This is a genomic window from Tsukamurella hominis, assembly GCF_965137015.1.
Lineage (GTDB): Bacteria > Actinomycetota > Actinomycetes > Mycobacteriales > Mycobacteriaceae > Tsukamurella > Tsukamurella hominis.
The window spans coordinates 446,020-501,800 of sequence record NZ_CBCRZG010000001.1 but is presented as its reverse complement, the minus strand read 5'-3'; the positions used below and the strand labels follow the sequence as shown (position 1 = coordinate 501,800).

The 55,781-nt window shown below is 71.2% G+C and carries 52 protein-coding genes (2 of these 52 only partly in view); 23 read left to right on the top strand and 29 right to left on the bottom strand.

Going from position 1 to position 55,781, the window contains the following annotated elements:
* The 4 genes from ACM9LD_RS02430 to ACM9LD_RS02415 all read right to left on the bottom strand — a co-directional run.
* Positions 1-583 carry the 5' portion of an ATP-binding cassette domain-containing protein gene (locus ACM9LD_RS02430; protein ID WP_415675199.1) on the bottom strand. 230 nt of this gene lie to the left of the window's left edge, so the window shows 583 of its 813 coding nt (coding positions 1-583); it begins with the start codon at positions 581-583; the stop codon falls past the left edge of the window.
* A 4-nt stretch (positions 584-587) separates the two neighbouring features.
* Positions 588-1,646, bottom strand: a complete 1,059-nt coding sequence (locus ACM9LD_RS02425; protein WP_415675198.1) for an ABC transporter permease — start codon at positions 1,644-1,646, stop codon at positions 588-590.
* Positions 1,646-2,668 (bottom strand): substrate-binding domain-containing protein, encoded by a 1,023-nt coding sequence (locus ACM9LD_RS02420; RefSeq protein ID WP_415675197.1) that lies wholly within the window; start codon positions 2,666-2,668, stop codon positions 1,646-1,648. Before ACM9LD_RS02420 ends, ACM9LD_RS02425 begins: the two co-directional genes overlap by 1 nt.
* A 120-nt stretch (positions 2,669-2,788) precedes the next feature.
* The gene (locus ACM9LD_RS02415) at positions 2,789-3,808 is read right to left on the bottom strand and encodes a LacI family DNA-binding transcriptional regulator (RefSeq protein WP_415675196.1); all 1,020 of its coding nucleotides are present in this window, start codon (positions 3,806-3,808) and stop codon (positions 2,789-2,791) included.
* 111 nt (positions 3,809-3,919) lie between these two features.
* Between ACM9LD_RS02415 and ACM9LD_RS02410 the strand changes: the two genes are divergently transcribed.
* Positions 3,920-5,134 (top strand): Gfo/Idh/MocA family protein, encoded by a 1,215-nt coding sequence (locus tag ACM9LD_RS02410; RefSeq protein ID WP_415675195.1) that lies wholly within the window; start codon positions 3,920-3,922, stop codon positions 5,132-5,134.
* 35 nt (positions 5,135-5,169) lie between these two features.
* A complete protein-coding gene (locus ACM9LD_RS02405; RefSeq protein ID WP_415675194.1) occupies positions 5,170-6,198 on the top strand; it encodes a sugar phosphate isomerase/epimerase family protein in 1,029 nt (342 codons plus the stop codon).
* Positions 6,199-6,245: 47 nt separating this feature from the next.
* On the opposite strand, the gene ACM9LD_RS02400 is transcribed toward ACM9LD_RS02405, so the two are convergent.
* Entirely contained in the window at positions 6,246-7,421 is a 1,176-nt protein-coding gene (locus ACM9LD_RS02400) for a Gfo/Idh/MocA family protein (protein ID WP_415675193.1), read from the bottom strand.
* 160 nt (positions 7,422-7,581) lie between these two features.
* Here ACM9LD_RS02400 and ACM9LD_RS02395 point away from each other — a divergent pair, with 160 nt between their 5' ends.
* Positions 7,582-9,036: a sugar porter family MFS transporter gene (locus tag ACM9LD_RS02395; protein ID WP_415675192.1), complete on the top strand. Its 1,455-nt coding sequence runs from the start codon at positions 7,582-7,584 to the stop codon at positions 9,034-9,036.
* 28 nt (positions 9,037-9,064) lie between these two features.
* On the top strand, positions 9,065-9,418 hold the full coding sequence (locus ACM9LD_RS02390; RefSeq protein WP_415675191.1) for a universal stress protein: 354 nt from the start codon (positions 9,065-9,067) through the stop codon (positions 9,416-9,418).
* A gap of 21 nt (positions 9,419-9,439) precedes the next feature.
* Here the strand turns inward: ACM9LD_RS02390 and ACM9LD_RS02385 are convergent, their stop codons facing one another.
* Positions 9,440-10,213 (bottom strand): fumarylacetoacetate hydrolase family protein, encoded by a 774-nt coding sequence (locus ACM9LD_RS02385; protein WP_415675190.1) that lies wholly within the window; start codon positions 10,211-10,213, stop codon positions 9,440-9,442.
* A 90-nt stretch (positions 10,214-10,303) separates the two neighbouring features.
* Between ACM9LD_RS02385 and ACM9LD_RS02380 the strand changes: the two genes are divergently transcribed.
* Complete coding sequence (locus ACM9LD_RS02380) at positions 10,304-11,524, top strand: MFS transporter (RefSeq protein ID WP_415675189.1); 1,221 nt, start codon at positions 10,304-10,306, stop codon at positions 11,522-11,524.
* Between the two features lie 53 nt (positions 11,525-11,577).
* Here the strand turns inward: ACM9LD_RS02380 and ACM9LD_RS02375 are convergent, their stop codons facing one another.
* From ACM9LD_RS02375 to ACM9LD_RS02365, 3 genes are read right to left on the bottom strand one after another with little or no spacing between them, the layout of a single operon-like run.
* Positions 11,578-12,597: a 3-isopropylmalate dehydrogenase gene (locus ACM9LD_RS02375; protein ID WP_415675188.1), complete on the bottom strand. Its 1,020-nt coding sequence runs from the start codon at positions 12,595-12,597 to the stop codon at positions 11,578-11,580.
* A complete protein-coding gene (gene serA, locus ACM9LD_RS02370) occupies positions 12,594-14,180 on the bottom strand; it encodes a phosphoglycerate dehydrogenase (protein ID WP_415675187.1) in 1,587 nt (528 codons plus the stop codon). Before serA ends, ACM9LD_RS02375 begins: the two co-directional genes overlap by 4 nt.
* A gap of 13 nt (positions 14,181-14,193) precedes the next feature.
* Positions 14,194-15,648, bottom strand: coding sequence for an MFS transporter (locus ACM9LD_RS02365; RefSeq protein WP_415675238.1), 1,455 nt, complete (start codon positions 15,646-15,648; stop codon positions 14,194-14,196).
* Positions 15,649-15,783: 135 nt separating this feature from the next.
* On the opposite strand from ACM9LD_RS02365, the gene ACM9LD_RS02360 reads away from it, so the two are divergent.
* Positions 15,784-17,004, top strand: a complete 1,221-nt coding sequence (locus tag ACM9LD_RS02360; RefSeq protein ID WP_415675186.1) for an LLM class flavin-dependent oxidoreductase — start codon at positions 15,784-15,786, stop codon at positions 17,002-17,004.
* A gap of 9 nt (positions 17,005-17,013) precedes the next feature.
* Entirely contained in the window at positions 17,014-18,378 is a 1,365-nt protein-coding gene (locus ACM9LD_RS02355; RefSeq protein ID WP_415675185.1) for an NtaA/DmoA family FMN-dependent monooxygenase, read from the top strand.
* Here ACM9LD_RS02355 and ACM9LD_RS02350 read toward each other — a convergent pair.
* On the bottom strand, positions 18,375-19,595 hold the full coding sequence (locus ACM9LD_RS02350; RefSeq protein WP_415675184.1) for a helix-turn-helix domain-containing protein: 1,221 nt from the start codon (positions 19,593-19,595) through the stop codon (positions 18,375-18,377). The two genes, ACM9LD_RS02355 and ACM9LD_RS02350, sit on opposite strands and share 4 nt — an antisense overlap.
* Before the next feature lie 148 nt (positions 19,596-19,743).
* Here ACM9LD_RS02350 and ACM9LD_RS02345 point away from each other — a divergent pair, with 148 nt between their 5' ends.
* From ACM9LD_RS02345 to ACM9LD_RS02330, 4 genes are read left to right on the top strand one after another with little or no spacing between them, the layout of a single operon-like run.
* On the top strand, positions 19,744-21,216 hold the full coding sequence (locus ACM9LD_RS02345) for a class I adenylate-forming enzyme family protein (RefSeq protein WP_415675183.1): 1,473 nt from the start codon (positions 19,744-19,746) through the stop codon (positions 21,214-21,216).
* Between the two features lie 24 nt (positions 21,217-21,240).
* Complete coding sequence (locus ACM9LD_RS02340; RefSeq protein WP_415675182.1) at positions 21,241-23,025, top strand: DUF3556 domain-containing protein; 1,785 nt, start codon at positions 21,241-21,243, stop codon at positions 23,023-23,025.
* Complete coding sequence (locus tag ACM9LD_RS02335) at positions 23,022-24,434, top strand: phytoene desaturase family protein (RefSeq protein WP_415675181.1); 1,413 nt, start codon at positions 23,022-23,024, stop codon at positions 24,432-24,434. The genes ACM9LD_RS02340 and ACM9LD_RS02335 overlap by 4 nt, the downstream gene beginning before the upstream one ends.
* 51 nt (positions 24,435-24,485) lie before the next feature.
* Positions 24,486-24,809, top strand: coding sequence for a hypothetical protein (locus ACM9LD_RS02330; protein WP_415675180.1), 324 nt, complete (start codon positions 24,486-24,488; stop codon positions 24,807-24,809).
* Positions 24,810-24,829: 20 nt separating this feature from the next.
* Here the strand turns inward: ACM9LD_RS02330 and ACM9LD_RS02325 are convergent, their stop codons facing one another.
* The 6 genes from ACM9LD_RS02325 to ACM9LD_RS02300 all read right to left on the bottom strand — a co-directional run bounded on the left by ACM9LD_RS02325 (position 24,830) and on the right by ACM9LD_RS02300 (position 30,495).
* Positions 24,830-25,837: an AurF N-oxygenase family protein gene (locus ACM9LD_RS02325; protein ID WP_415675237.1), complete on the bottom strand. Its 1,008-nt coding sequence runs from the start codon at positions 25,835-25,837 to the stop codon at positions 24,830-24,832.
* 98 nt (positions 25,838-25,935) lie between these two features.
* The gene (locus tag ACM9LD_RS02320; protein ID WP_415675179.1) at positions 25,936-26,304 is read right to left on the bottom strand and encodes a DoxX family protein; all 369 of its coding nucleotides are present in this window, start codon (positions 26,302-26,304) and stop codon (positions 25,936-25,938) included.
* Positions 26,301-26,900, bottom strand: a complete 600-nt coding sequence (locus ACM9LD_RS02315) for a TetR/AcrR family transcriptional regulator (protein ID WP_415675178.1) — start codon at positions 26,898-26,900, stop codon at positions 26,301-26,303. Before ACM9LD_RS02315 ends, ACM9LD_RS02320 begins: the two co-directional genes overlap by 4 nt.
* An 87-nt stretch (positions 26,901-26,987) precedes the next feature.
* Positions 26,988-28,034: a ketol-acid reductoisomerase gene (gene ilvC, locus ACM9LD_RS02310; RefSeq protein ID WP_415675236.1), complete on the bottom strand. Its 1,047-nt coding sequence runs from the start codon at positions 28,032-28,034 to the stop codon at positions 26,988-26,990.
* Positions 28,035-28,042: 8 nt separating this feature from the next.
* Positions 28,043-28,546, bottom strand: coding sequence for an acetolactate synthase small subunit (gene ilvN, locus ACM9LD_RS02305; RefSeq protein WP_013127475.1), 504 nt, complete (start codon positions 28,544-28,546; stop codon positions 28,043-28,045).
* Positions 28,543-30,495 carry an acetolactate synthase large subunit gene (locus ACM9LD_RS02300; protein WP_415675177.1) on the bottom strand — a complete coding sequence of 651 codons (1,953 nt, stop codon included), beginning with the start codon at positions 30,493-30,495 and terminating at the stop codon, positions 28,543-28,545. The genes ilvN and ACM9LD_RS02300 overlap by 4 nt, the downstream gene beginning before the upstream one ends.
* Before the next feature lie 304 nt (positions 30,496-30,799).
* On the opposite strand from ACM9LD_RS02300, the gene ACM9LD_RS02295 reads away from it, so the two are divergent.
* Together ACM9LD_RS02295 and ilvD are read left to right on the top strand one after the other, a co-directional pair.
* On the top strand, positions 30,800-31,315 hold the full coding sequence (locus ACM9LD_RS02295; RefSeq protein WP_415675176.1) for a PH domain-containing protein: 516 nt from the start codon (positions 30,800-30,802) through the stop codon (positions 31,313-31,315).
* Positions 31,316-31,400: 85 nt separating this feature from the next.
* Positions 31,401-33,242: a dihydroxy-acid dehydratase gene (ilvD, locus tag ACM9LD_RS02290; RefSeq protein WP_415675175.1), complete on the top strand. Its 1,842-nt coding sequence runs from the start codon at positions 31,401-31,403 to the stop codon at positions 33,240-33,242.
* A gap of 68 nt (positions 33,243-33,310) precedes the next feature.
* Here the strand turns inward: ilvD and ACM9LD_RS02285 are convergent, their stop codons facing one another.
* The gene (locus tag ACM9LD_RS02285) at positions 33,311-34,465 is read right to left on the bottom strand and encodes a DoxX family protein (RefSeq protein ID WP_415675174.1); all 1,155 of its coding nucleotides are present in this window, start codon (positions 34,463-34,465) and stop codon (positions 33,311-33,313) included.
* Between the two features lie 77 nt (positions 34,466-34,542).
* Here ACM9LD_RS02285 and ACM9LD_RS02280 point away from each other — a divergent pair, with 77 nt between their 5' ends.
* Entirely contained in the window at positions 34,543-35,664 is a 1,122-nt protein-coding gene (locus tag ACM9LD_RS02280; RefSeq protein ID WP_415675173.1) for a PQQ-dependent sugar dehydrogenase, read from the top strand.
* Between the two features lie 87 nt (positions 35,665-35,751).
* On the top strand, positions 35,752-36,954 hold the full coding sequence (locus tag ACM9LD_RS02275) for a GGDEF domain-containing protein (protein WP_415675172.1): 1,203 nt from the start codon (positions 35,752-35,754) through the stop codon (positions 36,952-36,954).
* Here the strand turns inward: ACM9LD_RS02275 and gatB are convergent.
* The 5 genes from gatB to ACM9LD_RS02250 all read right to left on the bottom strand — a co-directional run bounded on the left by gatB (position 36,931) and on the right by ACM9LD_RS02250 (position 42,806).
* Entirely contained in the window at positions 36,931-38,442 is a 1,512-nt protein-coding gene (gene gatB, locus ACM9LD_RS02270) for an Asp-tRNA(Asn)/Glu-tRNA(Gln) amidotransferase subunit GatB (RefSeq protein ID WP_415675171.1), read from the bottom strand. The genes ACM9LD_RS02275 and gatB overlap by 24 nt on opposite strands.
* Positions 38,443-38,465: 23 nt before the next feature.
* Positions 38,466-39,704 carry a hypothetical protein gene (locus ACM9LD_RS02265; protein ID WP_415675170.1) on the bottom strand — a complete coding sequence of 413 codons (1,239 nt, stop codon included), beginning with the start codon at positions 39,702-39,704 and terminating at the stop codon, positions 38,466-38,468.
* 70 nt (positions 39,705-39,774) lie between these two features.
* A complete protein-coding gene (locus ACM9LD_RS02260) occupies positions 39,775-40,806 on the bottom strand; it encodes an ATP-dependent 6-phosphofructokinase (RefSeq protein WP_415675235.1) in 1,032 nt (343 codons plus the stop codon).
* A gap of 59 nt (positions 40,807-40,865) precedes the next feature.
* Positions 40,866-41,522 carry a response regulator gene (locus ACM9LD_RS02255; RefSeq protein ID WP_224652092.1) on the bottom strand — a complete coding sequence of 219 codons (657 nt, stop codon included), beginning with the start codon at positions 41,520-41,522 and terminating at the stop codon, positions 40,866-40,868.
* Positions 41,523-41,531: 9 nt separating this feature from the next.
* Positions 41,532-42,806, bottom strand: a complete 1,275-nt coding sequence (locus ACM9LD_RS02250; protein ID WP_415675169.1) for a sensor histidine kinase — start codon at positions 42,804-42,806, stop codon at positions 41,532-41,534.
* A gap of 112 nt (positions 42,807-42,918) precedes the next feature.
* Between ACM9LD_RS02250 and ACM9LD_RS02245 the strand changes: the two genes are divergently transcribed.
* The 4 genes from ACM9LD_RS02245 (at position 42,919) to ACM9LD_RS02230 (ending at position 45,700) form a co-directional block, all read left to right on the top strand.
* Positions 42,919-43,482, top strand: a complete 564-nt coding sequence (locus ACM9LD_RS02245; protein WP_415675168.1) for a hypothetical protein — start codon at positions 42,919-42,921, stop codon at positions 43,480-43,482.
* On the top strand, positions 43,479-44,675 hold the full coding sequence (locus tag ACM9LD_RS02240; protein WP_415675167.1) for an alpha/beta-hydrolase family protein: 1,197 nt from the start codon (positions 43,479-43,481) through the stop codon (positions 44,673-44,675). The genes ACM9LD_RS02245 and ACM9LD_RS02240 overlap by 4 nt, the downstream gene beginning before the upstream one ends.
* Positions 44,676-44,710: 35 nt before the next feature.
* Entirely contained in the window at positions 44,711-45,190 is a 480-nt protein-coding gene (locus ACM9LD_RS02235) for an RrF2 family transcriptional regulator (RefSeq protein ID WP_415675166.1), read from the top strand.
* Between the two features lie 78 nt (positions 45,191-45,268).
* Positions 45,269-45,700, top strand: coding sequence for a carboxymuconolactone decarboxylase family protein (locus ACM9LD_RS02230; RefSeq protein ID WP_259142622.1), 432 nt, complete (start codon positions 45,269-45,271; stop codon positions 45,698-45,700).
* A 24-nt stretch (positions 45,701-45,724) separates the two neighbouring features.
* Here ACM9LD_RS02230 and gatA read toward each other — a convergent pair whose 3' ends face one another.
* From gatA to ACM9LD_RS02215, 3 genes are read right to left on the bottom strand one after another with little or no spacing between them, the layout of a single operon-like run.
* Positions 45,725-47,221, bottom strand: coding sequence for an Asp-tRNA(Asn)/Glu-tRNA(Gln) amidotransferase subunit GatA (gene gatA, locus ACM9LD_RS02225; protein WP_415675165.1), 1,497 nt, complete (start codon positions 47,219-47,221; stop codon positions 45,725-45,727).
* Positions 47,218-47,514, bottom strand: coding sequence for an Asp-tRNA(Asn)/Glu-tRNA(Gln) amidotransferase subunit GatC (gene gatC / locus ACM9LD_RS02220; RefSeq protein ID WP_259142618.1), 297 nt, complete (start codon positions 47,512-47,514; stop codon positions 47,218-47,220). The genes gatA and gatC overlap by 4 nt, the downstream gene beginning before the upstream one ends.
* Before the next feature lie 44 nt (positions 47,515-47,558).
* Positions 47,559-48,437 carry a zinc-binding dehydrogenase gene (locus tag ACM9LD_RS02215; RefSeq protein WP_415675164.1) on the bottom strand — a complete coding sequence of 293 codons (879 nt, stop codon included), beginning with the start codon at positions 48,435-48,437 and terminating at the stop codon, positions 47,559-47,561.
* 118 nt (positions 48,438-48,555) lie between these two features.
* Between ACM9LD_RS02215 and ACM9LD_RS02210 the strand changes: the two genes are divergently transcribed.
* A complete protein-coding gene (locus ACM9LD_RS02210; RefSeq protein ID WP_415675163.1) occupies positions 48,556-48,972 on the top strand; it encodes a winged helix-turn-helix transcriptional regulator in 417 nt (138 codons plus the stop codon).
* On the opposite strand, the gene ACM9LD_RS02205 is transcribed toward ACM9LD_RS02210, so the two are convergent.
* Genes ACM9LD_RS02205 through ACM9LD_RS02195 form a run of 3 tightly spaced genes read right to left on the bottom strand, consistent with a single transcriptional unit; the run spans position 48,936 to position 51,094 of the window.
* Positions 48,936-49,490 carry a dihydrofolate reductase family protein gene (locus ACM9LD_RS02205; protein ID WP_415675162.1) on the bottom strand — a complete coding sequence of 185 codons (555 nt, stop codon included), beginning with the start codon at positions 49,488-49,490 and terminating at the stop codon, positions 48,936-48,938. The two genes, ACM9LD_RS02210 and ACM9LD_RS02205, sit on opposite strands and share 37 nt — an antisense overlap.
* Entirely contained in the window at positions 49,487-50,416 is a 930-nt protein-coding gene (locus tag ACM9LD_RS02200) for a helix-turn-helix domain-containing protein (RefSeq protein ID WP_415675161.1), read from the bottom strand. Before ACM9LD_RS02200 ends, ACM9LD_RS02205 begins: the two co-directional genes overlap by 4 nt.
* Positions 50,417-50,476: 60 nt before the next feature.
* Positions 50,477-51,094, bottom strand: a complete 618-nt coding sequence (locus tag ACM9LD_RS02195; RefSeq protein WP_415675160.1) for an antibiotic biosynthesis monooxygenase — start codon at positions 51,092-51,094, stop codon at positions 50,477-50,479.
* Between the two features lie 143 nt (positions 51,095-51,237).
* Between ACM9LD_RS02195 and ACM9LD_RS02190 the strand changes: the two genes are divergently transcribed.
* From ACM9LD_RS02190 to hutH, 3 genes are all read left to right on the top strand, one after another.
* Positions 51,238-51,891, top strand: coding sequence for an ACT domain-containing protein (locus ACM9LD_RS02190; protein WP_415675159.1), 654 nt, complete (start codon positions 51,238-51,240; stop codon positions 51,889-51,891).
* A 113-nt stretch (positions 51,892-52,004) separates the two neighbouring features.
* Positions 52,005-53,381 (top strand): amino acid permease, encoded by a 1,377-nt coding sequence (locus ACM9LD_RS02185; RefSeq protein ID WP_415675158.1) that lies wholly within the window; start codon positions 52,005-52,007, stop codon positions 53,379-53,381.
* Positions 53,381-54,916, top strand: a complete 1,536-nt coding sequence (gene hutH / locus ACM9LD_RS02180; RefSeq protein WP_415675157.1) for a histidine ammonia-lyase — start codon at positions 53,381-53,383, stop codon at positions 54,914-54,916. The genes ACM9LD_RS02185 and hutH overlap by 1 nt, the downstream gene beginning before the upstream one ends.
* A gap of 590 nt (positions 54,917-55,506) precedes the next feature.
* On the opposite strand, the gene hutG is transcribed toward hutH, so the two are convergent.
* Positions 55,507-55,781 carry the 3' portion of a formimidoylglutamase gene (gene hutG / locus ACM9LD_RS02175; protein WP_415675156.1) on the bottom strand. It continues 658 nt past the right edge of the window, so only the last 275 of its 933 coding nucleotides appear in the window; its start codon lies beyond the right edge, outside the window — the gene reads right to left on this strand; the stop codon is at positions 55,507-55,509.

The following is a 55,781-nucleotide window of genomic DNA, read 5'->3' as shown; positions in this document are numbered from 1 at the left end:
ACTGCTTGACGCCCAGCGCGGCCGTCGGCTCGTCGAGGATCAGCACGCGCGCGCCGAAGTAGATCGCGCGAGCGATGGCGACGCACTGCCGCTGGCCGCCCGAGAGGGAGCTGATCGGGGCGTCCACGTCCGGGAGGTCGATGCCCATCTTGAACAGCTCCTCCTTCGTCGTAGCGCGCATGGTCTGCACGTCGAGGCTCTTGAGGAAGCCCGAGCGCAACTCCTGCCCGAGGAAGAAGTTGCGCCACACCGGCATCAGCCCCACGACCGCGAGGTCCTGGTAGACGGTGGCGACGCCCTTCTCGAGCGCGTCCTTGGGCGAGTCGAGCGTGGTCACCTCGCCGTCGACGAGGACCTCGCCCTCGCTGGGCTTGTGCAGCCCCGCCATCGTCTTGATCAGCGTCGACTTGCCCGCGCCGTTGTCGCCGAGCACGCAGGTGACCTCGCCGGGGAACACGCGGAGGTTGATCCCATGGAGCGCGATGATGTTGCCGTACTGCTTGCCGACGTCCTTGAACTCGATCAGCGCGACCTTGTCGTCGCCGGTCTCGGGCGTCTCGGCCTGGATATCGTCCGTGGTCATCGGGTCACCTCTTCGCGGCGAAGTTGCGGAATGCGTTGTTGGCGATCACGGCGAACAGCAGCATGATGCCGAGGAAGAACTTGAACCAGTCGGGGTTCCAGCCGGCGTAGACGATGCACTGGTTGACCATGCCGAAGATGAAGGCGCCGATCATGGCCCCGACCGCGGTGCCGTAGCCGCCCGTGAGGAGGCAGCCGCCGATGACGGCGCCGATGATGTACAGGAACTCGTTGCCGACACCCTGCCCGGACTGGACGGTGTCGTAGGCGTACAGCAGGTGCTGGCCGACGAACCAGGCGCAGAAGGCCACGAACATGAACAGGCCGATCTTGACCTTGGTGACGGGAACGCCCACGGCGCGTGCGGAATCCTGGTTGCCGCCGACCGCGAAGATCCAGTTGCCGACGCGGGTGCGCATGAGGACGTACGTGGCGACCGCGGTGAACAGGATCCACCACAGGACCGTCACCTTGAGGCCGACGCCGAAGATGTGGATCGTCGAGGAGAAGACGGCCTGCGCCGACGGGAAGCCCTCCATGTCCGCGATCGTGGGGGTGGCGACCTGACCGGTGACCATCTTGGTGACCGCGAGGTTGATGCCGGTGAGCATGAGGAACGTGGCCAGCGTGATGAGGAAGCTGGGGATCTTGGTGCGCATCACCATGTAGCCGTTGAAGGCGCCCACCGCGAGCGACAGCCCCAGGGCGAGCAGGGATCCCACCCACGTGTTCAGGTGCAGGTTGTAGGCGAGCATCGACGCCGCGAGCGACGAGAAGGTCACGGCCACACCGGTCGACAGGTCGAACTCGCCGCCGATCATGAGGACGGCGACGCCGCACGCCATGATGCCGATCGTCGAGCTGGCGTACAGGACGGTGGCGAAGGACTCCGGGCTGCGGAAGGGCGGCGCGACGATGAGGAAGAAGATCAGGATCGCGATCGCGCCGATCAGCGCGCCCACCTCGGGACGCAGGATCAACCGTTGGAGGGGCTTCTGCTTCTTGACGCGCTCGTCGGTGACGGGCGTGTGCGTGCTGAGGTCGAGGGCCTCGTCGGTGGTCATCAGCGGGTACCGCCCTTGGCGAGCTCGGCGACCTTGTCGACGTTGGTCTTGTCGATGAAGGCCGGACCGGTGAACACGGCCTGGCCGCCACCGATGGTGTTGCCGTTGATGATCTGCAGCCAGAGCGAGTCGATCGCGAGGTAGCCCTGGAGGTAGGGCTGCTGGTCGACGGCCCACGCGACCTTGCCGTTCTGGATCGCGCCGACCAGGGCCGCGTTGGTGTCGAAGGTGACGATCCGGGGCTTGGCTCCGGCGCTCTCGACCGCCTTCGTGGCCGTCAGCGCGAAGGGTGCGCCCAGCGCCACGACGGTGTCGATGCTCGGGTCCTGCTGCAGCTTGGCGTTGACCTTCGACTGCACGTCGGTCATGTCCTCGCCGTTGACGTTGAGGTTCTCGACGGTGCCGCCCGCGAGGCCGGTCCGGACGCCCGCGCACCGCGACTCGAGCTGGACCTGCCCCTGCTGCTGGATGATGCAGATTGCCTTCTTCGCTCCCTCCTTGGAGAGGCGCTCGCCGACCGCGACGCCCGCGGTGGTCTCGTCCTGGCCGAAGTACTGCTGGATCCCCATGCGGGCGTAGTCGTTGTAGCCGGCGTTGAACGCGGAGACCGGGATCCCCGCCTTCTGCGCGTTCTGCACCACGGCCTGGAAGGCGTTGGGCGTGGACAGCGTGAGCGCGATCCCGTCGACCTTGCTGTCGATCGCGGCCTGCACCAGGTTCGCCTGGTTGGGCGCCTGCGGGTCGTTGGAGTACCGGAGGGTGACGTTGTCCTTCTTCGCCGCCATCTCCGCACCCTTGCGGATGAGGTCCCAGAAGGTGTCGCCGGGCTGCTGGTGCGTGACCATGGCGATGGTCAGGCGCTTCGTGCCGGCCGATCCGACGCCGGCACCGCCGTCCCCGGTGTCGCGCGGCGCGCCGCCCGTGCTCGAGCAACCCACCAGTGTGATGAGCGCCGCCGTGCCGGCCGCGGTCGCGGCGAGCAGGGTACGGAGCCGTCGCGGCCGCTGCGTGGTCTTCTTCATTGCTGTGTCCCTTCGACCTCACCGAGTGAGACGACCCACTCGCTGAGCTGAATGTAGTACAGATCACAGCGCTTGCCTAGTGTTTGTTCAGACATACGCACATTGCCGCGATCTTGCGGCTCAACCGGGAGCTCCCGTGGTCCCCCGGACGACCAGTCGCGGTGCGAGAACATCCCTCTCGCTGTCGCGTGCCGACGACGGTGCGCCGCCGTCCGCCCCCATCCGGTCGCGCAGGAGAGCGCCCGCGCGGTGCCCCACGTCGAAGCTGCGGTCGTCGACCGTCGTCAGCCCCACCAACCGGGTCGACGCCAGCGAGGTGTCGTCGTAGCCGACGACGGAGAGATCGCGCGGGACGTCCAGCCCGCGTTCGCGCGCCGCTCCGAGCACGCCGACGGCCATCACGTCGTTCGCCGCGAACACCGCGGTGATCCCGGGATCGGCGGCGAACAGCTCGGCGGCGGCGCGGAACCCGGCTTCGTCCGACGCCTCGCCGCGCCACGAGGCGTCCACCACGGTCGCGCCGAGGCCCGAGGCCTCGACGGTGAACGCCGCGCGCCGCACCTCACCCGCGCCGCCGCCGGCGCACACCTGACCGAGCGTGCGATGCCCCAGTTCGACGAGGTGCCGGGCGGCGAGGCGCGCCCCCTCGGCGTCGTCGTTGGCGACCGCGTCGAACCGCGCGTCGTGCGCCGCCCGCGTGCCCGCGACCACGACCGGCGGCAGCGCGGCACCGTCTCGGGCCAGCAGCGATTGCGGTGGATCCATGCCGAGCACGAGCCCGTCGACCCGCATGGCGAGCATGGACTCGACCGGATCCTCGGCCTGATCCGCGGTCGCGACGTCCACGACCGCCAGCCGGTAGCCGGCCGGGCCGAGCGCGGCGTGCAGGCCGCGCACGAGGTCGACGAACCACAGGTTCGTGTAGTCGTCGATCAGCACCCCGACGGTGCGCGTGCGCCGCGCGGCGAGGGTCGCCGCCGCCCGGCTGGGGCGGTACCCGAGGTCCGCGATCGCCTCCTCCACCGCCCGGCGAGACGCCTCGCCCACTCGCGGGGATCCCTGCAGGACCAGCGATACCAGGGATTTCGACACCCCCGCCCGCTTCGCGACGTCGTAGATCGTCGGTCGCTTGCCTTCCATGCGCCCACCCTATTGACAGGACATACGAACATTGCTCATGCTTGTTGGAGCGCTCCAACTCACATCGACAGTAGGTCGCGACGGAGCGCACAGCAACCTGAAGGAGGGAACATGAGCGGGAACAGCATCGGCGTTGCCGTGATCGGCGCCGGCATGGCGGGCAAGGCGCACGCCGCGGGCTACCGAGCCGCCACCGCCGTCTACGGCCCCGGACTGCCCGACGTGCGGCTGGTCTCCGTCGCCGACGCGTACGCGCCGCTGGCGCACGACACCGCCCGCCGGTTCGGCTTCGAGCGGCACGACGCCTCCTGGCAGGCGATCGCCGCCGCCGACGACATCGACGTGGTGAGCGTCGTCGTGGCCAACGCCCTGCACCGCGAGATCGTCGAATCCCTCCTGGCCGCCGGCAAGCACGTGCTCTGCGAGAAGCCGCTCTCGGACACCCTCGCCGACGCCCGCGGGATGGTGGCCGCGGCGGACGCCGCGGCCGAGCGCGGCGTGCTCGGCCGGATCGGCCTGACCTACCTGCGCTCGCCCGGCATCGCCCTGCTCGGCGACCTGGTGCGCAGCGGCCGCCTCGGCCGGCTCATCAACTTCGACGGCGCGTACTGGACCGACTACGCCTGCGATCCCGACGGCCCCATCAGCTGGCGCTTCAAGGGCCCCGCCGGCTCGGGTGCGCTCGCCGACGTCGGCAGCCACCTCACCTACATCGCGGAGCTCGTCGGCGGCCCCGTCTCCACCGTGCGCGGCGCGACGCTGCACACCGCGTTCCCGACCCGACCGAAGCCGCTGGGCCGCGTGATCGGCCACGAGCACGGCGCCGTCAGCGACGAGCGCGGCACCGTCGAGAACGACGACGTGGCGGGCTTCTTCGTCGACTTCGCCGGCGGCGGGACCGGGGCGCTGCAGGTCTCCCGCGTCGCCGCGGGGCACCCCAACACCCTGAAGTTCGAGGTCTTCTGCGAGCGCGGATCGGCGGCGTTCGACTTCCGCACCCCGGGCCGGGTCCAGGTCCTGTTCACCGACGAGGGCCCCGTGTTCGGCGGCCCGCGCACGGTGACGCTCGGCCCCGACCACCCGTACTGGCGCGGCGGCCTCGCGATGGACGCGCCCGGCGTGGGGATCGGCCAGAACGACGGCTTCGTCTTCCAGGCCCGCGCGATGCTCGAGGAGGTCGCAGGCCTGCCGGTGGACGAATCGCTGCCGCGGAACGCCGACTTCGCCGACGGCCTGCACAACATGGAACTCATCGACGCCGTCGCCCGGTCCGCCGTGGCCGGCGGCGCGCCGGTCGACGTGCCGTCCCTCCTCCCCCAGTCCTGATCACCCCAGTCCCGACCAACTCCGACGGAGCCTCCATGAAACTCGGCCTGTACAACGCCATCTACCACGACCGCCCGCTGCCCGACGCGCTCCGCGCGATCGCCGCGGTGGGCCTGACCGGTATCGAGCTCAACACCGGCGGCTTCCTGCCGCCGGTGCACGTGCCGAACATCGCCGACATCCTCGTCAGCGACGCGGCCCGCGACGACTACCTCGGGATCTTCGAGGGCACCGGCGTCGCCATCGCCGGCCTCAACTGCAACGGCAACCCGCTGCATCCGAACCGCGCGATCGGCGGCAAGCACGCCGACGACATCCGCCGCTCGATCCGGCTCGCGGCCCGCCTGGGCCAGGACCGCCTCGTCACCATGTCCGGCCTGCCCGGCGGCGACCCCGGCGCACTGCACCAGAACTGGGTGGTCAACGCCTGGAACTCCGCCGCGCTGGACGTCCTGGACCACCAGTGGGAGATCGCCGCCGACTTCTGGCGCGAGACCGACCGCATCGCCCGCGACCACGGCGTCAAGGTCGCGCTCGAGCTGCACCCGCAGAACCTCGTCTTCAACAGCGCGACCGTGCACGAGCTGGTCGAGCGGACCGGCTCGACGCACCTCGGCGTGGAGCTCGACGCCTCACACCTGTTCTGGCAGCAGATGGATCCGGTGGCAGTGGTCCGCCACCTCGGCGGCCTGGTCGTGCACGCCGCCGCGAAGGACGTGCGCATCAACCCGGAGTACGCGGCGCTGAACGGGGTGCTGGACAACTCGTTCCGCCGCCTGGGGCCCGACGAGGCCCGCACCAACCTGGGCGGCGACGAGTGGGCCAACGAGTGGCCGACGGAGTCCGCGTGGGACTTCGTCGCGCTGGGCAAGGGCCACGACGTCGCGTATTGGACCGAGTTCCTGCGCGCCCTGCACGACGTGGATCCGGACATGCTCGTCAACATCGAGCACGAGGACACCGAGCTGGGACGGGAGGAGGGCGTCGCCGTCGCGGCGGAGGTCCTGCTCGCCGCCGACGCCGCCCTGACAGAATCCCTGCTCGCGGAGTCCGCGAGCGCATGACGGACGACGGTGCCGGCGGTCCGCCGGCACCGTCTCCGCGCGTGGGCCTACGCGAGCGTCACCCAGCGCCCCTCGTCGACCGAGCGGGTCATGGCGTCCAGCGCGCGGGCGCTGCGCACGGCGTCCAGGGCCGTCGCCCCTTCCGGGACGCCCGTGACGATGGAACGCAGGAAGTGCTGGGCCTCGATCACCTTGAGGTCGTCGTAGCCCATGGGATTCGCCGCGCCGGGCTGGAAGGCGGCGTAGTCGCCGCTGCCGGGCCCGACGTGCACCGTCGACACCGGCTGGTCCTGGAAGGAATCGCCGAGCGACGCCTCGAGTTCGCCCATGCGCCGGTAGTCCCAGCGCACCATGCCCGACGTGCCGTGGATCTCGAAGCCGTAGGAGTTCTGCTCCCCCACCGCGACCCGGCTCGCCTCGAGAACGCAGCGCGCCCCGGACGTCAGGCGCAGCTGCGCCGACAGGTAGTCCTCGTTCTCGACGGGGCCCCGCACGCCCGAGGTGGCGAGCTGGTGTCCCGACGTGGCGCCCGTCGGCTCCGACCGCTCGGGGATGAAGATCGCCGTGTCGGCGACCAGCGCGTCGATGTCTCCGAGCAGGTAGGAGACCAGGTCCACGCCGTGCGAGCCGAGGTCGCCGAGGACGCCGTTGCCGCCGCGGTCCCGCTGGTAACGCCACGTGAGGGCACCGTCGGGATGGGCGGCGTAGTCGCTGAACAACCGGAACCGCGCGTGCGTGACGCTGCCGAGCCGGCCGTCGGCGATCATGGCCCGGGCCGCCTGCACCGCGGGGGCGTTGCGGTAGTTGAAGCCGACGGCGGTGCGGCGATCATTGCGAGCGGCGGCCTCCGCGACCGCGGCCGCGTCGGCCTCGGTCAGGCCGACGGGCTTCTCGATCCACAGATGCTTGCCGGCGTCGAGCACGGCCGTGCCGATCTCGCGATGCAGGAAGTTGGGCACCGTCACCGAGACGGCGTCGATCGACGGATCGCCGAGGACGTCGCGCCAGTCGCTGTACGCGGAGTCCGCCCCGAACCGGGCGGCGAAGGCCTCCGCGCGCCCGGGGACGTCGTCCGCCACCGCGGCGAGGACGGGCACCGCGACACCGTCCGGGTAGTGGTGCGGCACACGGGCGTACGCCTGCGCGTGCACCCGGCCCATCCAGCCCATGCCGATCACGGCCACCCGCACCGGGGTCGGATCCTGCTGCGTACCGTCGTGCATCGTGTGCCACCTCCGTCGTATCCAGCCGTGCGAACGGTGTCAGGATGCCACAGCCCGAAAGTCATGTCATGACATTCTTTCAATCTTGCCGAACTACTTGTCAAACCGGTTCGGCGTCTGCTGTGATGTTCCTCACGCGGACAGCGGGAAGGACTCGAGAATGACGCACGGAAGCACCAGCACGCCGGAGGGCGGAACGGCCCTGCCTCCCCTGAGGCCCGGCCCCCACCAGCGGCGGATGGACCTGGTGGCGGTCGTCGCGACCTTCGGCGGGCTGCTCTTCGGCTACGACACCGGCGTGCTCAACGGTGCGCTGGAGCCGATGAAGCACGACCTGGGACTGACCACGACGACCGAGGGCCTGGTGGTCAGCACCCTGCTCATCGGGGCCGCCGTCGGCGCGCTGGTCTGCGGCCGGCTCGCCGACGCCATCGGGCGCCGGAAGACCATGATCATCCTCGCGGTCGTCTTCTTCGTCGGCACGCTCGGCGCCGTCTTCGCGAACGACCTGGCGGTGATGCTGCCGGCCCGGTTCGTCCTCGGCCTCGCGGTCGGCGGCGCCTCGGTCGTCGTCCCCGTCTACCTGTCGGAACTGGCGCCCACGGAGCGGCGCGGCACCCTCGGGGGCCGCAACGAGCTGGCGATCGTCGTCGGCCAGTTGCTGGCCTTCGTGATCAACGCGATCATCGCCCGCGTGTGGCCGCCGCTCACCGACGCCAACCCGGACGGCCATCCCGGGGTGTGGCGGATCATGCTCGCGGTGTGCGCCGTGCCCGCCGTCTTCCTGTTCCTCGGCATGCTGCGGATGCCGGAATCGCCCCGCTGGTACATCTCGAAGGGGCGTGACGCCGAGGCGCTCGCCGTGCTCATGCAGGTCCGCACCGAGGACCGCGCGCGGGCCGAGATGGCGGAGGTCGAGGTGCTCGCCCGCGAAGAGGAGGTCGCCCAGACCGGCGGCTGGGCCGACCTGGCGATCCCGTGGGTCCGCCGCATCATGCTCGCCGCCGTGATCCTCGCGATCGCCCAGCAGCTCACCGGCATCAACTCGGTGATGTACTACGGGACCGAGATGCTCAAGACCGCCGGCTTCAGCGACAGCGCGGCGCCGATCGCGAACATCTTCATGGGTGTCTCCGCCGTCATCGGCAGCGCGGTCTGCCTGTTCTTCCTCATCGACCGTGTCCCCCGTCGCACGCTCATCATCGCGGGCATGATCGGCGTGACCGTCTGCCACGGCCTCACCGTGCTGTCGGCGCTGATCCTGCCCGAGGGCAAGGTGCAGGCCTACGCCGTCCTGATCTTCGTCGCCCTGTTCGTCCTCGCCATGCAGACGGCGCTCAACGTGCCCGTGTGGGTGTGCCTGTCCGAGCTCTTCCCGTTGCGGCTGCGCGGCTTCGGCATGGGCCTGTCGGTGCTGGTCCTGTGGCTGACGAACGCCCTCGTCGGGCAGCTCTTCCCCACGCTGATCAAGGTCGGTGGCATCGTGGGTACCTACGGAACGTTCTTCGTGGTGTGCGCACTGTTCGGATTCCTGATCTACAAGACCCTGCCCAACACGAGCGGCCGTTCGCTGGAGGACTTGGAGGAGTCCTTCTCCCGCGGCGACTTCCGCTGACCGGATCGTTCTCGACACGAGGAGCATCATGACCATCATCGTCGCGGTCCCCGGCACCACCGAAGGCCCCGTCGCCCTGCGCGCCGGCATCGAGGAGGCGAAGTCCCTCGGCACCGATCTCGTGGCCGTCAATCTCGGCATAGCCAAGCTCGACGTCTCGGGCTTCGACGGCGAGGTGCCGATCACCGTCGTCGAGCGGACGGGGCGCGGCGACCGCGACCCCGTCGACGCCGTGCTCGACGAGATCGACGAGCGCGGCGCGACCCGCCTGGTGATCGCGGTCCGCCGCCGCTCGCTGGTGAGCAAGGCCGTTCTCGGCAGCGTCAGTCAGCGGCTGATCCTGAACTCGCCGATCCCCGTGCTCGCCGTCAAGGCCGATTGAGTCAAGGCCGACCGAACGGCGTCAGCGGTCCTCGGCGAGGCTGGTGAGCGTGCCGATCCCCTCGACGGTGACGGCCACGTGCTGGCCCGCGGTGATGGGACCGACGCCCTCCGGCGTGCCGGTGAGGATCACGTCGCCGGGGAGCAGCGTCATCACCGAGGAGATCCACTCGACGATGTCGCCGATGGAGTGGATCATCAGCGAGGTGCGGGAGTCCTGCTTGATCTGGCCGTCGAGCTCGGTGTAGATCCTCGCGTCCGACGGGTCGAACTCCGTCTCGATCCAGGGACCGAGCGGGCAGAAGGTGTCGTAGCCCTTACCGCGGGTCCACTGGCCGTCGTGGCGCTGCTGATCGCGTGCCGTGACGTCGTTCGCCACCGTGTAGCCGAGGATGACGTCCTTCGCGCGAGCCGCGGGGACGTCCCGACAGGGCTGGCCGATGACCACGGCGAGCTCGCCCTCGTAGTCCACCTGCTCGGAGCTGCGCGGCAGCTTGATCGGCGCCAGCGGGCCGATGATCGAGGTGTTGGGCTTGATGAAGATCACGGGGTCCTTGGGCGCCTCGCCGCCCATCTCCGCCGCGTGCGCCGCGTAGTTCTTGCCGATGCAGACCACCTTGCTGGCGAGGATCGGCGCGAGCAGGCGCACGTCGTCGAGCGCCCAGCTGCGACCGGTGAACTCCGGTGTGCCGAAAGGATGCTCGGAGATCTCGCGGGCCCGGGCACCGCCCTCCGGGTCACCCTCGATGGCCGCGAACGCGACCCCGTCACTGCTGGCGATTCGTGCAAGGCGCATGCCGCGAGCCTACCGTTCGACTCCGATACTTCGATCCACTAGGCTTCGTCTCAGATAGTAAGCATGCCGTCTCACTAGTTGGGAGTCGCGATGGAGATGTCCGCCGCCCGCCGCTGGTGGATCCTGGTGGTCTCGATGACCGCCGCGATCACCACCACCGCCGCCGTGAACTGCACCGCGTTCCTCCTCCCCCAGCTCATCCAGGACGGCCTGAGCCCGCAGCGCGCGGGGCTGTTCGCGGCCGCCGCGCCCGCCGGCCTGCTGCTCACGACGATCCTGTGGGGCGCGATGATCGACCGCTACGGCGAGCGCCGCGTCCTGCTGATCAGCATGGCCGGCGCCGTGGCCGGGCTGGCGGCCGCGGTCGCGGCGTTCGCGGCGCACGCCCCGCTGTCCCTCGTGGCCGTCGCGCTCTTCGTCTCGTCGGCCATGGCGGCGAGCGGGAACGGCGCGAGCGGCCGCATCGTGGTCGGCTGGTTCCCGGCGTCCAGCCGCGGGACGGCGATGGGGATCCGGCAGACCTCGCAGCCCCTGGGCATCGCGCTGCTGTCCCTGACGATGCCACTGCTGGCGAGCCGCGCCGGGCTCACCGCCGCGATGCTCGTCCCGCTCGTCATCGCGGTGGTCTCCGTAGCGCTGGTGTGGGCGTTCATCGTCGATCCGCCCCGGCCCGAGACCGGCCCCGCGGCCGCGGACGCCCGGTCGAACCCCTACCGCGAGGACTCCTTCCTCGCCCGCATCCACGCGGTCTCCCTGCTCCTGGTGCTGCCGCAGGGCGCGATCTGGACCTGGGGCATCACCTGGCTGATCGTGGGACTGCACTGGGCGCCGGCGACCGCGGGGCTCCTGATCTCGGCGAGCCAGCTGCTCGGTGCGGCCGGGCGGATCCTGGCGGGCGCGTGGTCGGATCGGCTGGGCTCACGGACCGCGCCCATCAAGTGGATCGCCCTCGCCGCCGCGGCGTCGATGGCCGGGCTCGGCGCGCTCGCCGCGCTCGGCTCGCCCGTCGCGGTCGTCGTCCTGCTGATCGCCTCGGTGGTCACCGTCGCCGACAACGGCCTGGCCTTCACGGCGATAGCCGAGAAGGCGGGACCGTTCTACAGCGGGCGCGCCCTCGGGATCCAGAACACGGGGCAGTTCGTCGCCACGACCGCGGCCGGGCCGATCCTGGGCGCCCTGATCCACGCGACGAGCTTCGGCGCCGCCTTCGCCCTCGTGGCCCTGGCCCCGCTGCTCGCCTACCCGCTCGTCCCCTCCGATGCGAAGCGCGCGGACGTGCCGGAGGAAGCACCGTCGCTACCCCTGAAATGACTCAACAGCGTTAGCCCGAACCACGGGCTAACGCTGTTGAGTGGGAGATGTGCCTACGCGCTGAGGGCGGCGGCGATGCGGTCGCCGACCTCGACGGTGCGGATCGGGGCGTCGCCGCGGGCGGCGAGGTCGGCCGTCACGGCGGCCTCGATGCGCTGCGCGCCGTCCTCGTTCCCGAGGTGCCGCAGGAGCATCGCGGCCGACAGGATCGCCGCGGTGGGATCAGCGACGCCCTGGCCGACGATGTCGGGGGCGCTGCCGTGCACGGGCTCGAACATCGACGGGTTGGTGCCCGTCGCATCGATGTTGCCCGACGCGGCGAGGCCGATGCCGCCGGAGATCGCGCCGGCCTCGTCGGTGAGGATGTCGCCGAAGAGGTTGTCCGTGACGATGACGTCGAACCGCGACGGATCCGTGACCAGATAGATCGTCGCGGCGTCGATGTGGCTGTAATCCACGGCGACGTCGGGGAACTCGGTCGCCACCTCGTCGACGGTGCGCTGCCACAGCGAGCCGCCGAAGACGAGCACGTTGGTCTTGTGCACCAGCGTCAACTTCTTCCGCCGGGTGCGCGCCAGCTCGAAGGCGAAGCGCACCACGCGCTCCGCGCCGAATCGGGTGTTGACCGACGTCTCGTTGGCGACCTCCTGCGGGGTGCCGACGCGGATCGCGCCGCCGTTGCCGGTGTACGCGCCCTCGGTGCCCTCACGGACCACGACGAAGTCGATCTCGCCCGGGTTCTTCAGCGGCGACTCGACGCCCGGGAAGAGCTTCGACGGGCGCAGGTTCACGTGGTGATCCAGCGCGAACCGCATCTTCAGCAGCAGGCCGCGTTCGAGCACGCCCGGCGGGACCTTGCGCGGATCGCCGATGGCGCCCAGCAGGATCGCGTCGTGCTCGCGCAGCGACGCCAGGTCCTCGTCGGTGAGCAGCTCGCCGTTGCGCTCGTAGCGGCGCGCGCCCAGGTCGTACTCGGTGGTCTCGATCTCGCCGACCACCGCGCGCAGCACCTTGAGCGCCTCCGCCGTCACCTCGGGGCCGATACCGTCCCCACCGATCACCGCGAGCTTCACGACAGGTCCACCTGCGCGATCGTGGTGGCGGCGACCGCGTCGGCGATCGACTGCTGCACCGCGGCCGGGACGGGCTGGCTGACGCGCAGCAGCACCGTCGCGCCCGAGCCCTCGGCGTCCTGGCTGAGAGCGGCGGCCTGGATGTCGATGCCGGCGTCGCCCAGCAGCGTGCCGATCTTGCCCAGCGAGCCCGGCTGATCGCCGTAGGCGATGAACAGGTTCAGGCCCTCGGCGCGCAGGTCGAAGTTGCGGCCGTTGATGTTGGTGACCTTCTCGACGCGGCCCAGGCCCGACAGGGTGCCCGCGACGTTCTGGACGGTGCCGTCGCCGTACACGGCGCGCACGTCGACCAGGCTGCGGTGGTTGGGGCTCTCCGAGACCTTCTCCAGCTCGACGGTGACGCCGCGCTCCTCCGCGAGGGCGGGGGCGTTGACGAAGGTAACGGCGTCCTCGATGACGGCCGAGAACAGGCCGCGCAGCGCCGAGAGCTGCAGGATGTCGACGTTCTCGCTGGCCAGCTCGCCGCGGACGGTGACACCGATCTTCTCCGGCAGCTGCCCGGGCAGGCCGCCCAGCAGGACGCCCAGCTTGCGGGTGAGCTCGAGCCAGGGCGCGACCTCCTCGTCGACGGCGCCGCCCTTGACGTTGACGGCGTCCGGGACGAACTCGCCGGCCAGGGCCAGGCGGACGCTCTTGGCGACGTCGGTGCCGGCGCGGTCCTGGGCCTCCGAGGTCGAGGCGCCGAGGTGCGGGGTCACGACGACCTGCGGGAGCTCGAACAGCGGGCTGTCGGTGCAGGGCTCGGTCTCGAAGACGTCGAGGCCGGCGCCGAAGACGTGGCCCGAGGTGATGGCGTCCGCGAGGGCCTGCTCATCGATGAGGCCGCCGCGGGCCGCGTTGACGATGACGACGCCCTTCTTGGTGCGGGCGAGCGCCTCACGGCCGATCAGGCCCTTGGTCTCGGGGGTCTTCGGGAGGTGCACCGAGATGAAGTCGGCGCGCTCGAGCAGCTCGTCCAGCGTGAGCAGCTCGATGCCGAGCTGCGCGGCGCGGGCCGGGCTGACGTAGGGGTCGTACGCCACGATCTTGGTCTCGAAGGCGGCGAGGCGCTGCGCGACGAGCTGGCCGATGCGGCCCATGCCGACGACGCCGACGGTCTTGCCCAGGATCTCGACGCCGTTGAAGGCGCTGCGCTTCCAGGTGTGCTCGCGCAGGGTCTTGTCCGCGGCGGGGATCTGGCGGGCGGTGGCGAGCATCAGCGCGACGGCGTGCTCGGCCGCGGTGTGGATGTTCGACGTGGGCGCGTTGACCACGAGGACGCCGCGCTCGGTGGCGGCGGGCACGTCCACGTTGTCGAGGCCGACGCCGGCGCGGGCGACGATCTTGAGCTTGGTGGCGGCGGCGAGGACCTCCGCGTCGACGGTGGTCGCGGACCGCACGAGCAGCGCGTCGGCCTCGGGGACCGCGGCGAGCAGCGCGGGGCGGTCGGGGCCGTCGACCCACTTCACCTCGACGTCGTCACCGAGCGCCTCCACTGTCGACGGTGCCAGCTTGTCGGCGATCAATACCACGGGACGGGTCACTTGCGCTCCTCATTCACGGTGCCGGTTGCACCGTCAGCTTAGTGACCTGGTGCTCGGCGGATGTCCGGCGGGTCGCGCGGCGCCGGGCATCGAGCACCGCGCAGCCGATACCCGCCACGAACAGGGCGAGGCACAGCCCCAGCGCGAGAACCAGTCCGCCGGTCCCGTGCGGTCGTGCGAGGTACAGGCCCGACGTGGCGGTCAGTGCCACTGTCGCCGACAGCCGCTGCACCAGTTGGAGGAACCCCGCCGCCACGCCGTTCGCCCCGGGCGGGGCGTACTCCAGGGTCAGGGCGCGGTTGGGGGCGTCGACGAGGCCCGACGCCACGCCCGAGGCGGTGGACAGGGCCGCGACCGCGATCAGCACGCCCGGGCCGCTGAGCAGGTCGACCGCGCTCACGTAACCCACGACGACCAGGGCCTCGCCGACCAGCGCCCAGACGACGGTCGCGCGGCCGAAGCGGGCCGCGACCCGCCACCCGATCCCGGACGACGCCGCCATGGCGAGGCCGCCGCCCACGAGCACCAGGGCCGCCTGCAGCGCGCTGAGCCGCTGCCGCTCGATGAGGTACATCGTGAGGACGGTGTTCACGGACAGCGCGGCACCGAAGTAGAAGGTCGCCACGCCGGCACCGAGGGTGAAGCCGCGCGAGGCCAGCAGTTCGGGGACGAGCACCGGCACTCCCCCGCCGCGCGCGTAGCCGCGCTCCCAGCGCAGCAGGAGCACGACGATCGCTCCGGCCGCGATCACGCAGGCACCGGTGCCCGCCGCCCCGAGCCGGGCGACGAGGGGGACCAGCACCAGCAGTACCGCGGCGGCCAGCAGCGCGAGTCCGACGACGTCGAACCGGGCCGCCCCGCGCGGCGCACCGTCGCGCCGCAGGAACACCGCGGCGCCCACCAGCGCGAGCACCCCGAACGGGACGGTGAGCGCGAGCGCCCACCGCCAGCCGGTCTCCTCCCCCGCCAGGCCGAGCACCAGGCCCCCGGTCACCGGCCCGGCCACGCCCGCCAGCCCGATCGCCACGCCGTAGGCGGCGAGCGCGCGGGCCCGGAGCACCCCGGTGAACCGATCGGCGATGATGCCCAGTACCTGCGAGCTGATGACGCCCGCGGCGACGCCCTGCAGCAGGCGGGCGGCCACGACCTGCCAGGCCCCGTCCGCGAGGGCGGAGACCAGCGCCGACGACGCGAACACCGCGACCCCACCGAGGAACAGCCTGCGCCGGCCCAGCACGTCGCCGAGCCGGCCCGCCGGCACCAGCGCCAGTCCGAAACCGAGCGAGTACGCGGCGAGCACCCATTGCGTCTGCCCGGCGGTGGCGTGGAGCTGCGCGCGCAGCGCCGGGAGCGCGATGGCCACCGCGCCCGAGTCGAGCAGCGTCGCGAATCCCGCGAGGCAGCACACCAGCACCTCCCACTGGTCGCCGCCCCGTGGCCCCGGCGCCGCGGATCCGCGGATTCGCATCGTCTCCACGACGAATGCAAACCCGTGGCGGCCGTGGACATTTCCCCCGGATCGGGATGATCCGAATCGTTGACGCCGAACGGGTGCGGGACGAACGTGAGTGTCCAGATCCGACGACCACGAGACGGGAACCACATGGCGCAGAACGCATCCTCCTCCGCGGACCGGCCGACGGGAGGGACGCCGGAGCTGCATCTCGGCGTCGCGCTGGACGGCGCGGGATGGCACCCGGCCGCCTGGCGCGAGCCCGCCGCGCGGCCGCGGGAACTCGGGTCGGCGGAGTACTGGACCGACCTCGCGACCGAGGCCGAGACCGGGCTGCTCGACTTCGTCTCGATCGAGGACGCCCTACGCGTACCGTCGCACGACGTCGGCCGGGTCCGCAGCCGCATCGACGCGCACCTCATCGCCGCGCTGATCGCCCCGTCGACCTCCCACATCGGCCTGATACCGACCGTGACGACCACGCACACCGAGCCCTTCCACGTCTCCACCGCGATCGCGACGCTCGACTTCACCTCGCGCGGCCGCGCGGGCTGGCAGCCCCGGATCTCGCCGACCGCGGAGGAGGCGGCGCACTTCGGGCGCCGGACCATCACGGACCCGACGCCCGCCGAACTCGCCGGGTCGCAGCCGTCGTCGGCGCTGGTCGACCTGTTCGAGGAGGCCGTCGACGCCGTCGAGGTCGCCCGCCGCCTCTGGGACAGCTGGGAGGACGACGCGGAGATCCGCGACGTCGCGACGCGCCGCTTCATCGACCGGGACAAGCTGCACCGCGCGGACTTCTCCGGGCGCTTCTTCTCGGTCCGCGGGCCGTCGATCACGCCGCGACCGCCCCAGGGGCAGCCGGTGGTGGCGGCGCTGGGACACGCGCCGATTCCGTACGAGTTCGCCGCCCGCGCCGCCGACCTGTTGTTCGTGACCCCCACGCTCGCGGACGGGCCCGCCCCCGTCCTCGCTCTGGTCGACGACGCCGTGCGGCGCACGGGGCGCGACGGGGAGCGGCTGCGGGTGTACGGCGATGTGGTCGTGTTCCTCGACAGCGGAACCGAATCCGGCGCCGAGCGCCTGGCCCGGCTCGACGCGGCCGCCGGATCCGCTTTCACCTCCGACGCCGCGATCTTCACCGGCTCCGCGGACGACCTCGCCGACCTGCTCCTCGACTGGTCGGGCGCCGGCGTGGACGGGGTGCGCCTGCGCCCCGGCGCGCTGCCCGACGACCTCACCGCGATCGCCCGCCGCCTGGTCCCGGCGCTGCAGGCGCGCGGCCGATTCCGCGCGGAGTACCCCGACGGTCCGCTCCGCGCCCTGCTGGGCCTGCCGTCGACCGTCCCCAACCGCTACGCGACCGTCTGAGGAGACGCCATGAGCGAGAACAAGAAGCAGGTCATCCTGGGCGCCTACCTGGGCGGGGTGAACCACCACACGGCGTGGTGGCACCCGGACGCGGGAAGCCAGATCGACTTCAGCAGCTTCGAACACACGGCGCGCACCGCCGAGCGGGGCCGGTTCGACTTCTTCTTCCTCGCCGAGGGCCTGATCCTGCGCGAGCGCGCCGGGCAGGTCTTCGACCAGGACATCATCGGACGCCCCGACACCTTCACGGTGCTCGCATCGCTGGCCGCCGTCACGCGGCACCTGGGCCTCGCCGGCACCATCAACGCGACGTTCAACGAGCCCTACGAGCTGGCACGCCGGTTCGCGAGCCTCGACCAGCTCTCCGGCGGCCGCGCCGCGTGGAACGTGGTCACCTCGTTCGACGCCTTCACCGGCCAGAACTTCCGACGCGGCGGCTTCCTGGACCCGGCCGACCGATACGTGCGCGCCGAGGAGACCCTCAACGCCGTCCGTACGCTGTGGGACAGCTGGGCGGGCGACGAGCCCCTGGCGGACAAGGCGAGCGGTCGGTTCGTCACCGACCCGAACAGCGGCGACTTCGACATCCGCGGCGAACAGTTCGACATCGAGGGCACGTTCACCGTGCCGCGCAGCCCGCAGGGCCGCCCGGTGGTCCTGCAGGCCGGTGTCTCGCCGCAGGGCCGGCAGTTCGCGGCCGCGAACGCCGACGCGATCTTCTCCCCCTACGGCAAGCTCCCCGAGGCCGCGGACTTCTACCGCGACATCAAGTCCCGCGCGGTGGCCGCGGGCCGCGACGCCGACGACATCAAGATCCTGCCCTCCGCGAGCTTCGTCCTCGGCGACACCCCGGCGGAGGCCGCCGAGAAGCACCGCGACGTGGTGCACGGCCAGGTGACCGGGCAGACCGCACTGATCCTCCTGGAACAGATCTGGAATCGCGACCTGTCGGACGTCGATCCCGACGGGCCGGTGCCCGCCATCGATCCCGATCCCGAGGCGCCGCCGATCATCCAGGGCCGCGCCTTCGTCCACCAGGACCGGTTCGCGACGGCGCAGCGCCTCCGCGAGGTCGGCGAAGCGAAGAAGCTGTCGCTGCGCGAGGTGGTGATCGACCAGTTCGAGCGCGGGCCGCTGATCGGAACGCCGGAGCAGGTCGCCGCGCAGATCGACGATTTCGTCCAGCAGGACGGATCCGACGGCTTCATCCTCGGCTCGCACCTGGTGCCGACCGGGCTCGACGAGTTCGTCGATCGCGTCGTGCCGCTGCTGCAGGACCGCGGGGTCCTGCGGGCCGACTACACCGAGGCGAGCACGCTGCGCGACAACCTGGGGCTCCCGGTGCCGCACCGCCGACTGCAGGCGCGCGCCTAGGCCGCTCCGAAGATCCGGCGCACTGCGAGCGCCACCTCGACGTCGAGCCGGTCGTCGCCGATCTCTCGGCCCCTGCGTTGCACCGCCCGGCGCACCCGGTACTTCACCGAGTTGGCGTGGAGGAGCTGCTGCTCTGCGGTGGCTTTGAAGCTTCCTCCGGTGCGCAGGAAGATCTCGAGCGTGCTGCGCAGGCGTTCGTCGGCGGCGGACGCCCCGGTCAGGTCCCCGAGCACGCCGTCAGCCCAGGCCCGCGCCGCGGGGACGTCGTGTGCGACAAGGGCCGCCAGGCCGACCCCGGGATCCGTCGCGACGAGCAGCCGCGCGTCCGTCGCGTCGGCGACCCGCCGCACCTCGCGCGCCGCCCGGTTCGTCGCGCGGAAGCCCTCGAGTCCGTCGCGCGGCGGCCCGAACACGACGCGCGGCGCGTCCGGATCGGTGGCGGCGTACGCCCGGGCGGCGGCGATCGCCGCGTCGCCGTCGGCGACCGGCAGCCAAGCCCAGGCGGTGAGCCGGTCGACCGCGACCGTGAGCGGCGGCGCGGCGGCGCCCGCCGCGGCCCCGAGCTCGCGGAGGAAGCGCTCGATCCGCTCGACCTCGTCGACGCCCTCCGAGTACCAGACGACCATCCCGATGTGGGTGGCACGCAGGGGGTACCGGATGCTCGCGGACGCCGCGGCCACGCTCGGCACCTCGCCGTCCAGCACCTCGAGGACGCGCACGGTCCGCGCACCACTGCGCGCGTCCACCCACGCCGCCCGCTCGGCCTCGTACTCGTCGAGCACGCGCCGGGTGACGACGTCGTTGTAGTCGAAGGACCAGCCGACGAGCCAGCGCATGGCCGCCTCGCGCAGCTCCTGCCCCGCCTCGGGGTCCGCGTCCAGCGCCTCGCCGATGAGCGCGATCATCGTCTGCTGCCCCAGGTAGTAGGCGCGCACGAGGGAGGTCGCGGCCATGCCGCGCTGCGCCACCCGGCGCGGGTACTCGAGGGCGGCGAGCGGGACCTCGATCCGCTGCACGGGCACGTCGAGGACGACGGCGTGGGTGACGTTCTCGACGTTGGCCTCGACGCTCGCGGCCAGGGAGCCGAAGATCGCGTCGTCGGCGCGCAGGTCGGGAAGGTCGGCCGCGATCCGCTCCGTCATGGCGTCGGACACCGCGCGACGCGACGCCGCGCCCAGCACCCGGGCGATCAGCCTGCGCGGAGCGTCGGGGTCCATCGCCAAATCTTAGCGCGCATCACGGAATGATTCCGCGTGAATTCGTCCTCCGAAGACGAATTCTGCGTCATATCTCGTCGCCGCTGGACGATGTGACGGCGATCACTCCAGCCCTACCGTGGATGCACCCACCGGACTAGGAGCCACCGTGACCTACGACTTCACCACCTTCGCCCACCTGCCCGCGGTGCGCGTCGCCGCGGCCCCGCACGCGCCCGCGGTCGCCGACGACGCCGTCGACCTCGACAACGCCGCCTTCGAGGGTGCCGTGCGCAGCGCCGCCGCCGCCCTGCGCGCGGCCGGCGTCGGCCCCGGGGACGTGGTCGCGGTGAAGCTGCCCAACACGGCGCTGCTCGTGGTCACCCTGTTCGCGTCCTGGCACCTGGGCGCGGCCGCGACCCCGATCAACCCGTACCTCGCGCAGCCCGAGGTCGAGTATCAGGTGCAGGACGCGGGCGCGGCGGTCCTGGTCACCGATGCCGGCGCGCCGGCGGGAGTCGCGGTGATCGCCGCGGACGCGCTGCTCGGACACGCGCCCGACACCGCGGAGCCGGTCGCGGCACCGTCGGACCTCGCGCTGCTGATCTACACCTCCGGCACCACGGGGCGCCCGAAGGGCGTGATGCTCGACCACGCGAACCTGGTCGCGATGAGCGAGATGTCCTCCGCGGCATTCGACTTCGACGCCGATGACCACAGCCTGCTGATCCTGCCGCTGTTCCACGTCAACGCCATCGTGGTCTCGACCCTCAACCCCCTGCGCGGCGGCGGCCGCGTGACCATCGCGGGCCGGTTCGACCCGCGCACCTTCTTCGACGTGCTCTCCGAGACCGGGGCGACGTACTTCTCCGCGGTGCCCACGATCTACACGATGCTGGCGGGACTGCCGCCCGAGGTGCGGCCGGACCTGTCGAAGGTCCGCTTCGGCGTGTGCGGGGCCGCGCCCGCGAGCCGGGAACTGTTGGAGGGCTTCGAGGCCCGCTTCGGCTTCCCCCTGATCGAGGGCTACGGCCTGTCCGAGTGCACCTGCGCCGCGACGTGCAACCCGCTCAACGGGGTGCGCAAGGTGGGCAGCGTGGGGGTGGCGCTGCCCGGCCAGCGGATCCGGATCGCCGGGCCCGACGGTGCCGACGTCCCCGTCGGCGAGCCGGGCGAGGTGCTGCTCGCGGGCCCGAACATCATGCGAGGCTACCTCGGCCGTCCCGAGGAGACCGCGAAAACGATCGTCGACGGCTGGCTGCACACCGGCGACGTCGGCGTCCTCGACGAGGACGGCTACCTCCGCCTCGTGGACCGCGCGAAGGACATGATCATCCGCGGCGGGGAGAACATCTACCCCAAGGAGATCGAGACCGCCGTGTACGGCGTGACCGGCGTCGCCGAGGCCGCGGTGATCGGCCGGCCGGACGCCAAGTACGGCGAACTGCCCGTGCTCTACGTCTCCGCCGCACCCGGCGTGCGGCTCGACGTCGACGCCATCGCGGAGCACGCCCGCGCGCAGCTCGCGAAGTACAAGCAGCCCGTCGCGATCACCGTGCTCGACGCGCTGCCGAAGAACCCCGTCGGCAAGATCGACAAGCCCTCCCTGCGTCGCCTCGACGCCGCCGCCCCGACCGCCTGACCCCTCCCCGGAAGGACATCTGTCATGGGATTCATGAAACCCGACCTCCCCGAGGTCGATCCGGCGGAGTTCATCACCCGCCCGCTCCAGGACCGCCTCCGCTTCGCCACCCAGCGCTGGGTGGACCACGGCTTCGGCACGCAGAAGGTCGCCTTCGTCATCTACGTCGTGAAGCTGCTGGTGCTGTACGCCTTCGGCGGCGTGCTCTTCGCCACCGCCACCTCGGGCCTGCACTTCTGGGAGGTGTCGACCTGGTGGAACCAGCCCATCGTGTACCAGAAGCTGGTGCTGTGGACCACCCTGCTCGAGGCCGTCGGCGTCGCCGGGGCGTGGGGCCCGCTGACCTTCAAGATCAAGCCGATGACCGGTGGAATCCGGTTCTGGGCCCGCACGGGAACGATCCGGCTGCGCCCCTACACCTGGGTCCCGGGCACCGCCGGGACCCGGCGGACCACGCTCGACGTCGGCCTGTACGGGCTGTTGCTCGCCTCGCTGGTGCTGGGCGTCGCGCTCCCCGGCGTGATCGTGACCGACTCGTCGCCGTACGAGCTGGTGGCGCCCTGGCTGATGATCGCTCCCGTCGCCCTGCTGATCCTGATCGGCCTGCGGGACAAGACGATCTTCCTGGCCGCGCGCGGCGAGCAGTACATGCCCGCGCTGATCATGTTCGGGTTGCTGCCGCTCCTGTCCTTCGCCACGATGATCGTCGGGCTCAAGCTGCTCATCGTGGTGGTCTGGGTCGGCGCTGGGATGTCGAAGATCGGCAAGCACTTCATCAACGTCATCCCGGTGATGGTGTCCAACTCGCCGTGCATGCCCTTCAAGGGCCTCCGGCGCGCCCACTACCGCAACGCCCCGCACGACCTGCTGCCGTCGCGGCTCGCCCGGTTCATGGCCGAGGGGCTCGGCACCTTCGTGGAGATCGTCGCGCCGCTCATCCTGTTGTTCTCCATGAACCGGACCGTGACCGTGGTCTGCGCCGTGTTCATGGTGTGCTACCACCTCTTCATCATCTCCACCTTCCCGCTGGCGGTCCCGCTGGAGTGGAACCTGCTCTTCGCGTACACCGCGTTGTTCCTGTTCGTCGGGTTCCCCGCGCAGGACGGCTATTCGGTGCTCGACATGTCCCCGTCGTGGCTGATCCTGGTCGTCCTCGCCGCCCTCCTCTTCTTCCCCGTGCTGGGCAACATCCGGCCCGACAAGGTCTCCTTCCTGCCCTCGCTCCGGCAGTACGCCGGCAACTGGGCGACCGGCATGTGGGCGTTCGCGCCCGGCGCCGAGGAGAAGCTGAACCGCGTCCAGCGGCAGACGACCAACACCGTCGACCAGTTCGTCGCGACCGGGGTTCCGCGGGAGTGGGCCGAGACGCTCATGAACATGGGCCTCGGCTGGCGGGCGATGCACAGCAACGGCCGCGGCCTGTTCTCGACGCTCCTGAGCCACGTGCCCGACGTCGAGCAACGCACCCTCCGCGAGGGCGAGCTGGTGTGCAACACCCTGATCGGCTTCAACTTCGGCGACGGCCATCTCCACGACGAGACGCTGATCGCGGCGGTGCAGGAGCAGGCGGGCTTCGAACCCGGCGAGCTGATCGTGGTCTGGGCCGAGTCGCAGCCGATCACCCGCTTCAGTCAGGACTTCAAGATCATCGACGCCGCGCTGGGCGTGGTGGCGCGCGGCCGGTGGAGCGTGACGGAGTGCGTGACGACGCAGCCCTGGCTGCCGGACGGTCCCGTCGCCTGCGAGATCACCTGGTCAGCGGACCACGACCGCTTCCCGCTCGGCACCGGGCTAGGCTCGCGGGCATGACCACCGGCACCGTCGTCGGCGGTGGGCCCAACGGGCTCGCCGCCGCGATCACCCTGGCCCGCGCGGGCGTCGAGACGACCCTGATGGAGGCCGGCGACACCGTCGGCGGCGGCCTGCGCTCGTTCGAGGCGATCGTGCCCGGCCTGATCCACGACCACTGCGCGGCGATCCATCCCATGGCCGTCGGGTCGCCGTTCCTCGCCACGGTCGACCTCGCTCGGCACGGGTTGCGCTGGCGCTCCGCCGAGCTCGAATGCGTGCACCCGCTCGACGACGGGACGGCGGGGGTGCTGCGGCGCACCGTCGGGGACACTGCCGAGGGTTTGGGGCCCGACGGTGCGGCCTGGCGGGCCCTGTTCGGCCGGCCGGTCAAGAACTTCGACAAGATCGGACCGTCGATGCTGGGTCCGCTGCTGCGCGTGCCGCGACACCCGGTGGCGCTGGCCGGATTCGGTGCGCCCACTCCCCTGCCCGCCGCCGCGCTCGCCCGCGCCTTCCGCACCCCGCAGGCGCGGGGGCTGTGGGGCGGCGTGGCCGCGCACGCCTTCCGGCCCCTGCACGAGCCGATGAGCTCGGCGATCGGGAAGGGCATGCTCACGGCCGGCCACGCCTTCGGGTGGCAGGTGGCCGAGGGCGGCTCCGGAGCGATCGCCGCCGCCCTGCTCGCCGAGTTCGAGGACCTGGGCGGGCGCGTGGAGACCGGGGTGCGGGTGACCGCGGCGAACCTCCCCGCCGCCGACGTGACGCTGTTCGACCTCGATCCGCGCCAGGTGGCGGCAGTCCTCGGCGACCGCCTCCCGGCCCGGGTGCGCCGCGCCTTCGGGCGCTTCCGGTACGGGCCCGGCGCCTTCAAGGTGGACTTCGCCGTGGAGGGCGGCGTGCCGTGGACCAACCCGGACGCGCGCCGCTCCAGCACCGTGCACCTGGGCGGCGAGTTCGCGGAGATCGCTGCGACGGAGAAGGCGATCGCAGCCGGGCGAATGCCCGAGCGGCCCTTCGTCCTGGTGGGCCAGCAGTACCTCGCCGACCCGTCGCGGAGCGTCGGCGACGTCCACCCCGTCTGGTCCTACGCCCACGTGCCGAGCGGCTACGCCGGCGACGCCACCGAGGCGATCATCGCGCAGATCGAGCGCTTCGCCCCCGGCTTCCGGGAGCGCATCGTCGGCACCGCCGTGTGCTCGACGACGGAGATGTCGCGGTACAACGCCAACTTCGTCGGCGGCGACATCAACACGGGATCGAAGGACCCACTCCAGCTGGTGTTCGGGCCGCGGATCACCCTGCAGCCCTACGACCTCGGCGTGCCCGGGATGTACATCTGCTCCGCCGCAACGCCGCCCGGACCCGCCGCGCACGGCATGTGCGGATTCCACGCCGCGACGCGAGCGCTGGACCGGCTCGGCCGCTGAGCGCCCGAAGTCCCAACGATCGGGGCACCGTCGCCCCGGAACGGAGATCACATGACCGAGATCCTGCTGCTGGTGCGGTCCGCCGCCGCCTCGCCCGAGGTGGAGGACGAGTACAACGCCTGGTACGACCAGGTGCACGTGCCCCAGATCCTCGAGCGCGTACCGGGCGTCCTGTCCGCGCGGCGCTACCGCCTCGCCGACGCGCAGCTCGCGCCGGCGGACAAGCTTCCCGTCGCCTACCTGGCCGAGTACCGCATCGAGACCGACGATCCCGCGGCCTCGGCGGCCGCGCTCGGCGCGGCGCTCACGGACGGCACGCTCGACATGAGCCGGACCATCGCGCGGCCCGAGATCCTGTTCTACCGCCCGGTGTAGCGCTCCCCCGGCGAACCGGCCTACTGCGCGGCGTAGGCCGGTTCGCTGCGGAAGCGGGAGATGCGGCCGTCGATGCCGCAGATCCGCCACATGAGCTTGCTCAGCGGGTTCATGAGGCCGCACTTCTCGGCCATCATCCGCACGTCGCCGAAGACGTCGCGCTTCATCTGCTGCGACTCGTCCGAGCGCCAGAAGATGTCCTTCTTCACGGACCGCGGCACGTCGAAGGTCTCCCAGAACTCCTTGGGCGGCATCATGATCATCGTGACCATCACGCGCATCGTGATCGGCAGCATGAGGGAGAGCACGAGCCGCGGGAAGGCGCCGCGGGTGGGGATGCGGTGCTCGAGCAGCTGGTGCGCGAAGCCGATGTGGCGGGCCTCCTCGGCCACGTGGATCTGCATGATCGAGCTCATCGCCGGATGCTGCTCGGAACCCGAGCGGAGGAACTGCTTCTGCAGGTGGTCGATCGGCTCCTCGCCGCCGAGCACCATCATGTAGAAGTACAGCGGCGTCATGGTCGCGAAGAGCGGCACGATCGGCGAGATGCGGCGCAGGAACCAGCTTCCGCCGGGCACATCCATGCCCACGCGGTTGACGAACTCCTGGAACATCAGCGTGTGCTGGCACTCCTCCTTCGCCTCGTGGGTGGCGTAGCGGAACTCCGGCGAGTTGTTCGGCAGGGCCGCCGTGTACTGCATGATGCCGCGGATCAGCATGGACTCGAACTGCAGGCCCACCTTCGCGACGTTGGCCTGACGCCACATACCGATCTCGATCTGCTTCGCCAGCGGCTGCGCCTGATACCAGGGGTGGCGGCCGATCGGATCGAAGCGGGAGTCGCACACCCAGCGCGGATCGTCGGCGACGATCGCCAGCTCCGGGTCGTCCCAGTCGATGTCGAGGTACGGGTCGAAGTTCCGGCGCACCGACGCCTCGGAGAGGTCCGTCAGCGTCTGCTCGTACTCGGCCTGGCCGGGGAACGGGTTCCCCTGCGTGCGTCCCATGTGCGTGAGGGCCAGTCGCATCCACGTCTCGCTTCCGTCCGCAGCCATCGTCTTCGTGATAGCCGTTCGGGATCACCCTATCACTATCAATCAGCAGTGCTGGTTTCTTCGGCGACGAACTAGACGTAGGACACGATCAGCACGACGGCCGAGAAGCCGAGCATGCCGAGGCAGTTCACCCAGAACGTCGACCCCAGGAATCCCGCGCGGATGTGTGCGACCGCCGCGCACACGAAGTAGGCGACGACGCCGGCGTTGGCGGCGACCCCCACGCCCGGGTAGTACAGGCCGGCGATCAGCCCTCCGACCGCGACCAGCTTGATCACGACGAGGGTCCACCACCAGTCCCGCGGGAACCGGACACCGTCGAGGCAGTCGCGGATGAAGGCCGGCGGACGCAGGGACATCAGCGCGTCGCCGAGCAGCACGACGGCGAGCGCGACGGTGAGCCACGGCCAGTGCGGCGTGTCGATGAAACCGTTGGTCATTGCGGTGCTCCTTCTCCCAGGATCTGTCCGATCGCCTCGACGAGGCGCTCCGCCGCGACCTCCCGCGTGATCGCGCCGCCCGAGGTGGCGAACAGCAGGCCGATGTAGACGAAGTAGAGGGAGCGGGCCGCGGCGCCGGGGTCGGCACACCCCGCTGCAGCGAAGACCTGCTCGAAGTCGGCCTGCAGCTCGTCGCCGAGGTCGCCGAAGGTGCGGGAGCGGTGCCTGCCCCGCGCGAGGACGGCGGCGTACTCGCGGGAGAGGTCACCGTCGGCGTTGAAGTAGGTGACGAACGGCCGGACGACCTCGACGAGGCGCGCCGTCGCCTCCCCCGGCGTCAGCGACGGCAGCTCCGCCGCCGGCTCACGGTCGGCGTGCACGGCCGCGATCCAGTCGTCGACGATGGCGATGAGCAGCGCGTCCTTGTCGCCCACCCCCATCACGGTCCCGACGCTGACGCCGGCATCGGCGGCGATGCCGCGCACCGTCGTGCCCGCGAAGCCGTGCGCACGGAACGAACGATCGGCGGCGGCGAGTACCCGCGCCCGGGTGTCGGCCTTCGCCTCCGCCCTCGACTGAACGTGTTCATTGAACATGTTCAGTACCCTAGCGCGAGTCACCCGGACACACAAGAGCCCCGTCGACCTGGACGGTTCGACGGGGCTCCTGGCGTGCGGTGAGACTTAGGCGGTCTCGGTGATCGGGCGATCGACCCAGCTCATCAGGTCGCGCAGCTTCTTGCCGGTGACCTCGATCGGGTGCTCGGCGTTCTCCTTGCGGAGGGCCTCGAGCTCCTTGTTGCCGCCCTCGACGTTGGCGACGAGGCGCTTGACGAAGGTGCCGTCCTGGATGTCCGTGAGGATGTCCTGCATGCGCTTCTTGGTGTCGGCGTCGATGACGCGCGGGCCCGACAGGTAGCCGCCGAACTCCGCGGTGTCGGACACCGAGTAGTTCATGCGGGCGATGCCGCCCTCGTACATGAGGTCCACGATGAGCTTGAGCTCGTGCAGGCACTCGAAGTAGGCCATCTCGGGGGCGTAGCCCGCCTCGACCAGCACCTCGAAGCCCACCTTGACGAGCTCCTCGGTGCCGCCGCAGAGCACGGCCTGCTCACCGAAGAGATCCGTCTCGGTCTCCTCCTTGAACGTGGTCTTGATGACGCCGGCGCGGGCGCCACCGATCGCGGCGGCGTAGCTCAGGGCGAGCGCCTGGCCGTTGCCGGCCGGGTCCTGGTCCACGGCGATGAGGGCGGGGACGCCCTTGCCGTCGACGAACTGACGACGCACCAGGTGGCCGGGGCCCTTCGGGGCGACCATCGCGACGGTGACGTTGGCCGGGGCCTCGATCAGCTTGAAGTGGATGTTCAGGCCGTGGCCGAAGAACAGCGCGTCGCCGTCCTTGAGGTTCGGCTCGATGTCGGCCTTGAAGATCTCGGCCTGCGCGGTGTCGGGCGCGAGCAGCATGATCACGTCGGCCCACGCGGCGACCTCGGCGGGCGTGCCGACCGTCAGGCCCTGCTCCTCGGCCTTGGCGCGCGACTTCGAGCCCTCCTTGAGGCCGATCCGCACGTCGACGCCGGAGTCGCGCAGGCTCAGCGAGTGCGCGTGCCCCTGCGAGCCGTAGCCGATGACGGCGACCTTCTTGCCCTGGATGATGGAGAGGTCGGCGTCCTCGTCGTAGAACAGTTCGATTGCCACTGTGGTTCGGTGTCCCTTCTTGGTTTTCTGCAGTAGTGAAGTTAGCGGGTCGCGGTGATCGACTTCGGACCGCGTCCCAGCGCGATGACGCCGGACTGCGCGATCTCGCGGATCCCGAAGGGATCCAGGACGGCCAGCAGCGCGTCGAGCTTGTCCGGCGTGCCGGTGGCCTCGATGGTCACCGAGTCGGGCGAGACGTCCACGATCTTGGCACGGAACAGGTCGACGGTGTCGGTGACCTGGCCCCGCGAGGTGGCATCCGCGCGCACCTTGATGAGCATGAGCTCGCGTGCCACGGAGGTCGTCGAATCCTGTTCGACGATCTTGAGCACGGAGACCAGCTTGTTCAGCTGCTTGGTGACCTGCTCGAGGGGCAGCTCGTCGACCGTGACCACGATCGTCATGCGACTGACGCCCTTGAGCTCGGTGCCGCCCACCGCGAGCGACTCGATGTTGAAGCCGCGGCGGGAGAACAGCGACGAGACGCGGGCGAGCACGCCCGGACGGTCCTCGACCAGGACGCTCAGCGTATGCGTGGTGCTCACTTCTGCTCCTCCGAACGCTCCATCGCGGCGTGGATGACGGCCGGCTCGTCGGCCGCCTCGTCCTCGTCGAACAGCGGACGGATGTCCCGCGCCGCCATGATCTCGTCGTTACTGGTGCCGGCGGCGACCATCGGCCACACCTGGGCGTCGGCGCCCACGATGAAGTCGATGACCACCGGGCGGTCGTTGATCTCCCGCGCCTGCGCGATGATCGCGTCGACGTCCTCCGCACGCTCGCATCGGAAGGACACGCAGCCCATCGCCTCGCCGAGCTTGACGAAGTCCGGGATCCGCATCGAGTGCGTGGACAGGTCGGTGCTGGAGTAGCGCTGCTCGTAGAAGAGGGTCTGCCACTGGCGCACCATGCCGAGGTTGCCGTTGTTGATGACGGCGACCTTGATCGGCGCGCCCTCGATGGCGGCGGTGGCGAGCTCCTGATTGGTCATCTGGAAGCAGCCGTCACCGTCGATCGCCCAGACCTCCTTCTCGGGCGCGCCCATCTTGGCGCCGAGGGCCGCGGGAACCGCGTAGCCCATCGTGCCGAGACCGCCCGAGTTCAGCCAGGTGCGCGGCTTCTCGTACTTGACGAACTGCGCGGCCCACATCTGGTGCTGGCCGACGCCCGCGCAGTAGATCGCGTCCGGGCCCGCGGCGATGCCGAGGCGCTCGATCACGTACTCCGGGCTCAGCGCGCCGTCGGACGGGGTGTTGTAGGCCAGCGGGTAGGTCGCGCGGATGCCGTCCAGGTACTCCCACCAGGCGGTGAGGTCCGGGGCGGCGATGGTGGCGCGGTCCTCGGAGATCGCGGCGATGAGCTCGGCGATGACCTCCTTGCAGTCGCCCACGATCGGGACGTCCGCGAACCGGTTCTTGCCGATCTCCGCCGGATCGATGTCGGCGTGGATGACCTTCGCGTCGGGCGCGAAGGAGTCCAGCTTGCCGGTCACGCGGTCGTCGAACCGCGCGCCCAGCGTCACGAGCAGGTCGGAGCGCTGCAGCGCGGCCACGGCGCCGACGGTGCCGTGCATGCCGGGCATGCCCATGTGCTGCTGGTGGCTGTCGGGGAAGACCCCGCGCGCCATCAGGGTCGTGACGACGGGGATGCCGGTCAGCTCGGCCAGCTTGAGCAGTTCCTCCGAGGCCTCGGCCTTGAGCACGCCGCCGCCGACGTACAGCACGGGCGACTTCGCCGCGGCGATCAGGCGCGCGGCCTCGCGGATCTGCTTGCCGTGCGGCTTGGTGACGGGGCGGTAGCCGGGCAGGTCGATCTGCGGCGGCCACGAGAAGACGGTGTCCTCCTGCAGCACGTCCTTGGGGATGTCGACGAGCACGGCGCCCGGGCGACCGCTCTGGGCCAGGTAGAAGGCCTCGGCGATGACACGCGGGATGTCGGCCGCGTCGTAGACGAGGAAGTTGTGCTTGGTCACGGGCATCGTGATGCCCGAGATGTCGGCCTCCTGGAACGCGTCGGTGCCGATCAGCGGGCGGCCGACCTGGCCGGTGATGGCCACGATCGGGACCGAGTCCATCTGCGCGTCGGCCAGGGGCGTGACCAGGTTGGTCGCGCCGGGACCGGAGGTCGCCATGCACACGCCGACCTTGCCGGTGGCCTGGGCGTAGCCGGTGGCGGCGTGGCCGGCACCCTGCTCGTGCCGCACCAGGACGTGGCGCACCTTCTTGGAGTCGAGGAGCGGGTCGTAGACCGGAAGGATGCAACCGCCGGGAATGCCGAAGACCGTGTCCACACCGATCTCCTCGAGCGAGCGGACCACCGACTGCGCGCCGGTGACCCGCTCGGGGGCCACGACGCGGGCGCCCTCGAGGGTGCTGTGCGCGACGTCGGCGACGTGCTGCTTCGATGCGGCGGAATGCGGGCCGGGGATGCCGGCGCCGGGCTTGCGGGCCCCGGGCTTCTGCCCCGGGTGGGGCCGGGCTGTAGGTGCGCTCACGACGTGACCTTCTCGTGCTCTAGCGGTGCTCTACTCAATGGACATATCGGCGTGCGTACGTCGTCCGAAGACTATCCGGGCAACAAAAAACCCCCGTCAGCGGTAGCTGAGCGAGGGTAGCGCGTCGATGCTGGTGCGAAACGGTGATAACCGGTTCAGGCGTTGACGCGCCGACCGATTACGAGAAGCTGGTTGCTGTGTTTCACACCAGTGAAACTAGGCCCCGGTGTGCATTCGCGTCAAACCAGTGAGCACCGCCGTCTCACAGAATGGGATTCTGCTGCCGCGTGCGACAATGCGTGTTATGAGCGAGAGCCCTGCGAAGCAGCCGAGCACGACGGGCACGACCCGCACCGTGACCACCGACCACACGTCGGACACCGCCGTGCCGATCAGCTCCGGCGACCGCGTCGTCTTCAAGCACCCCCGCATCGCGCTCCTCGGCGTCGCCCTGTTCGCGGTGTGCCTCGCCCCCATCGTCGGCCCGTGGACCGTGGGCCGATCCATCGACGGCAGCGCCGCCGGCACCGGCGCCGCGATCCTCGGCTGGCTGCTGCTGATCGTCCCGATCCTGCTCGCCCTGTGGGTCCTGCGCGTGCGCACCGTCATCGGACCCGACGGTGTGCGGTCCGTGCGGGTCTTCAGCGCCACCACGATCGGCTGGGACGATCTGGCAGGCATTAGAATCGGACGCAACGGTGCGGTGTACGCAGTCCGCACCGACGGTTCCGAGGTGCGACTACCCGCCGTCACCATCAGCCAGCTCCCCCGCGTCGCGGTCGCCTCCGGCGGCCGGATCCCCGACGTCACAGCGGAATAAATCCCGCCGAACAGGCCTTCTCCTGTTCACGGGGAGCGCGTCTCCTCCACCAGCCCGCACGATACGAATCCGAGGCGAGAAGCACATGCCACCGCTCCGCTCACGCACCACCACCGTCGGCCGCAACGCCGCAGGCGCCCGCTCGCTCTGGCGCGCCACCGGCCTCACCGACAGCGATTTCGGCAAGCCGATCGTGGCCATCGCGAACTCCTACACGCAGTTCGTGCCGGGCCACGTGCACCTCAAGGACATGGGCGAGATCGTGGCCGAGTCCGTGCGCGCCGCGGGCGGCGTGGCTCGCGAGTTCCACACCATCGCGGTGGACGACGGCATCGCCATGGGCCACGGCGGCATGCTCTACAGCCTGCCCAGCCGCGAGATCATCGCCGACTCCGTCGAGTACATGGCGAACGCCCACACCGCCGACGCGCTGGTGTGCATCTCCAACTGCGACAAGATCACGCCCGGCATGCTCAACGCGGCGATGCGCCTGAACATCCCCACCGTGTTCGTCTCCGGCGGTCCGATGGAGGCCGGCAAGGCGGTCATCGTCGACGGCATCGCCAAGGCCCCGACCGACCTCATCACCGCGATCTCGGCGTCCGCGAACGACGCCATCGACGAGGCCGGCCTCAGCGAGGTCGAGCGCTCCGCGTGCCCCACCTGCGGCTCCTGTTCCGGCATGTTCACCGCCAACTCGATGAACTGCCTCACCGAGGCCCTGGGCCTCGCGCTGCCGGGCAACGGCTCGACCCTGGCCACCCACGCCGCGCGCCGCGCACTGTTCGAGCGCGCCGGCTCCGTCGTGGTCGAGGCCGCCAAGCGGTACTACCGCGACGGTGACGAGTCGGTGCTCCCCCGCAACGTCGCGACCCCCGCCGCGTTCCGCAACGCGATGGCGCTGGACGTCGCCATGGGCGGCTCCACCAACACCGTGCTGCACACCCTGGCCGCCGCCCAGGAGGGCGAGGTCGACTTCGATCTGTCGACCATCGACGCGATCAGCCGCAAGGTGCCCTGCCTGTCCAAGGTGTCGCCGAACAGCGATTACCACATGGAGGACGTGCACCGCGCCGGCGGTATCCCCGCCATCCTGGGCGAGCTGCGCCGCGCCGGCCTGCTCGAGACCGATGTGCACACCGTGCACGAGCCGTCCTTCGACAAGTGGCTCGACGACTGGGACATCCGCTCCGGCAAGGCCACCGACGAGGCGCTCCAGCTGTTCCACGCGGCGCCCGGCGGCGTCCGCACCACGCAGCCCTTCTCCACCAAGAACGAGTGGGAGAGCCTGGACACCGATCAGGCGGGCGGCTGCATCCGCGACGTCGAGCACGCGTACACCGTCGAGGGCGGACTCTGCGTGCTGCGCGGCAACATCGCCGTCGACGGCGCGATCCTCAAGACCGCCGGCATCGACGAGGACCTGTTCACCTTCGAGGGACCGGCCGTGGTGGTCGAGTCCCAGGAGGAGGCCGTCTCGAAGATCCTGGGCAAGGAGATCAAGGCCGGCGACGTGGTCGTCGTCCGCTACGAGGGTCCCAAGGGCGGCCCCGGTATGCAGGAGATGCTGCACCCCACCTCCTTCCTCAAGGGGCGGGGCCTGGGCAAGGTCTGCGCGCTGATCACGGACGGCCGCTTCTCGGGCGGCACGTCGGGCCTGTCCATCGGTCACATCTCCCCCGAGGCGGCCGCCGGCGGCGTCATCGGCCTGGTCGAGGACGGCGACCGGATCCGCATCGACGTGCACACGCGTGCCCTCGAACTCCTCGTCGACGACGAGGAGCTGGAGCGCCGCCGCGCGAAGATGGACGCCTCGGAGCGCCCGTGGCAGCCCAAGGACCGGCAGCGCACCGTGACCACGGCGCTGCGCGCCTACGCCGCTCTCGCCACCTCGGCCGACAAGGGCGCGGTCCGGTACGTGCCGTAGGAGGCACCGTCGAACAACGAACGCCCGGCACTCCCTCACGGGAGGCCGGGCGTTCGTCGTGTCTGCAGCTACTGCTTGACCAGCGGGTTCGCGCCGTTGAGCAGGATCCACACCGTGATCGCGGCGGCGACCGCGATGATCAGCCACACGACGGAGCCGATGTGCGGGCGCCGCGCCCAGCCCCGGTTGAAGTCCAGCGAGAGCTTGCCCGGACCGGTGAGGATGATCGCCACCGACGCGAACAGGAGCAGGAGCTCGAACTCGACACCCTTGTCCTGGGCGAAGAAGACGAAGCCGTTGCCCGCGGTGGTCAGCTTGAACAGGGTGGCGGAGAGCATGACGCCCACCGCGCCCGCGGCGGCGATCGGGGTGAGCAGGCCGAGGATCAGCATCGCGCCGCCGCCCAGCTCGACGACGCCGGTCGCGATGGCGATGATCTTGGTGAAGCGCTCGAAGCCGAGCGACGGGTCGTTGCCGTTCTGCAGGTAGGCAGCGAACCCGTCGATGCCGGGACCGCCCCAGATCCCGAACAGCTTCTGGATGCCGTGCGCGACCAGGATCGCGCCGACGGCGACGCGCAGCACGAGCAGTCCGAGGTCGGTGGTGCCGCGGCGCGCGGCCTTGCGCGCCTCCTCCAGCTCCGCGGGGACGTCGGTGACCGGCTTGCCGAACCGGCGGCCGGGCGGCGGTGCGATCTCCTCGGTGGCCGCGGCCTCGAGCGGGATGCCCTCGGCCTCCGCGCGGGCCTGCGCGGCGCGCTCGCGGCCCCGTCGGCGGTTGTAGCGCTTGCCGAACTCGTCGCGCTCGTCGCTCGAGAGGTCGGCGCGCTCCGTCGCCGCGTCCGGAGAGGTCCCGGACGTGGAGATCGCCGCGGTGGCCGCGTTCGCGGCGGCGATCGCGGCCGCGAGGTCGCTGGTGTCCGGCACGGAGGTGGTGGGCTGGTCGCTGCCCGGCGGTTCCGACGCCGCCGCAGCGGGCGCACTCGCCGCGGGGGCCGGGGCCTCCGCGGGCTCGGAGGCGGGCGCGGTTCCCGCCGGCTCGTCGCGGTAGCGCGGCAGCACCGGCCCGATGCCCGTGTCCGAATCGTCGTGGGGGTCCAGGATGAACCCTCCGGTGGGGTGCCGCTCCCCGAACCGGGGCAGCTCGCCCGTCGGCCGGAAGTCGAATGGGGATTCGCCCGCACCCTCGCTGGTCGCGTTCTCGGTTCCGTCCTTGTCACTCACGGAAACCACCCTAGAGTGCGAACGCGCCGCGGGCCGGGAGCGAACCGCGTCCGTAGCCCGATCGGTAGGGTGGCGGCATGAGTGTGGGGACCCGGCGCGCGCGTTCCGGCGCGCGGCGCGCCGTCGTGGTCGCGACGGCCGCGACCCTGCTGGCGGGGTGCGCCGACTTCTCCGGGAGCGAGGCCGCGCCGTTCACCGGTCCGCCCACGGGCCAGGTCACCACGACCAAGCCCACCGGCCCCGCCCGGCCGAGCGCGGCACCCAAGGCCCCGGGCCCCTGCATCGACCAGGACGCCAACGTGCTCGCCACGTGCCTCACCGAACCCACCGACCTGATCACCACCGGCGACTTCGAGCACGCGTACGTCGCGGAGCGCGGCGGCTCGATCATGTACACCACCACGGACCTGCCGAACCGCGAGGTCGTGCGACTCGGCGTGGACGCCTCCGGCGACGGTGGTCTCACGGCGATCGCTCTGTCCCCGTCGTACGACCAGGACCGGCTGTTCTACGCGTACGTGAGCACCCCCACCGACAACCGCGTGGTCCGGGTGACGCCGGGCGACGACCCGAAGGTGATCCTCGCCGGCATCCCCAAGGGCCCCACGGGCAACGCCGGCTCGCTGCTGTTCTCCGGCCGCGACCTCATCGTCGCCACCGGCAACGCGGGCGATGCGAACGCCGCGCGCGACCCGGGCTCGCTCGCCGGGAAGGTACTTCTGCTGCCCTCCCCCGGCACCGTCTCGCCGGTCCGCCCCAAGGTCCTGGCCACCGACGGCGGCGTCCGACAGTCGCTGTGCGGCGCCCCCGGCGGACCGCTGTTCATCGCCGACCAGGGACTCACCCAGGACCGCGTCCGAGTCCTCACCCCGAATGCGCCGGCGTCCGTGGTGTGGAGCTGGCCCGATCGTCCGGGCCTCGCCGGCTGCGCCGTGGTTCCCGGCGGCGTCTTCGTCAGCGAGTCGCGCACCGGCAAGGTCGAAATGCTCAAGCTCCCCGAGGGATCGACCACCGCCGACGGCGAACCGATCCAGGTCCTGGACCGCGCGAAGTACGGCGTGTTCGGGCGCCTCGCGATCGGCCCGAAGGACGCGCCGCAGGGCGTGACGACCAACAAGCCGCAGCCGCAGGCCCCGACCGACGACCGGGTCGTGCTCATCCCGATGCCGAACGGCGAGTCGACCGCCACCGACGACTGAGTTCCCTGAGCACCGCGAACGTCCGGTAACGAAAACCCCGGTTCCGCGATCACCCCTTCGGTATCGGTCGGTCGGTAGGAGCACTGGGTGAAGACATCGCCTCGCGGAGGGAGCACAGCTGTCGCCGCACGGAATCTGGCCTGGTGGGTCTCGCACGTCCGGGAGACGTGGTGGCGCGGCGGCCCCGACTACGACGAGCGGATCGACTACTTCACCAGCCGCAGCCTGCTGAGGGGCTTCCGCGTGGTCGTCAGCGCGTGCGCGGCGCTGCTCGGGTCCATCTCCGCAGCACTTGTGCTCAACGATCAGGTGCGGGAGTTCGCGGTCGGCCGCGTGACCCCCTCCGCGGTCCTGGTCGCCGGCGCCGCCCTGGGGCTGTTCTGGGCGGTCCGGTGGCAGCTCGGCGCGGTACCGAGCGAGCGCGCCGCGCTCGTCTTCGTGCTCACGTCGACGGTCTCGATCGCGGCGGTGTCCTGGACCGATGCCGAGATCATGGCGGGAGCGGCCGGGCTCAGTGCCATCGTCCTCGTCGCCGTGTTCACGGCGTTCATGCTCTCGCCCGGGCACTTCGTCGCCCATTCCGTCGTGTCCGGCGCGGCGATCGCGCTGTTCGTGCCGCCGATAGTCACCGAGTACGGCTGGGTGATGGCTGTGATCAAGGCCGTGATGCTCGCGGTCGTGACCATCGGAGTTCCGGCGTGTGTGCAGATCGGCATCGCCTTCCTGTCGCAGGATGCCGCAGATTCGGACACCGACCCGCTGACGGGTGCACTCAACCGGCGGGGCTTCGACCGCGCGAGCCTGCGGCGCGTCGTCGACCACGGGGTGGGGCGCGGCCCGGTCCCCGTCACGGTCATGTTGATCGACGTGGACGACTTCAAGGCGGTCAACGACGAGCTCGGTCACGATTCCGGCGACGCCGTCCTCGTGCGCGTCGCCGGCGTCCTTCGCACGGTGTCCGACGGTGCGGTCGTCGCCCGGATCGGCGGCGACGAGTTCGCCGTCGCCGTGGTGGGCGGGACCGCCTCCGATCAGCTCGCGACGGCCGAGCACGTCCGCCGCGCGATCGACGCGATCCCCGTCACCGGGGGCACCGTCGTGACCGCGAGCATCGGGATTGCGGCCGCGACGGTGGCGGTCCACGACCGCACCGCGGTCGACGTGCTGCTCGCCGAGGCGGACGAGGCGATGTACAGGGCGAAGCGCGCGGTCGATCGCGACGTCGTGATCAGCGACGTCGAGCCGGTACGCCGAACCGATCCGACGTCACTCGCAGGCGGCGAGGACTAGCTCTCGGACGCGGGCGGCGTCGGCCTGGCCGCGCGTGGCCTTCATGACGTCGCCGACGATCTTGCCCGCGGCCTGGACCTTGCCGGCCTTGATCTTGTCGACGATGTCGGGGTTGGCGGCGAGTGCCTCATCGACGGCCTTCTGCAGCGCGCCGTCGTCGCGGACCACCTCGAGCCCGCGGGAGGCGACGACCTCGTCTGGCTCGCCCTCGCCGTCGAGCACGCCGACGATGACCTGCTGCGCCAGCTTGCTGGTGAGCTTGCCCTCGTCGACGAGGGCGATCACGCGCGCCACCTGGGCGGGCGAGATCGCCAGCGCCTCCAGCTCGACGTCGCGGGTGTTGGCCTGCTGGGGCAGGAAGCTGCCCCACCACGACCGCGCTGCGTCGGGGGTGGCGCCGGCGTCGACGGTCGCGATGATCTTGTCGATGGCGCCGAGGTTGACCAGGTCGCGCATGACCTCGTCGGACAGGCCCCAGTCGGACTGGATCCGGGCGCGACGCAGCCACGGCAGCTCGGGGATCGTCGCCCGCAGCTCCTCGACGAGCTCCGCGGGCGGCGCGACGGGGCCGAGGTCCGGGTCCGGGAAGTACCGGTAGTCGTCGGCGGTCTCCTTGGGCCGGCCGGCTGTGGTCGTCCCGTCGCCCTCCTGGAAGTGCCGGGTCTCGAGGACGACGGTGCCGCCCGCGTCGAGCACCGCGGCCTGGCGCCGCATCTCGTAGCGCACGGCGACTTCGACCGACCGCAGCGAGTTGACGTTCTTGGTCTCGGTGCGGGTGCCGAACTCCGTGGCGCCGATCGGCTTGAGCGAGACGTTCGAATCGCAGCGCATGGAGCCCTGGTCCATGCGGACGTCGGAGACGTCGAGGGAGGCGAGCAGGTCGCGCAGCGCGGTGACGTAGGCCCGCGCGATCTCGGGTGCGCGCTCCCCCGCGCCCTCGATGGGACGGGAGACGATCTCGACCAGCGGCACGCCCGCGCGGTTGAAGTCGAGCAGCGAGTGCGAGGCGCCGTGGATGCGGCCCGTCGCGGAGCCCACGTGCGTGGACTTGCCGGTGTCCTCCTCCATGTGCGCGCGCTCGATCTCCACGCGCCACGTGGTGCCGTCCTCCAGCGGGACGTCGAGGTAGCCGTCGTAGGCGATCGGGTCCTCGTACTGGCTGATCTGGTAGTTCTTCGGCTGGTCCGGGTAGAAGTAGTTCTTCCGCGCGAACACCGAGCTCGGCCGGATGGAGCAGTTCAGAGCCAGGCCGATGCGGATGGCCGAGCGCACCGCCTCGCGGTTGGCGACGGGCAGCGCGCCCGGCATGCCGAGGCACGTGGGGCACACCTGGGTGTTCGGCTCCGCGCCGAACTCGGTGCGGCAGCCGCAGAACATCTTGGTGGCCGTGCCGAGCTCGACGTGGACCTCCATGCCCATGACGGGCTCGTAGCGGGCGACGACGTCCGCGTACTCGGGAAGGTCGATATCGGCAAGCTCGGCACTCATGCCCCCAGCCTAATGGGCGCCGGTCAGCGGACCGAGACGGCCACCGCGTCGGCGGTCACCGTGATCGTGCCCGAGACGTAGCCCGCGTCGGATCCCGTGATCGGCGCGCCGTCGCGCCCGGTCGCGGTGAACGTCCACGGGCGGCTGTCGCGGAAGGACACCTGCCCGTCGCGGACGGTGTCGCCGAGGTCGATGTCCTGGACGTTCGGCGCGGTCCAGGTGTACGTGCCGTTCTCGCCGGAGAAGTCGGACTGCGGGCAGCCGGACGGGTACCGGTCCTTCGAGGCGGCGCATGCGGAGTACTTCGCCGCGATCTGCTCGCGCGCGGAGGTCTTGGCGGCATCGCTCAGGCCGAAGGCGATGCTGAACGTACTGCCCACGCTGTAGCGCGACAGGCCGTCGACCGGGGCCTGCCCCTTGTTGTCGCCGACGCTGATCTTCTCCTGCTGCGGCACCAGGTTCTTGTTGGCGGAGCCGAGGTCCAGCGCACCGGGGAAGACGTACACGACGCCCGAGGCGGGCAGCGGCTTGCCGAGAATGGTGACGTTCTTCTTGTCCGAGTCGTACGACGAGTAGGGCTTGAGTTGGACCGCCGCGGTCTGCAGCTTCCACTCGTCGCCGACCTTCTCGAGGTTGAGGTTCTCGTCGTAGGACACCGCACCGATGGTCACCGTCAGGTGCACCGAGCCCATGAAGCCGTCGGTCTCGCTGACGATCTTCACGTCCTTGATGGGCGCCAGTTCGCGCTGCTTGCGCAGCACGTCGTCGGTGAGCAGCTCGGTGGAGGCCGGCGCCTCCTTGCCGTAGCTCAGCGCCCTCTTGGCGTCGCCCGCCTGCAGGGCGGCGAAGTAGGCCTTGACGGTGCCGCCGGGCGAGCCGGTGTCACCACCGCCGCCGACGCTCTTGGCGATGGCGATCCCGGCGATCAACACGATCACCAGGACGATGGCGCCGCCGCCGATGAGCGCGGGGATCAACCAGGCCGGGCGCGGCTTCTTCGGCGCACCGGGCCCGCCGGGCGCTCCGGGCGCTCCGGGCGCGGGTGGGAACGGGGGAACACCACCCTGCTGGCCGGGGGCGGGGAAGCCCTGCGCCACCGGGTACTGGGGGTACGACGGTGCGCCGCCCTGCTGCGGGTACGACGGCGCGCCGCCGATCGGGGTCTCGGGCTGCCAGGTGGGGCGCAGCTGGGTCTGCTCGTTCGGATTCGACGGATCCTGGCCCGGGTAGCCGCCCGGGTTCGAGGGAGGATTCGGATTCATGCCAGGAATCATGGATGACGCTTCTTAAGGCTCGCTTCAGGGGCGCCAATCCGCGGATCGGCTCGCCGGTTCAGCCGAAGAAGGTCGCGGCGTCGTCGTAGCGCTCCCGCGGGACGCGCTTGAGCTGCTTGACCGCCTCGGCGAGCGGAACTAAGCCGATCTGAGACCCGCGCAACGAGACCATCTGCCCGAAGTCCCCCGCGTGGGCGGCATCGGCGGCGTTGACGCCGAACCGGGTGGCGAGCACCCGGTCGGCGGGCGTCGGCGTGCCGCCGCGCTGGACGTGCCCGAGGACGGTGGTGCGGACCTCCTTGTTGATCCGTTTCTCGATCTCGACACCCAACTGGTGGGCGACGCCGGTGAAGCGCTCGTGACCGAACTCGTCGGTACCGCCGAGGCGCAGTTCCATGGTGCCTTCGGCGGGTTTGGCGCCCTCGGCGACGACGACGATGAAGCTCGAGTGCCCGCGCTGGAAGCGGCGTTTGATCATGGCGCACACCTCCTCGACGTCGAACGGCACCTCCGGGATGAGCACCATGTGCGCGCCGGACGCCAACCCGGAGTTCAGGGCGATCCAGCCCGCGTGCCGGCCCATCACCTCCACCAGCATCACCCGCTGATGCGACTCTGCGGTCGAGTGCAGGCGGTCGATCGCGTCCGTCGCGATGGTCAGCGCGGTGTCGAAGCCGAAGGTCACGTCGGTGCAGTCGATGTCGTTGTCGATGGTCTTCGGCACCCCGACGACGGGGACGCCTTCGTCGGCGAGCCAGGAGGCGGCCGTGAGGGTGCCCTCGCCGCCGATGGGGATGAGGACGTCGATGCCGTTGTCGTCGAGGGTGGCCTTGATGCGGTCCAGGCCGGCTTTGAGGACGTCGGGGTGGGTGCGGGCGGTGCCCAGCATGGTGCCGCCCTTGGTGAGGAGGCGGTCGTTGCGGTCGTCGTTGGACAGCTGGATCCGACGGTCCTCCAGGAGGCCGCGCCAGCCGTCCTGGAACCCGACGACGGCGGAGCCGTAGCGGGAGTCGCTGGTGCGGACCACCGCGCGGATCACCGCGTTCAGGCCCGGGCAGTCACCACCACCGGTCAACACTCCGATGCGCAGGCTCATGGCATCGATCTTGCCGCGTCGCGCCCAACCTGTCATGACATCTCACGAGGAGTTCACCCGGGCGTGACGACGCCCGTCTCGTAGGCGTAGACCACGGCCTGCGCGCGGTCGCGCAGGCCGAGCTTCTGCAGGACCTTACTGACGTGCGTCTTCACGGTCTGGTCGGAGACGAACAGGGCCGCCGCGATCTCGGCGTTGGAGCGCCCGGCGGCGACCGCCTCGAGCACCTCGCGCTCGCGGGGCGTGAGCGTCGCGAGCTCGGGCGGCGCGGTGCGGCGGTGCGCCCGGGCCGCGGTGACCTCGGCGATCATCCGTCGCGTGACCGACGGGGCCAGCAGCGACTGCCCCTCGTGCACCACCCGGACGGCGCGGACCAGTTCCTCCGCCGGCGCGTCCTTGAGCATGAAGCCCGACGCCCCGACGCGCAGCGCCTCGTAGACGTAGTCATCGATGTCGAACGTGGTGAGCATGAGCACCCGGACGCCGTCGTGGCGGCGCAGGATCTCGGCGGCGGCCTGCAGCCCGTTCATCTCGGGCATCCGGACGTCCATGAGCACCACGTCGGGCAGCAGCCGCGCGACCTCCGCCACGGCGGCCTTCCCGTCGGGGGCGTCCCCGATCACGGAAATGTCCGGCTGCGCGCCCAGCAGGGCACCGAAGCCCTGCCGGACCATGGCCTGATCGTCGGCGATGAACACGGTGATGGGCACGGACCCAGCCTAGGCCGTGGCACCGTCGGGGCGGGCCGGGAGCGACGCGCGGACCGCGAAGCCCCCGCCCGCCGTCGGCGTCGCGGACAGCGAGCCGCCGACGGTGCGCGCCCGCTCGGCCATTCCGGGGATGCCCTGCCCCAAGCCCGGTCCCCCGAGATCGGCGTCGGAGGTGCGAGGGCCGTTCTCGATGCTCAGGTTCAGCGTCCCGGCATCGAGGGTGAGCGCGACGGTGATCGCGGCGCCCTGCGCGTGCCGGGTGGCGTTCGCGATGGACTCCTGCACGATCCGGTACGCGACGAGCGCGGTGCTCTCCCCGATCGCCGACGGGTCCGGCAGCGGCAGGTAGTCGACCACGACCCCCGCCGCGCGGGCACCGTCGATGAGCTCGTCGACGCCCCCGAGGCCGGGCGCCGGGGCGAGCTCGGCCGAGGCGTCGTCGAGCCGCAGCACGCCGAGCAGAGCACGCACCTCGTTGAGTGCCTCGCGGGCGGAGACGGCGATCCCGTCGAACTCGGCGCGGGCGCGCTCGGAGACGTCGGGCACGCGGTACTGCGCGGTCTGGGCCTGCACCACCACGAGCGACATCCGGTGCGCGACGATGTCGTGCAGGTCGCGGGCGATACGGGTGCGCTCCTCGAGGATGGCGCGGCGGCCGCGCTCGAGCTCGCTGACCTCGGTCTGCTCCTCGAGGCGGTTGCGGGACTGCAGCGCCAGCCGCAGCAGCAGGATGATCACGAGCGAGACCAGGATCCCCGCCACCCAGCCACCGCCCGTGCCGTCCTGGGCGTTGAGCCAGAACAACATCGACGAGGCCGCGGCGATGGCGATGGCGTCGAGCGGCGAGCACTTGAGGAAGGCGATCCAGCTGGTGATCAGCATCGCCATGATCAGCGAGACCTGCCAGTTCCACTGCCAGTCCTGTTTCGCGTCGAACCACAGCAGCGGGAAGATCGCGGCCGTCGCGGCGACGATCCCCCACGCGGCGCGCGGGTGCGCCCAGGCGATGGCGATGGGCAGCACGGACAGGCCGCTGAAGATCGGCAGCAGCGCCGCCGGCACGGCGAACTGTTCGTTCAGTGTGGGCCACGCGACCGCCCACATGATGAGCGCCAGCAGCAGGAACAGCCAGTTGATCTTCCGGGACAGGAAGATCCCGAGCGGCGTGGCGTGCAGCGCGCCGTCGGGGGCCTTGATGTGCAGCGCGCTCTGCTGATCCAGGTACCGGCCGGCGCGCACCGTGGCGCGTCCGAGCCGCTCGATCCTCTTCGTGGTCGTCCTCATGGAGAGCAACGCTAGGGGCACCGCGCGCTCGACGTCCTCATACTTCCGGGTGATATCGAACCCCTCGCGCAGCCGATCCGGGCACCGGTCCCGGATTCCTAGCGTCGCTCTCATGAACCGCCGCATGCTCGCCGCCGCAGCCGTCCTCGCCGTCCCCCTCTCGTTCGGGATCTCGCTCCCCACCGCCGCGGGCGACACCGCCGAGCGCGAGGATTCCGCGACCGCCGTCGCCGTCCGCGCGATCACCGATCCCGCGCAGAGTCCCGCCGACCAAGTACGCACCGTGCCCCGCACGCTGGGGTACGCGGCGGCCGCAGGGCCGGGATACGCGGTGAACCCGCACGGCGACTGCTCGTCGGTGGTCCGCCTGCCGGCCGACTTCGACGCGCCGTGCAAGGGGCACGACCTGGGCTACGACCTGCTGCGGCACGCCGACGCCGCCGGGCGCCCGCTGGGCGGCTGGGCACGGCACCGCATCGACGACACCTTCGCCGATCGGCTCGCCGCCGCCTGCGCCGCGCGCCCCGTCGCCCAGCGCCGCCACTGCACCGAGGTCGCCGGGCTGACGGTGATGGCGGTGCGCGCCAACACCTGGCGCCAGCACGACGGTCCGCCGCGCGCCGAATCCGTGCGCGAGGTCGTCACCAGCTGGCTCACGGCCGGGGACCGGCTGTGATCGCGCCGCCGCGGATCCGAGGCGGGGCGCTCACGGGCTACGCGATCGGGGTGGCGTGCGCACTGTTCCCGAACCAGTTGCCGCGCACCGTCGTCGTGCAGATCGTGGTGTGCCTGGTGTTCGGCGCGATCGGGGCGTTGGTCGGGTGGGCGGTCGTCCGCCGGCGTGCGGTGTCCGACGGTGGCGGCCGCGTCGCGCTGTACCTCGGGGCGGCGGCGCTGGTCGGATGGGTGCTGTGGCAGAACCACCTCAGGGCTGCCGCCGGCGCGGATCCCGTGGGGCCGATGGCCTTCTCCGTGCTCGCGGTCGCGGTGGCGGCCGCGCCGTTGGCGGTCGCGACGCTGTGGCCCGTCCGGGCGCGGGCCGCCGCGGGAGCCCTTGCGGCGGTCGCGGTCGTCGCCGGGATCGCCTGGCCCGCGACCGCGACGTCCGCGGAGACCGCGTCGTACGCCGAGCGTTTCGTGGGGATCGAGTCGTCGTCGCAGGGGGTACGGGCGTACGCCTCGCTCGCCGACGGCGCCTCCCCCGCCGCCCGGGCCGCGGTGGCGGTGGACCGGCTCATCGCCGCGGGCGGCCTTGCTCGCCGGGCCGTGGTGATCGCGGTGCCGACCGGGTCCGGCTGGGTGGACCCGCATTTCGTGCGCGGCGTCGAGGAGGCGCTGCACGGGGACAGCGCGATCCTGGCGGTGCAGTACACGGAGATGCCGAGCTGGCAGTCGTTCGTCCTGCATCGCGACGCCGCCGCGGCGAGCACGGCGGCCCTGATCGACGAGCTGCACCGGCGGGCACCGTCGACCCCGGTCCGCGTGTACGGGCAGAGCCTGGGCACGGTGGGCGTCCTCGCCGCGCAGCGGCGGGCGGCGGAGCTCCACGTTCCGATCGCCGCGACGCTGCAGGTCGGCACCCCGGCCGGCGTCGCGGTGACCGGCCCCGCGCAGCTCAACGCCTCCGATCCGGTCGGGATCTGGTCGTCGCGCCTCCTCGTCGCGCCGCCGGCGCGGGCGGCGTCCGGGTCCGGTCGCGCCACACCGCGGCCGCCGTGGCTGCCGGTCCTCTCATTCGTCCAGGCCACCGTCGACCTGCTGGGCGCCACCGCCCCGCCGCCCGGGCTGGGACACCGCTACGACGAGCGGCAGGGCTCGGAGCTGGTCGCGGACCTCGTCGCGCGGGAGGGCTTGCCCGCCGCGACTTAACCGGATATCTTGTGTCCAGGTTAAGGGGGGCAGGCATGCGGATGAGCGAGGGCGTCGAGTGGGCGGCACACGCGTGCGTGCTGCTGCACTGGCTCGACGAGGGTGGCATCACCCCCGTCTCCGCCTCGCGACTCGCCGAGTCCTACGACCTGCCCGCCGCCTACCTCGGCAAGCAACTGCAGGCCCTGGCGCGCAACGGGATCACCGAATCCCTCCCCGGCCGTCGGGGCGGGATCCGGCTGGCCCGCCCCGCGTCCGAGATCACCCTGATGGACGTCGTCGCGGCCATCGAGGGAGGAACAGCGGCCTTCGCCTGCACCGAGATCCGACAACGCGGCATGAACGAGGGCAAGCCGCGCAACGAGTTCGCGCAGCCGTGCGGCATCGCCCACGCCATGCGCGGCGCGGAGCTGGCGTGGCGGCGCGAGCTGGCAGCCACCTCCATCGCCGACCTGTCGGCCGCGACGCCGCGGCGGGTCGCCGACGCCGCCCGGCGCCACTTCGGCGGCGCCTGAAGCCCCCTTCGCAACCGCCCAGAGACCCCAGGCCCAAAACCTGGACATTCAATATCCGTTTATTGGAAGGAATCCACCATGAGCCGCACCCCCGGAGCCACGTCGTCGCCCGAGACCTACAAGGCGCTGGTCGCGCTGGACGGACGGCTGGCGAAGTCGCTCGGCAAGGTCCTGTACGACATCGTCAAGCTGCGCGCCTCGCAGATCAACGGCTGCGCCTACTGCGTCGACATGCACGCGAGCGACCTCGAGCGGCTGGGCACGCCCACCCGCACCATCTACGGCGTCGCCGCGTGGGAGGAGAGCCCCTTCTTCGACGAGACGCAGCGCGTCGCACTGGCCTTCGTCGAGCGGCTCACCGGCGGCATCGACGCGGTCGACGACGCCCTGTGGGACGAGGCCGGCCGCCTCCTCGGCGAGGAGCGCCGCACCGACCTGCTCGTCGCCGTCGGCACCATCAACACGTGGAACATGCTGGGCGTCACCACCCACCTCCACCCGGCCGCGTAGTCGGCCGGGCGGGTCGGAGCACCGTCAGGCGACGGGGCCGCGGGCGGCCTCGTACGCGGCGCCGACCTTGTACAGCCGGTCGTCCGCCTGCGCGGGCGCCAGGATCTGCAGGCCGACGGGCAGGCCGTCGTCGCTGGACAGTCCCGACGGCACCGACATCCCGCAGTGGCCGGCCAGGTTCGTCGGCAGCGTGAACAGGTCGAACAGGTACATCGCGAGCGGATCGCCGACCTTCTCCCCCAGCTTGAACGCCGTGGTGGGGGTGGTCGGCGAGACGATGACGTCGACCTGCTCGTACGCCTTGGCGAAGTCCGCGGCGAGCAGGGTGCGGACCTTCTGCGCGCTGCCGTAGTAGGCGTCGTAGTAGCCGGAGCTCAGCGCGTAGGTGCCGATCATGATGCGCCGCTTGACCTCCGGGCCGAATCCGGCCTCGCGAGTGAGCGCCATGACCTCCTCGGCGGAGTGCGTGCCGTCGTCGCCCGACCGGAGGCCGTAGCGCATCGCGTCGAACCGAGCGAGGTTCGAGGAGACCTCCGACGGGAGGATCAGGTAGTAGGCGGCCAGCGAGTACTGCAGCGTCGGCAGCGAGACCTCGACGGTCTCCGCACCCAGGTCCCGCAGCTGCTGCACGGCCTTCTCGAAGGACGCCTGGACGCCGGCCTCGGTGCCGTCGGCGCCGAACTCCTTCACCAGGCCCACCCGGACGCCCTTGAGGTCGCCGGAGGCGCCGGCGCGGGCGGCGGCCACGACATCGGGCACCGGGGCGTCGAGCGAGGTCGAGTCGCGCGGGTCGTGCCCGGCGATCACCTCGTGCAGGAGTGCGGTGTCGAGGACGGTGCGCGCGCACGGCCCGCCCTGGTCCAGCGACGACGCGCAGGCCACGAGGCCGTAGCGACTGACGGCGCCGTAGGTCGGGCGCACGCCGACGGTGGCAGTCAGCGAGGCGGGCTGGCGGATGGAGCCGCCCGTGTCCGTGCCGATCGCGAGCGGTGCCTCGTGGGAGGCGAGCGCCGCGGCGCTGCCGCCGCCGGAGCCGCCCGGGGTGCGGTCGGCGGCCCATGGGTTGCGGGTCACGCCGTAGGCCGAGTTCTCCGTCGACGAGCCCATGGCGAACTCGTCCATGTTGGTCTTGCCGAGGATCGGGATGCCGGCGGCGCGCAGCTTCGCGGTGACGGTGGCGTCGTACGGCGCGGTCCAACCCTCGAGGATCTTGGAACCGCACGTGGTCGGCGCATCGGTCGTGGTGAAGACGTCCTTGAGCGCCAGCGGCACGCCGGCCAGCGCGGACGCGGGCTGCTCGCCGCGGGCCCGGGCCTCGTCGACGGCGCGCGCGGCCGCAAGGGCCTCCTCGCCGGAGACGTGGAGGAAGGCACCGAGGTCACCGTCGACCTCGGCGATCCGGTCCAGGTGCGCCTGGGTGACCTCGACGGAACTCAGGTCGCCGGAGTGGATCTTCGCGGCCAGGTCGGCTGCGGTGGCGCCGGTGATCTCGTTCGATGCTCGCAGATCGGTCACGGTCACTCCTCCCCCAGGATGCGCGGCACGGCGAAGCGGTCGCCCTCGCGGTTCGGGGCGCCCGAGAGCGCCTCCTCCGGCGTCAGGCTGCCCGACGGTGCGTCGGCGCGGTTCACGTTGATGTTGCCGACCGGCAGGGTGAGCGGCGCGACGTCGGCGTCGCCGACCTCGGTCACCACCTTGACGTGCTCGAGGATCGAATCGAGCTGCGTGGCGAAGACGTCGAGCTCTTCGTCGGTGACGGCGAGGCGCGACAGGCGCGCCAGATGGGCGACCTCGTCCCGGGAGATGGCAGACATGCCCTCGATCCTATGCGGCGCACCCGGGCGCCCGCACACGGCGGTCATGGCACCGTGATGACCACCTTGCCCCGGGCACCGCGCGTCGCCGCCGCGGTCAGCGCCTCGTCGAAGCGCGCCAGCGGCACGGTCGTGCGCACGCGGGGCACCAGGACTCCTCGCGCGACGAGGTCGAAGAGGGACGCCAGGCGGGCCCCGTCGGCGCGCACCGATACGGCGACGGAACGGATCCGGTCGGTCCGGGGCTCGGCCCCGGGGAGCACGCCGACGTACGCGCCGCCGTCGCGGACCGCCGCAGCGACCGGCACTCCGAGCGCCGCGGTGTCCAGTGCCGCGTCGTACTCGCCGGTGAGGTCGGTGATCGCCACAGCACCGAGGGCGCGTGTGCCCTCGGCATCGGCGGGTCGCGCGAGGCCGGTGACCGTCCACCCGGCGCGCGCGGCGAGGACGACCGCGACTCCGCCCACCGCGCCCGCGGCGCCGGTGATCAGCAGTTCTCCCCCGGGCTCGCCGGCGAGGTCGAGGGCCTGGGCCGCGGTCAGCGCCGCCAGCGGCAGCGCCGCCGCGTCGACGGTGCCGATCCCTTCCGGGATCACCGCCACGTCGGCCGCCGGCAGCGCGACGTACTCCGCGAAGGTGGCGACCGTCGGGTCGGCGACGAGGGCGGCGACGCGGGTGCCGGGCGCGAGTGCGACGCCGTCCGCCACGGCGACGACCTCGCCCGCGAGGTCCCAGCCGAGGCCGAGCACGGCGTCGGGGCCGATCCAGCCGGCGTCGCGCGGGCCACCGACGGCGGTGAAGCCGTCGACCGGGTTGACCGCCGCCGCCCCGATCCGGACGAGCACCTCGCCCGGCCGCGGCGTGGGAACGGGGAGCTCGACGAGCGTGGGAGCGCCGCCCGGGACGACAGTGACTGCCTGCATGATGGGTTCCTTCCGTCGATCGCCCCGCGGTTCGGGGCGTTGCTTCATCACCATCGCAGCGCTACTCTCCAATGGGAAGTACATACCCGAGAGTGCGTAACGAACGCGGAGGATCACCATGCCGACCACGACGGCCGCCCAGCGACGCGAGATCGAGCGACTGGAGTACGACGCCTTCCTCGCGCAGTGCCCCAGCCGGCAACTGCTGGACCAGCTGTCGTCGAAGTGGGTCACCCTCCTGCTGTGCGCGCTCCACGAACGCCCGCAGCGGTACTCGGAGCTGTCGCGCGAGGTGGCGGGCGTGAGCCAGAAGATGCTCACCCAGACCCTGCGCACCCTGGAGCGCGACGGCCTCATCTCCCGCGACGTCGAGGCCACGGTCCCCGTCACGGTCACGTACACGATCACCGAGCTGGGCGAGTCGCTCTTCGTCGTCGTCCAGCACCTCAAGCGGTGGGCCGAGAGCAACATGCCCGCGGTGCACCGGGCCCGCGCCGACTACGACTCGGCGGACCGTGCCCCGACCACGCGGTAACGGCCGCAGAGAAAGGCCTTGTTGCGCGCCCACTCGACGAGCTCGAAGTCGAAGGCGCGCGGGAAGAGTGGCCGCCCGGACCCGACCGTAGCGGGCGCGTAGCTGATCATCACCTCGTCGAGCATGCCCGCCTCGGCGAACTGCGCCGCCAGGTCGCCGCCGCCGACCACCCACACGCCCTTCTCCCCCGCCGCCGCCTCGATCGTCGCGCGGAGCTCGGACGGCGTGCCCGCCACGAAGCGCACACCCGGATGGATGGGCTCCAGGTCCCGGTGGGTGAACACGAACACCGCGTAATCGCCGTAGTACCAGGGTTCGTCGCCGGCCTCGACCCGATCGACCACCCACTGGTAGGTGGTGTAGCCCATCACGATCGCGCCGACGCCGTTCATGTACTCCTCGATGTTCATCGGCCCGCCGTCGTCGATCGGCTGGCTGAGAAGCCAGTCCAGGCTGTCGTTCTCATCGGCGAGGAAGCCGTCCAGAGTGGACGCGGTGTAGTACGAGTAGGCGGTCATGATGCTCCTCCGGTGATGCGTCGGTGCCAGATGATGGGGTCGGGATCCAGTTCGGGGGCGTCGAGGGCGACGCCGGCGTCGACGAGCATCCAGCGCGCCAGCAGCCGTCGATGCGCGGAGAAGGTCAGCTCGTGCGCGACGATCTGCGAGAGCAGGAAGGACTCAGGCGGGTCGCACAGCGCGTCGATCACGCGATCGCCCCACGCGCCGCGCCGTTCGATGTCGCGGATCATCCCCAGCCACCGCGGCGAGATCTGTTCGTGGTGCCCGCGAAGGACGTCGGGGTCGGCGTCGGGATCGCGCTGGGGCTCGGAATCGCCCGCGACGGTTGCCAACCACGGCTCGGTGCTGTGCACGAGGTGCCACATCACCTGGGCGAGAGACTCGTCGGGGCCATCCCAGTGTCGCGGGGTCGATCCGGGGAGCCGGACCTTCCGGTACTCCTCGGCCGGCAGCCCCGCGACCACCTTCAGGAGCGCACCGATGTCGGCCGCGTCGTGCTGCACCTGCAGCGCCAGCACGTCCCCCGTCGACTCCTCGTGCCCGTCCTCGACGTACAGCACCGTCGGCGAGTGGAAGTGCAGGCCGTTCGGCGACGGCAGCCAGTGCCCGACGGAAGCCGGGAGCTGCGACGGCGAGTGACCGTAGGCGCGGGCGAAGGCCCGGATGAACCCCTCGACGGAGTCGTACCCCGCGGCGAAGGCGGCGTCGGTCACCGTCGACCCGCGCTGCAACTGCCACGCGGCGCGCTCGAGCAGCACCCGGCGACGGAGCGCGACAGGCGATTCGCCCGCGCCGGCGCGGACCTGCCGGGCGAAGTGATGCAGAGAGCTGTGCGCTCCCGCGGCCATGGCGTCGAGGCTGTCGTGCGGGTCGGCGAGGACCGCCTCGAGGAGTCGACGCAGCGGATCGGCGGGTTCGGACATGAGAACCAGTATCGACCGCCGGAACCCGTCGCCGCTTGACCGTTCTTGCTCAGCTCGAGATCAGGTGAGCGAGCGGCGCTCCAGCCACGGCTTGATCCGCGCGGTCACCCACGGCAGCACGAGGAAGACCATGAGCGGGGTGTTGATCAGCGTCGCGATCAGGGTGCGGCCGGCGAGGCCCCAGCCGTGCGCGGGCAGGAAGGTCAGGTGCGGCAGCACCAGGAAGTTGATGAGCAGCGACAGCGGGAAGAAGCCGAGCCAGATGGCGACGGCCTGCTTCCACCGCGGCGGAACCTTCGCCACCGGGGCCGCGACAGGCCCGGCACCGTCGGACTGCGGGGAGAACCAGCCCTCGATCCCGGACAGGCGGTGCGTGGCGGTCTCGACGGCGAGACCCTCGCACCGCTCCAGCCAGTGCTTACGCACCCGGGAGCGCTGCCAGTCGTCGAGTTCCTCGTCGGAGGCGAAGCGGTAGATCACGAAGTAGAGCTCGGGGTCGTCCGCCGACCGGACCCACCCGCCGCCCAGGAAGCCGCGGTAGGTACGGGCCAGCGCGATCCCCGCGTCGGTCCAGGCCAGGAATTCGTGTTCGCGGCCGGGGGCGATGCGTCGGGCAACGGAGGTCAGCGAGGCCTTGTGGGCCGCTCCTGCCTCCGACCGGGTCTCGGTATGGGGCATGCGTACCAGTGTCGGGGCCGACGGTCCGCGACACCAACCGAGGCGGTGTGATGTTCGCGACGTCCCCGCCGGTCCGTCACAGGCGACGGGCCGCGCCCGGGCGGAGTCAGCGCCACACGGGGCCGGGTGCCACAATCGGAGGCGTGTCCTACCTCCTACGCGTCCGCCTCACCGACCGTCCCGGCAGCCTGGGTTCCCTGGCCGTGGCCCTCGGCTCGGTGGGCGCCGACATCCTCTCGCTCGACGTCGTGGAGCGCGGCGAAGGCTTCGCCGTCGACGACATCGTCGTGGACCTCGGCCCGCAGTCGCTGCCGGACACCCTGATCACGGCGGCCGAGGCCCTGGACGGCATCACCGTCGATTCCATCCGCCCGTACGCCGACGTGCTGGACACGCACCGCGAGCTGGAGCTCATCGACCACGTGGCCGGTGCCGGCCACGATCAGTTGCAGATGCTGACCGACCAGGTGCCGCGGGTGCTGCGCGTGGGCTGGTGCGCCGTTCTCGGCAACACCCCGGAGACGTCGTGGCCCGTCTTCGGCTCGTCGGGTCTGCCGGAGACGCCGCCCGAACACCTCGACTTCCTTCCGCTCAGCGGCCCCGTCGCCCTCGACGCCGAGGCCGACTGGGTGCCGGACGCCTGGCAGCAGCTCGACACCAAACTGGCCGCGGCACCGCTGGGCGCGATCGGCAAGGTCGTGCTCGTCGGCCGACCCGGGGGGCCCGACTTCCGCCCGTCCGAGGTGGCCCGGCTGGGCTACCTCGCGGGGATCGTGGCGACGGTGCTGGTCCGCTAAGTCCCGCCGTGCCGGATTCGACCGGGCCAGGTCTTGCGCATTTGTATAGACAGCGCTATACATACTGCAGTGTGACCCGCCACACATTTCCGCACGTCCGCTAAGGAGTCCCCTTGAGCGACCTCGGCTCCCCCCTGGTCCGCGGCCTGTCCGCGCGCCACATCCGCTTCATCGCCCTGGGCTCCGCGATCGGCACGGGCCTGTTCTACGGCTCCGCGTCGGCCATCCAATCCGCCGGCCCCGCGGTCCTCGTCGCGTACGTCATCGGCGGCGCCGCGATCTACATCGTGCTGCGCGCCCTCGGCGAGCTGTCGGTCCGCAACCCCGTCGCCGGCTCGTTCGGCGAGTTCGCCTCCGCGAACCTCGGCCCGCTCGCCGGATTCATGACGGGGTGGACCTACATCTTCGAGATGATCGTCGTCGCGCTCGCCGACGTCACGGCGTTCGGCGTGTACATGGGCTTCTGGTTCCCCGACGTGCCGCGCTGGATCTGGGTGCTGTCGATCATCTTGTTCATCGCCGCCGTGAACCTGGTGGGCGTCAAGACCTTCGGCGAGCTCGAGTTCTGGTTCACCCTGATCAAGATCGCCGCGATCATCGCGATGATCGCCGGCGGCATCGCCGTCCTCATCTTCGGCTTCGGCCTGCACGACACCTCGCAGGGCGTGTCCAACCTGTGGTCGAACGGCGGCTTCTTCGCCACCGGTCTCGGCGGCTTCCTGGGCTGTTTCGCCATCGTCATCTTCGCCTTCGGCGGCAGCGAAATCATCGGCATCACCGCCGGCGAGGCGAAGGATCCGGAGAAGACCATCCCCCGCGCGGTCAACACGGTGCCGATCCGCATCCTGCTGTTCTACGTGCTCACCCTCGCGGTGATCATGGCGATCATCCCGTGGAACGAGATCACCAAGGACCGCAGCCCCTTCGTGCAGATCTTCGAGGCCCTGGGCGTCGGCCCCGCTGCGGCGGTCCTCAACGTCGTCGTCATCACCGCGGCGCTCTCCGCGATCAATAGCGACGTCTTCGGCGCCGGCCGCATGCTCTACGGCATGGCGCAGCGCGGGCAGGCACCACAGGCCCTGACCAAGGTGTCGCGGAACGGCGTGCCCTACCTCACCGTCGTCATCATGGCCGGGGCGCTGCTGGTGGGCGTCGTCCTGAACTGGCTGATCCCCGAGAACGTCTTCGCGGTGATCGCCTCGATCGCCACCTTCGCCACCATCTTCGTCTGGCTGATGATCCTGGCCGCGCAGTACAAGGCGCGCCGCTCGATGACGCCCGACCAGGAAGCGGGCCTGACGTTCCCCGTACCGCTGTGGCCCTACGGCCAGCTGATCACGATGGCCTTCCTCGTCTTCGTCACCGTCCTGCTCGCCTTCCACGCGGACACCCGCGTGGCCCTCTACGTCGGCGCGGCCTGGCTGGTCATCCTGGCCGTCGCGTTCCGCCTCCTCCCCCGCACCCCGAAGATCGAAATGGAGAAGATCTGATGAGCACCGTCACCGTCGGCCTCGGCCCCGTCAGCCCCGAGGACGTCCTGCGGGTCGCCCGCGAGGGCGCCGCCGTGGAGCTGTCGCAGGAGTCGCTGGACGCGATGGCCGCGACCCGCGCGCACATCCGCGCGCTCGCCGACAGCCCGGAGCCCGTCTACGGGGTGTCCACCGGCTTCGGTGCGCTCGCCACCCGGCACATCCCCACCGAGCTCCGCAAGCAGCTGCAGCGCAGCCTGATCCGCTCGCACGCCGCCGGCTCCGGGCCGGAGGTCGAGCGCGAGGTCATCCGCGGCCTCATGCTGCTGCGTCTCTCCACCCTCGCCACCGCCCGCACCGGCGTGCGCCCCGAGGTCGCGAAGGCCTACGCAGCGCTGCTCACCGCCGGCATCACCCCCGTCGTGCACGAGTACGGCAGCCTGGGCTGCTCGGGCGACCTCGCGCCGCTGGCGCACTGCGCGCTCGCCGTCATCGGTGAGGGCACGGTCCGTACGGCCGACGGTGCGCTCGTCCCCGCCGCGGAGGCCTTGGCCGCCGCCGGCATCGAGCCCGTGGTGCTCGAGGAGAAGGAGGGACTCGCCCTCATCAACGGCACCGACGGCATGCTCGGCATGCTCGTCATGGCCTGCCACGACCTGCGCGGCCTGCTCAAGCTCGCCGATATCACCGCGGCGATGAGCGTCGAGGGCCTCATGGGCACCAACCGGGTCTTCGCCGCCGACCTGCAGGCCCTACGGCCGCAGCCCGGCCAGGCCGTCGCGGCCGCGAACATGACGCGCCTGCTCGACGGCTCGCCGATCGTCGCGAGCCACCGCGAGGACACCACCGTGGTGCAGGACGCCTACTCGCTGCGCTGCGCCCCGATCGTGACCGGCGCCGCCCGCGACACCGTCGCGCACGCCGAGACCGTGGCCGGCTACGAGCTGGCCGCCGCCGTGGACAACCCCGTCATCACCCTCGACGGCCGGGTGGAGTCGAACGGCAACTTCCACGGCGCACCCGTCGCGTACGTGCTCGACTTCCTCGCCATCGTCGCCGCCGACGTGGCGTCCATGAGCGAGCGGCGCACGGACCGGTTCCTCGACAAGGCCCGCAACCACGGGCTGAACCCGTTCCTCGCGGACGACCCGGGCGTCGACTCCGGCCACATGATCGCCCAGTACACGCAGGCGGCGATCGTCTCCGAGCTCAAGCGTCTCGCGGCGCCGTCGTCGGTCGACTCGATCCCCTCCTCCGCGATGCAGGAGGACCACGTGTCGATGGGCTGGTCCGGGGCGCGCAAGCTGCGCCGCGCGATCGACGGCCTGACCCGCGTGCTGGCGATCGAGGCGCTGACCGCGGCCCGCGCCATCGACATGCGCGCGCCGCTGCAGCCCGCCGCGCCGACCGGCGCCGTCCGCGACCTCATCCGCAGCCGCGTCGAGGGTCCCGGTACGGACCGCTACCTCGCCCCCGAGATCGAGGCCGTCGTCGAGCTCGCCACATCCGGCGCGCTCGTGGCCGCCGCGGAGAAGGTCGCGGGCGAACTGGCGTGAGCCTCGCTCCGGATTCGGCACAGCGGAAGGTGTCGTCGCCACGGTAGCCATGCGTTTCACGCATGGCTACCGTTTCCACAGGTGAGAACGGTTTTGGGGGCCGGGTCCATGCGTCTCGCGCATGGGTGGGGCACCGCCGCCGGAACCATCCCGGCGGAGCATTCGTGGCGTCCGGTGGGGGACCGAACGCCGCTCGGGGGTCAACCGGTCCCCTGCCGAAAGCGCGGCTTCCCGTGGGGGNTCGAACGTNGGGCGCGCGGATCGGNGTCGCGCGGGGGACGAAACGCAGCGGGAAGCTGTGCCCGGCGGGTTTTGCACGGGCCGGCGCGCGGGCGCAGCACGGTGCCTCGCCCACTGGACGGGACGTACGCAATGCATCCGCGACCGCCGATCCCCGGCTCGCGGAGACCGCCCGACAAGGGAGGCCTGAGTGCCACGATCGAAATAGTTCGTGCACAGCAGGTTTCGAGCCATGCATGGAACGCATGGCTGTGCGGATCGACTATCGGCCCACCTCCGGTGCACGAGTGGAACGCGGCGCGAGGGACCCGGGCCGGACGGTCCGCCGCGCCGCGCGTTCAGCCCCTCGCTCAGCGGCGGGTGACGATGCGGTGGATGAGGCGGGCGGCGGTTCGGGCCGTGCGGTTGTCCACATCCAGCGACGGGTTGAGCTCGGCGACGTCGAGGAGGCGGAGCTTGCCGCTCGCGGCCACCACGTCGCACACCCGCGAGATCACCTCGAGCGGCACTCCCAGGCCCGCCGGCGCGGAGACGCCGGGGGCGACGGCCGCGGGCAGCACGTCGAGATCGATCGTGAGGTACAGCGCGTCGATCCCGCCGAGGAAGTCCTGCACGAAGCGCTCCA

Excerpts from the sequence above, each read along its gene's own strand:
- ACM9LD_RS02425 (WP_415675198.1), bottom strand. The coding sequence starts at position 1,646 with ATGACCACCGACGAGGCCCTCGACCTCAGCACGCACACGCCCGTCACC.
- ACM9LD_RS02420 (WP_415675197.1), bottom strand. The coding sequence starts at position 2,668 with ATGAAGAAGACCACGCAGCGGCCGCGACGGCTCCGTACCCTGCTCGCC.
- ACM9LD_RS02415 (WP_415675196.1), bottom strand. The coding sequence starts at position 3,808 with ATGGAAGGCAAGCGACCGACGATCTACGACGTCGCGAAGCGGGCGGGG.
- ACM9LD_RS02410 (WP_415675195.1), top strand. The coding sequence starts at position 3,920 with ATGAGCGGGAACAGCATCGGCGTTGCCGTGATCGGCGCCGGCATGGCG.
- ACM9LD_RS02405 (WP_415675194.1), top strand. The coding sequence starts at position 5,170 with ATGAAACTCGGCCTGTACAACGCCATCTACCACGACCGCCCGCTGCCC.
- ACM9LD_RS02400 (WP_415675193.1), bottom strand. The coding sequence starts at position 7,421 with ATGCACGACGGTACGCAGCAGGATCCGACCCCGGTGCGGGTGGCCGTG.
- ACM9LD_RS02395 (WP_415675192.1), top strand. The coding sequence starts at position 7,582 with ATGACGCACGGAAGCACCAGCACGCCGGAGGGCGGAACGGCCCTGCCT.
- ACM9LD_RS02390 (WP_415675191.1), top strand. The coding sequence starts at position 9,065 with ATGACCATCATCGTCGCGGTCCCCGGCACCACCGAAGGCCCCGTCGCC.
- ACM9LD_RS02385 (WP_415675190.1), bottom strand. The coding sequence starts at position 10,213 with ATGCGCCTTGCACGAATCGCCAGCAGTGACGGGGTCGCGTTCGCGGCC.
- ACM9LD_RS02380 (WP_415675189.1), top strand. The coding sequence starts at position 10,304 with ATGGAGATGTCCGCCGCCCGCCGCTGGTGGATCCTGGTGGTCTCGATG.
- ACM9LD_RS02365 (WP_415675238.1), bottom strand. The coding sequence starts at position 15,648 with ATGCGAATCCGCGGATCCGCGGCGCCGGGGCCACGGGGCGGCGACCAG.
- ACM9LD_RS02360 (WP_415675186.1), top strand. The coding sequence starts at position 15,784 with ATGGCGCAGAACGCATCCTCCTCCGCGGACCGGCCGACGGGAGGGACG.
- ACM9LD_RS02355 (WP_415675185.1), top strand. The coding sequence starts at position 17,014 with ATGAGCGAGAACAAGAAGCAGGTCATCCTGGGCGCCTACCTGGGCGGG.
- ACM9LD_RS02350 (WP_415675184.1), bottom strand. The coding sequence starts at position 19,595 with ATGGACCCCGACGCTCCGCGCAGGCTGATCGCCCGGGTGCTGGGCGCG.
- ACM9LD_RS02340 (WP_415675182.1), top strand. The coding sequence starts at position 21,241 with ATGGGATTCATGAAACCCGACCTCCCCGAGGTCGATCCGGCGGAGTTC.
- ACM9LD_RS02335 (WP_415675181.1), top strand. The coding sequence starts at position 23,022 with ATGACCACCGGCACCGTCGTCGGCGGTGGGCCCAACGGGCTCGCCGCC.
- ACM9LD_RS02330 (WP_415675180.1), top strand. The coding sequence starts at position 24,486 with ATGACCGAGATCCTGCTGCTGGTGCGGTCCGCCGCCGCCTCGCCCGAG.
- ACM9LD_RS02325 (WP_415675237.1), bottom strand. The coding sequence starts at position 25,837 with ATGCGACTGGCCCTCACGCACATGGGACGCACGCAGGGGAACCCGTTC.
- ACM9LD_RS02320 (WP_415675179.1), bottom strand. The coding sequence starts at position 26,304 with ATGACCAACGGTTTCATCGACACGCCGCACTGGCCGTGGCTCACCGTC.
- ACM9LD_RS02315 (WP_415675178.1), bottom strand. The coding sequence starts at position 26,900 with ATGTTCAATGAACACGTTCAGTCGAGGGCGGAGGCGAAGGCCGACACC.
- ACM9LD_RS02295 (WP_415675176.1), top strand. The coding sequence starts at position 30,800 with ATGAGCGAGAGCCCTGCGAAGCAGCCGAGCACGACGGGCACGACCCGC.
- ilvD (WP_415675175.1), top strand. The coding sequence starts at position 31,401 with ATGCCACCGCTCCGCTCACGCACCACCACCGTCGGCCGCAACGCCGCA.
- ACM9LD_RS02280 (WP_415675173.1), top strand. The coding sequence starts at position 34,543 with ATGAGTGTGGGGACCCGGCGCGCGCGTTCCGGCGCGCGGCGCGCCGTC.
- gatB (WP_415675171.1), bottom strand. The coding sequence starts at position 38,442 with ATGAGTGCCGAGCTTGCCGATATCGACCTTCCCGAGTACGCGGACGTC.
- ACM9LD_RS02265 (WP_415675170.1), bottom strand. The coding sequence starts at position 39,704 with ATGAATCCGAATCCTCCCTCGAACCCGGGCGGCTACCCGGGCCAGGAT.
- ACM9LD_RS02250 (WP_415675169.1), bottom strand. The coding sequence starts at position 42,806 with ATGAGGACGACCACGAAGAGGATCGAGCGGCTCGGACGCGCCACGGTG.
- ACM9LD_RS02245 (WP_415675168.1), top strand. The coding sequence starts at position 42,919 with ATGAACCGCCGCATGCTCGCCGCCGCAGCCGTCCTCGCCGTCCCCCTC.
- ACM9LD_RS02235 (WP_415675166.1), top strand. The coding sequence starts at position 44,711 with ATGCGGATGAGCGAGGGCGTCGAGTGGGCGGCACACGCGTGCGTGCTG.
- ACM9LD_RS02230 (WP_259142622.1), top strand. The coding sequence starts at position 45,269 with ATGAGCCGCACCCCCGGAGCCACGTCGTCGCCCGAGACCTACAAGGCG.
- gatC (WP_259142618.1), bottom strand. The coding sequence starts at position 47,514 with ATGTCTGCCATCTCCCGGGACGAGGTCGCCCATCTGGCGCGCCTGTCG.
- ACM9LD_RS02215 (WP_415675164.1), bottom strand. The coding sequence starts at position 48,437 with ATGCAGGCAGTCACTGTCGTCCCGGGCGGCGCTCCCACGCTCGTCGAG.
- ACM9LD_RS02210 (WP_415675163.1), top strand. The coding sequence starts at position 48,556 with ATGCCGACCACGACGGCCGCCCAGCGACGCGAGATCGAGCGACTGGAG.
- ACM9LD_RS02205 (WP_415675162.1), bottom strand. The coding sequence starts at position 49,490 with ATGACCGCCTACTCGTACTACACCGCGTCCACTCTGGACGGCTTCCTC.
- ACM9LD_RS02200 (WP_415675161.1), bottom strand. The coding sequence starts at position 50,416 with ATGTCCGAACCCGCCGATCCGCTGCGTCGACTCCTCGAGGCGGTCCTC.
- ACM9LD_RS02195 (WP_415675160.1), bottom strand. The coding sequence starts at position 51,094 with ATGCCCCATACCGAGACCCGGTCGGAGGCAGGAGCGGCCCACAAGGCC.
- hutH (WP_415675157.1), top strand. The coding sequence starts at position 53,381 with ATGAGCACCGTCACCGTCGGCCTCGGCCCCGTCAGCCCCGAGGACGTC.